The following is a 57671-nucleotide window of genomic DNA, read 5'->3' on the forward strand; positions in this document are numbered from 1 at the left end:
GTTTGGTAAAAACCACCTCGGTGACCGCGACGAATTCCTGCCAACCGCACACGGTTTCGATGAATTTCTCGGCAACCTCTACCACCTGAATGCCGAAGAAGAACCAGAAAATCCGGATTACCCGAAAGATCCTGAATTCCGTAAAGAATTTGGCCCACGTGGCGTCATTAAAAGCTCGGCCGACGGCAAAATTGAAGATACCGGCCCACTGACGGTTAAACGTATGGGCACCGTTGACGAAGAAACACTCGCCGCAAACAACGACTTCATGGAACGTCAGACCAAAGCTGGTAAGCCGTTCTTCACGTGGTTTAACACCACACGTATGCATAACAAAACTCACCTCAAAGATGCCAGCATTGGCGCGACAGGTCTTGGGACTTACGCTGACGGCATGGTAGAGCATGACAAAATGGTCGGTGAGGTGCTGCAAAAGATTAAAGATTTGGGCATCGAAGATAACACTATCGTTCTCTACACCACCGATAACGGCCCGATGACGGCAACCTGGCCTGATGCGGGTATCACTCCGTTCCGTGGTGAGAAAAACACCGGCTGGGAAGGCGGTTTCCGCGTCCCTGCCATGATCAAATGGCCAGGCCATATCAAACCGGGCAGTCTGGTAAACGACATCTTTGGCAGTAACGACTGGTTCCCAACGCTGGTTGCCGCAGCGGGTGTTCCGGATATCAAAGAGCAATTGCTGAAGGGCTACAAAACCCCATCAATCACCTACAAAGTCCATCTTGATGGCTATAACCAACTCGACTTCCTGCAAGGCAAAGGCGAAGACCCGCGTAAAGAGTTCTTCTACTGGAGCGATGACGGCGACTTACTGGCAATCCGCTACGGCCGATGGAAAGCGCACTTCATGATTCAGGAACACACGGGTCTGGATCTGTGGCGTTATCCGTTCACCAAACTGCGTGCGCCAATGATCTTCGATCTGGAAGTTGATCCGCTGGAGAAAGCTTCCGACGGTATGGGTTACCAGAGCTGGTTCTACGACCGCATGTTCCTGATGGGCGGCGCGCAGAAATACGTGAAAGAGATGCTGGCAACCTTTAAAGATTACCCACCTCGTCAGAAACCAGGTTCATTCACCGTTTCCGATGCCGCGGCAATGATCGAACAAGGTTCAAACGCGAATAACTAACTCGCGGTGAATCAGGTGGATTAATTAATCCGTAGGGTGGATAAGCGCGAGCGTCATCCACCATTTGCACCCGCAATGGCGGGTGACGCAGGCTTACCCGCCCTACACAAATCCTCCGTTTTCCAAAAAGAGTTTTCGAAGGGGCAGCTATGAAGTACAGCACCACATTGCCGGTTAAAGCATTACCGTCAGCAGAGAAATACGATGGCAAAGGCCCTGAATACAAGCGTCGTTTCCATGTTATGGCGAAGCCGACTGGCTCCACCTGTAATCTCGATTGTTCCTACTGTTTTTACCTGCATAAAGAAGACCTTCTACATCAGGACCGCCACACGGGTATGAGCGACGAAGTGTTGGAAAACTTCATTCGCCAGTACATCGACGGGCAAGATGGCGAACAAGTGGTTTTCTCCTGGCAAGGTGGCGAACCCACATTGATGGGGCTAGAGTTTTTTGAAAAAGTCGTCAAATTCCAGAAGCAGTACCAAAAACCCGGTCAGCGCATCGAAAACGATCTACAAACCAATGGCGTGCTGATAAACGACAAATGGGCTGAATTCCTTAAAGAACACCGTTTTCTGGTGGGACTGTCGATTGACGGCCCACGGGAATTGCATGACCGCTATCGCGTCACACGCAGCGGCAAACCGACTTTCGACTTAGTGATGAAAGGCGTCGAAGCACTCAAAAAATACAAAGTCCCGTTTAACGCCCTCGTCACTGTCAACCGCACCAATGCCCGCTTCCCGCTGGAAGTGTACCGCTTTGTCACCCGTGAGCTGGAAGCAACCTACGTGCAGTTCAACCCCTGCGTAGAGCCAGTTGATTTCAAAGTCACCGCCCCGCAATTCTGGCGTGACGATACCATCCCGATTACTGGCACCCGCCGCGCGCGCCCAGGGGATCTCGACTCCATCGTGACCGACTGGTCGGTTGACCCGGACGACTGGGGCACTTTCCTGAAAACGGTGTTTGAAGAGTGGGTTAATAACGATTTAGGCCGCGTACAGGTCAACCTGTTTGAAACGGCAGTTGCTCAAACCATGGGCATGCCCGCGCAAATCTGTACCGCATCCGAATTCTGCGGCAAAGGTTTGGCTATCGAGAAAAATGGCGATATCTATTCCTGCGACCACTACGTTTATCCCGAATACCAGATTGGCAATATCGAAAACACTAAACTCGCCCACATGGCATTTTCCGAACGCCAGAAAGCCTTTGGTATGGGTAAGAAAGATACGCTGCCGGAATACTGCAAACAGTGCCCGTACCTGAAATTATGCTGGGGCGAATGCCCGAAAAATCGTCTTGTTCGCACCCCGGATGGCGAGCCTGGCCTTAATTATTTGTGTCCTGGCATCAAAACTTTCTTCAATTACGCCGAGCCGATTTTGGTCGGGCTCGCTACGCTTTTGAAACGTGACTTTGCAGGATTGCGCAAATGACAAACAGAGAGAAGCTGCTCGAACTCGAACGGCGTATGAATCAACAAGTTTTGGGGCAGGAATCGCTGGTACGGATGTTAATTGTCGCCCTGCTTTGCGACGGACACGTGCTGCTCGAAGGCTTGCCTGGGCTGGCCAAAACCCGTGCGGTACGGGAGCTTGCTAAACATATAGAGGGCGAGTTCCGTCGCATACAGTTCACCCCGGATCTTCTGCCGTCAGATATCACCGGCAGCGAGATTTACCAGCAAAATGCCACGCGTGAAGAAGACCAGTTTCGTTTCCGGCCAGGCCCGGTATTCGGCAATATCATCCTTGCCGATGAGATAAACCGCGCCTCGGCACGCGTGCAATCGGCCCTGCTCGAAGCCATGGAAGAACGCCACGTTACCGTTGCCGGGAAAACCTGGCCGCTACCGGGCATTTTCATGGTGCTGGCGACGCAAAACCCGGTGGATCAAGAAGGCACCTGGCCGTTGCCAGAAGCGCAGCTTGACCGCTTTTTGATGAAAGTTCTGGTGGATTATCCGTCCAAAGAAAACGAGCAAAAAGTGATGCAACTGGTGCGTTCGGAGCAGCAGCAAAAATATCTGGCAAGCGGCGATGAACAAACGGAAAAACCGGCTGAAACGCTGATGTTATCGCAGCAAGATATTGCCACCTGCTGGCAGGAAATCTCAGCGGTTTACGTCGCGCCAACCATTGAAAACTACATCGTCAATCTGGTGGATATGACCCGCCATCCGCAGGGTATCAGCGACACGCTCGCCAGTTACATCACGTTTGGCGTCAGCCCACGCGGCACCTTAGCACTCGATCGTTGTGGCCGCGCACTGGCCTGGCTCGAAGGCCGCGACGCGGTATTGCCAGAAGATATCAAGCTCGTCGCCCCGGCAGTGTTACGCCATCGCCTGATGCTCAGTTACCAGGCCAACGCCGATAACACCTCGCCAGACGACGTGATCCGGATGTTGCTCGACGCAGTGGTGGCGTAATGAATAGCGCGTTACAGGTGGATCGCCAAACCCTGATGGCGCTGGCAGGCGAAGCGCGTTTGCTGTCGAACCCGCCTGGGCAGATCCCACCGGGAGCGCTGGCGGGTGAGCGTGTTTCACGCCAGCAGGGGCGTGGGCTTAATTTTGACAGTCTCCGGCGCTACCAACCAGGTGATGACGTGCGGTTGATCGACTGGCAAGCCACCGCCCGCCTGCGATCGCCGTGGATCCGCATGTATAACGAAGAGCGCGAGCGCCCGGTGTTCTTGATCGTCGATCAGCGGCTGGATATGTTTTTTGCCACCCGCGGGCAAACCAAATCTGTCGCTGCCGCCAAAATTGCGGGCCTGCTCGCATGGCGAAGCTGGCACGATGGCGACCGCATCGGCAGCGCGGTGTTCAGCGATGCGAATTACAGCCTGCAAAAATGCCGCGCCCCACGCACCAATCTGCCCGCAGTGCTCGATGACCTGCTGCAATACAACCAACAATTACCCGAACGCTACCCTGATGAAACACCCGCAACCGTGACGCTCGGCAGCGTGCTACAACATGCCATGCATCTGATCCCTGCCGGGTCCTGGGTGGCCGTCATCAGTGATTTCCACGATCTCGATGCGTCCGGTGAAGCCTTGCTGGCCGCCCTGCGGCGACGCTGCGAGATTAGCGCGTTTGTCACACTTGATAACCTGCATCTCACCCTCCCGGCACAGGGAAACCTGGCCGCCAGCTATCAGGGTCATGAAGCCGCATTTTCGCTTTCGCCACGGCTAAAAGATGAGATTCAACAGAGCGTGACTGCGCGGCTTTCCGGTCTGCAAAATCGACTGACACGGCTTGGCATCCGCGTGAATCAGATAGTCGTCACAGACGATCTTCTCAAGCAGCTACAAAAGGGAGTCTGAATGCTGGAGAAAGGATTTAGCGTGCCGGAGCTGTTAAACCCGGCGCTTCCACGAAGTATCTCCTGGTTTCCCCTGCCGCCCGGCTGGTTTGCGCTCGGCGGCGTGTTACTTATCGCGCTGATTATCTTCGGGTTATTCCGCCTTGCGAGATGGCGGCGCAATGTGTGGCGTCGTGAAGCACTGGCGGCATTGCAACAGCCGCACAGCGCAGATAGCTGGCTGGAACTGATAAAACGCATTCTGCTGATGCACCAACCGCGCAGCCAAATTAGCCACACGCTTGCGCCAGAACAACTTCTCCAGCAGGTGGAAATCGACGCCGATTTACGCCAGCAATTGAGCGCCAAATATTGCCAGCCGGATAACCAGCTCGAGGCGAATCAAAACGCACGCCTGCAAACTCAACTGAAACACTGGCTGGAGAAACTGCCTTATGTCTGAGTTTCTGAGCCGCCTCGATTTCGCCTGGCCGTGGGCGTGGTTACTGATTTTCCTGCCGTTGCTTGGCCGCTATTTTTTACCGCAGGATCGTGAAGTCAAAGAACACGTTCGCGTACCGTTCTTACCGGAATTAATTGATGAGCTGAAACTCAACAGCCAGCCGGTGCGCACCAGCAAACTCTCAAGCCTGATTTTTTGGCTGACGTGGATCCTGCTGGTTGCCGCCCTCTCGCGCCCGGAATACCTGACTCCGCCGCAGCATATTCAAAAACCAATGCGCGATGTGGTGCTGATTCTGGATGTCTCCGGTTCGATGGGCAAAAACGACGTTCAGGGTGGGATCACGCGCCTGCAGGCCGTTCAGGAATCGGTGCGAAAATTTGTGGCGGCGCGTAAAACCGACCGCATCGGGCTGGTTATTTTTGCAAGCCAGGCGTGGCCATTCGCCCCGGTTAGCGAAGACAAACAGGCGCTGCAAACCCGCATTAACCAACTCGCGCCAGGCATGATTGGTCAACAAACCGCGATTGGCGACGCGCTGGGAATCGGTGTGAAACTGCTCGATACCACCACCAACAAAGACGCCAGCAAACTGGCAATTTTACTCACCGACGGCAACGACACCGCATCGCAATTAGCGCCGCCGCTCGCCGCACAACTGGCGGCAACGCACCACGTTCAGGTTCATACCATCGCCTTTGGCGATCTGAACAGCACTGGCGATGACAAAGTAGATTTGCCGCTGATGCAGGATATCGCGCGCATTACCGGCGGAAAATCCTGGACTGCCGCCGGTTCCGGTGCGGCTCTCGACAGCGTATGGCAGGAAATCGACGCCATCACCCCCGTGCAGGTGAAATCCATCGGCTGGTCGTGGCACATCCCGCTGTTCCAGTGGCCGCTGCTACTGGCGCTGGCGTTGCTGATTTTGCTCGCGGTCACGCGATTCGTGCGGGAGAAAACAGCATGAGTGACTTCCATTTTGTTTACCCCTGGCGGCTGCTCGGCCTACTGATTTGCGCGCTGCTGTGGTTTGTCGCCAGCAGCCAACGTAGCGCCTGGCACCAGATTATGGACAAGCCATTTGCCAAAGCGCTGATTATTGGGCGACAAAAACGCCTGACCCAGATTTTACCGTGGTTGTGCGCACTCGGTGTCATCGCCCTGGCAGGCCCGACCTGGCAGCGTGAACTCCCGGCCGCACTGACGCAGCAAAGCAACATGATGGTGGTGTTACAGCAAGATCCGGCGATGTACGCGCAGGATTTAGCTCCGAGCCGCCACCAGCGTATGCAGAGCAAAATCATGGACCTGATGAACCGTTCAACAGGCACGCATTTTGGCCTGGTGGTTTACAACGCTCATGCATATCTGACCACACCACTCACTTCCGACCCGACGTTTTACTCGCTGTTCTTGCATGCCCAAAGCCCAAATTTATTGCCAGAAGGTGAAGGCTCGGGGCTAAAACAGGCTATCGCCCTGGCGATGAAAAACATGCCAGAAACACCGAATATGCCGCGCAATATTTTACTGATTGCCGACACCGTTTCGGCGCAAGATGCAACCTGGCTTGCCCAACAAAAAGTGCCGATCCAAATCTGGGTTCCGGGGACCGCACGCGGGGGTGAGTTACCCGAAAGCTACGCCCAGCGAGGGATTGATACGCGTCTGAACGTCGAACGCTTTAGCCAAATTCGCGACGGCGGCATTCCGGTCACGCTCGTCACCAGCGATGACAGCGATTTATCGGTACTCGCCAGCCACATCCAGCAATCGGTGAGCGCGCAAAATAACGCTCGCGGCGATTTGCACTGGAAAAACAGCGGCTATCTGCTGGTGATCCCAATGCTTTTGCTACTGCTGCTCGGGCGGCGACAGCTGATTTGCTGGCTGATTGTGCTGGTGCCGCTGCTGTATCTGCCACAAAGCCAGGCCGCATGGCAGGATGCGTGGATTAGCCCGGATATGCAGGGGCAAATCGCGTTCAATAAGGGCGACTACAAAAAGGCGGCGGAACGCTTCCAGGATCCGCTGTGGCAAGGCATTGCGTATTACCGGGCGGGAGATTTTGTCGCCGCCACTTCGGCATTTCGCCAGGCGCCGCAAACCGCGGAATCGCTGTTATGGACGGGCAACAGCTACGCCCAACAAAAACAGTGGCAGCAGGCGATCAACAGCTACGACCGCGCTTTAAGCCTGCGCCCGGACTGGGAGATGGCGCAGAAAAACCGCGCCGCCATCGCCAAAATCATCATGGAATTGCGCCAGAAAGAACGCGATCGCCAGGCGGCTCAGGGCAAAGAACAGGACTATAAACCGGACGAAATTAAACACGATTTAAAGAAAGATCAGGGCGTCAATCAGAAGGATATCCAACCCGTTGCCAGCAGCAGCCCGCAGGTCAATCAGTGGTTTGAAAACCTGGAGGTTTCCCCTTCCGGCCTGCTGGAAAATCTTTACCGCGCCAACACGGAGGAGACGCCATGAGAACCTTGCTGATGGTGCTTTTACTGGCGGTGTTACCTGCCCAAGCGGCGATGGACATTACGCGGGAGCTTGAAGCGCCACAGCATGTCGCGCCCGGTCAGCCCGTGCGGGTGGCTATCACCTTCTGGACGGATAGCTGGTTTAATCCGCCGCCGCAATGGCCTGATTTTAAAATTGAGAACGGCTCGTTACTCACCACGCCGCTGCCAAACCAACTGCTGAGTCGCCAGAAAAATGGCATTAGCTGGAGCGGCGTGCGCCTTGAACGACAAATCACCGCGTGGGATCAGGGCGTGCTGCTGATGCCTGCGGTGGAAATTACGCTGACATCGCCCAACCAGCCGCCGGTTACCGTGCAGTTGCCGGAGCTGAAAAAAGAAGTTGCATGGCCGAAAGGCGTGGAACAGCCGGATCGTTTCCTGCCCGCCAGCAACTTAAAGCTCAGCCAGAAAATCACCCAGTATCACGCCGCCAAAGACGACAAACTTCACGCCGGTGACGTGGTTGAACGCACCGTGACGGTACAAGCCAACGGCATTGTGGCGACGCAAATTCCACAATTGCTGTATGCGATTCCAGGCACTGACACGCAGCGCCTGACGCCCGAAAACACGATGCTGAAAACGGGACGAGGTGAAATCGAAGGGGCGCAGCGAGTAGAAACCCTGCGCTATCTGCCGTCGCAGGCGGGAACCATCACGATTCCTCCCGTTAAATTACGCTGGTGGGATACGGCGAATAAGCAGTGGCAACTGGCTGAACTGCCCGGCTCAACGATACAGGTTCTGGACGCTCGCGCCGCAGGCGGTGAATCCGCACTGCGCGGCACCACCGATGATGACAACTGGCGCACCGTTTTGATTATTGGAACCTTCGCCGTCCTGGCATTACTCATCTGGTTTACGCGACGCCTGCTGTGGCGCAGTGTGCGTTATCTGCACCACGTCTGGCAGCGCTTCTGGAACCCTGTCCCATTGTCCGAACTGACTCCCACCAAAAGGGGTGAACGATGAAACACGCATTACTCTTCAGCGCCATGCTATTCGGTACTATTGGCGCAGCGCATGCCGATGACCCACTCTCTACCTGGAACAATACTTCGTCGAAACAGGCCATTGAGCAATGGGTGCAAAATGCCACTAATAAAGATCGTTCGACTTTTATCCCGCCAGAAAAGCGCTACGTGGTATTTGATAACGACGGCACGCTGTGGCCGGAAGCACCGCTGACATTCCAGCTTCAGTTTGCGGTGGATGAAGTGAAGCGCCTGGCACCTGAGCACCCTGAATGGAAAAACGACCCTGTTGTGAGCGCGGTACTAAATGACGATTTAAAAACCGTTGTGGCTTCCGGTGAGAAGGGGCTGATTCAGCTTTTAGAGCTGACTCACAGCAACATCACTACCGAGGAGTTTAACCAGCGTGTCAGCAACTGGGTCGACAGCCATCGTGATAACCGTTTTGGCTGCAGATATGATCAAATGAGCTACCAGCCAATGCGCCAGTTACTCGATTACCTGCGTGAAAATGGCTTTAAAACGTGGATTGTGTCCGGCGGCGGCATTGATTTTATGCGCGTAGTGGCAGAAAAAATGTATGGCATCCCGCCTGAGCAGGTTATCGGATCATTCTCGCTCAGCGAGTTTTCCCTGACAGACAACGGCACGCAGTTGCGTAAAACCATGAAAGGCGCGTTTAACGACGATGCGGCAGCCAAACCGGTCGCTATTCACCTGTTTATGGGCCAGCGCCCGGTTGCGGCGTTTGGTAACAGCGACGGTGATTTAGCGATGATGCAGTACACCGCGTCAAACCCGGACTATAAGACCTTCGGTTTACTGGTTCACCACACAGATGCGGAGCGTGAATACGCTTATGACAGCCATCCACCGGCGAGTGGAAAACTGGTTGAAGGGCTAAGCCTGGCGAAAGAAAAAGGCTGGGCTATCGTCGATATGAAGCACGATTGGAAAACAGTTTTCGACCCAGCATTATGTAAATAATGTCATTGTATCCAACACAAAGCCCTTAACTCATAGCACTGAGTTAAAGGCTTTTAACAATCAGAACTGATAACTGTAATTGACGCTGGTAAACCACAGATATGGATTATCGTAATTGCCCGCCAAAACCGCCGGAGACTGAATTATTGAAGACTGCATATGCAGATATTCCACTGCTATCCCAATATTGCTTGCCTGGCTCAGTTGATACTGCGCACCGGTGGCAAAACGCCATTCGTCACCCGTTGGCAGGGTTAAAGCCGCATCACTCTGATCTTTGTATACAGTACTATCAAATGCCACGCCGGCATTGAGACGCCACTCTTCAGTTGGACGGTATTGCACACCCAATGCGGTATGCCAGGTATCTTTAAGGCGGCTGGTTTTGTCGAGCGCCTCACCTGCCACGGTAATCTGTGGTGCACCAAACTGGCTCCAGTCCTGCCAGCCAAGATCGCCCATCACAGACCACTGTTTATCGATATCGTGTACCAGGCTCAGCATGATTTGCTGTGGCGACCGGACTTGCGCACCGATGGGTAAGGTGAAATCGACATTTGGCAGGTTGGGGAACCGCGCCTGAGCATCAATAGTAAAGTCGTAATCGGTTTTACTGTTCCAGGTTATCCCCGCGCGGGTTTGGTCAGTCAGATCCATCAACAAACCGAGACGATAGCTCATCGCCCAGTCGTGGTCTTTTTGCGTTTTATCATCCCCATCAATGTTGCGCGTCAGCGACAAGAAACCATAGTTGGCATTGACTGACCCCCCGATGGAAACACGATCGCTCAGTTTCCAGGCCAGAGAGGGGCTCAGGGTCATGGCAACCATGGTGCTCTTTTTGATTAACCGGTCTCCAGCCCAGTCGCCAAAATCTATCCCCAGACCATAGTTTCCATACAGACCAATGCCCGCATACACATCATCACTGACTTTTTGGCTATAGAAGCTACTGGCATTAGGGAAAATATTCATGACATTCCCCGGGCTCTGTCTGGCGTTATCTAACTGATAATTGATATCTCCCCCCATGACCTGTAGACCACCGGTGAACATATGATCCGGTAGACGGGTCATACCCGCCGGATTGGTGACAATGGTAGAAGCATCCTGAGCGCGTGCAGCCTGCCCGGCACCGGCCAGTGCCGTATCTTCTGTACCAATCTCATAAAAATAAAGGCCACTCGCATGAGAAAATGAGGCTAACAGCAGTCCTGAACACGCCACGATGCTCTTTTTCATGTGCCACCTGTTTCTTAAAATAACCGCTAAAAGGCCTGGGATAGCCTGCGGCTCGAAGCGAGCCGCAGTATCATCAGAAGCGAATTTTCATCCCAACAGACGCTGAAATATCAGAGGATACGGACGTGTCGCCACCGTTATCCCAGCTTTTGCCCACCTCGGTATAGGCCTGCACATCCGTGGTTACCGCCCATGTTGTACCGAGAGCCACTTCAGTTGCCTGGAAGCGCTGGTTGGCATTGATTTCCGTCGCACCGGCCTGGTTGGCCGTATTGCGATACGTCACGCTGTCCTGGCCGTCAGACAGTTCCTGCCAGTAGTTTGCGCGAACATAAGGCTTAACTTTGCCGTAGTCCGTGTCGTAATCGGCAGTCAGACGGACCCCAAGGCGGCCAATCACAGAACCGTCAGCGTCCACCGAAACTTTGGTTTTCGACCGATCGGCAAGTGTGACATCATCAAAATGACTGTACTGATAAATAAGTTGCGCCTGCGGTTCGAGCTGCCAGTTGCTATCGCCTAATTGCCACGGTTTTCCGACTTCAACCGACGCCACCACCGAGCTACCGTCCGGGCTGTAGGATTCATGATCGCTCATGTTCTTCAAATCGACAGAGTGATAACCGTACTGCAGGACGTTATCGACGTACAAACCGTCGGTGTCAGTCCAGGTGGCGTAACCCCCCAGGTATGAGGAGAAGGTCGAGTTGTACGCGGCCCCGCCGCTCATCCCGGTATCGCCATTGATCGAGCTGTCGATATCCATAAAGGTGGTATACAAACCTGCACGCCATTTATCGTTTTGCCACAGGTCCAACCCCATTTGCATCCCGTTGAAGTTGGAACTGCTTTGCGAGCCGGTAGGATCGTCGTGTTTTTGATCGACCGATTTGACGATGTAACGTGCCCAAAAACGGCTTTCCTGATCGGCCGCAACATCTGCACGCCAGGGTTGTTCATCGCCCACACGCTGGTGAAGTGTCCCAAGAACCGCTAAATCGGCCTGGCGGATAATCGCGGCCAGCGTATCGAAGCCCGGTACATCAGGACGATAACCGGCGCGTAAGAACCAGTCTTCACCCGCCCCTTGCGCGTTACCGGCAAACAGCTGGTATTGCCATGCGCCCGCGGTAAGCACGCCATCGCCAATGGTAAAGGCATCTTTGGTGGTCTGAGCGGTGGTGGTCGCCCCATTAACGGCTTCAACCACCATAATGCCGTCACCGGTGGTCGGTTCGCCGAGTTGGCTAACATCAATATTCAGGTTCGTCAGGCCAGTAGCACTGCCGCCATTTATCACCAGACGGTCGGCGACACCTGGGCTATGCTGCTGGGCAGCAATGTTCAACGTACCGTTCAGGCCGACGTAATCACCGTTGACCGTCAGGGTTGATCCGACATCGCCGCCACGCAAATTAATAGTGCCTTGGTTCACCAGGTTGGCGACCGACTGGCTGTAGCCACCGGTATCCAGTAACGCACCACGGCTCACAATATGGCTGGATGGCTGGCTAAAGCGATTCTCACCGGATGCCAGCAAGGTGCCTTTTTCCACGAGCGTAATTCCGCTCCAGCTATTGTTGCCATTGAGAATGGTGGTGCCGCTGCCCTGCTGCCAGACCTGGCCGCTGCCGGAAATGTTCCCGCTAAGCGACAAGGTATCGCTGCGGTTAATCGCAAGCGTCGCGTTATCGACAATATTCCCGCCAATGTTGCCCGCCGTACCCCCGTTCCCCAACTGCAATGTGCCTTTGCTGATAGTGGTTTGCCCGTTGAATGTGCTGTCTTGCGTGAGCGTTAATGTGCCATCGCCCAGCTTAGTGAAATCGCCATTGCCGGTAACCGCCGTTAACAGCGAAACCGCATGACCGTTGGTGTCAATTGCCCCACCGACGCCCGAAAGCGTCACCTGGCGGGCAGTATCAAACGCTGCGCCATAGCGCAACGTGCCGCCACTCACGCCAATACCGGTTCCCGCTGCACCGAGATTATTATCCGCAGAAACTTGCAGTACCCCGCCGTTAACCTGCGTGCCGCCCTGGTATTGGTTATTGCCGTTCAGAATCAAGGTGCCGAGATCGGCTTTATTAATTCCACCTTCACCGTCAATAACCGAGTTAATAGTGGCGGTATAACCCGCACTCGGTGCCGTACCATCACCGACGCGAATGATCGTATTGGCGGTATGGGTGGTGAGATTATTCCCGCCGATAACATAACCGTCAGTGGCAAACTGCGCGCCACTGATCGCCACTTCACCGAGGCTGGTGTCGATAGTGACATTACCGGCGCTACCGCCAAATACGGCAAAGGAACCATTGCTGAACGGTGTATTAAAGCGCCCTTCAGGATCGGTGACATCCGTGGTCCAGTTGTCATTGCCGCTGCTGTTTTGCCAGATACCGTTTCCGCCATCGATCTGGTCGTTATTTTTCAACGCCCCGCCCGTACCACCGAAACCGTCCCAGAAGCGCATGACATAACCACTGCGGTTGACGAGGTTCACCTGGCCTGCGATAGAGGTCTGAACGTAGAGATCGTCTGCCGCCGCAGGCGCGGTGCCAATATCGAGAATGTTGTTGGTTAACGCACCGGAATAATTAAAGACGCGATAGATCCCGACATCAAAATTGCCGCCCGGTGTCTGGGTGATATTCAGTTTGCCGTTAAGATTGAGGTCGCCATTAATATTGATAAGATCGTTAAGCGTGCCGCCGACGGTGTATGGCTGGCCAAACTGGAAATCGACTTGCGAATCCTGATTGAGGGTTAGCGCGCCCATCGTCAGCACACCCACACTTGACAGATCCTGCCCAGCCGCCAGGTGCCCGCCGTTGTCTATCACCACGCTGCCACCGAGTTGGCCCGCACCGCCAAGCGTTGCACCGCTATTCACAGTGGTTTGCCCGGTTGCCGCCACTTGATTACCGTTAATCAGTAACACGCCTTGCTGAGCATCGGTGGTTCCGGTCCAGGTGTTGGCGGCGGTGAGGTTTAGCGTTCCGCTTCCGGTTTTCACCAGATTTCCGTCACCGCTGATAATGCCGCTGATCGAGTCGTTGCGCCCTAAGGCGCCTTCAACCAGAGTTGCCGCACCCAGCATCACGTTACCTGCACCTGATAATGAACCTATCGAGGTCCCCGACAGCGCAGAACTGATATCCACCAGGCCGCCCACGAGGTTAGAAATCACCGCGCCTGCGCCCTGAGCGTTGTCAGCAAAGGTCACACGTCCGCTGTTATTGACCGTCGATGAACCCGCATCGGCACTGCCGTTGAGCGCAAGCAGGGAACTGGCATCAACCGACACATTCGTATTATCACCCTGGCTCGTATCGCTGAAAGTGGCATTACCGCCGTTAGTCAGATTGATCGTGCTTTGCCCGGCTCCGGCGTTGTCGTGGAACGCCAGTGATGCGTTGTCGACGGCAAAGGTGTGCGTTTCACCCGAAGCGGCGTTATTGAGGTTTAACAGTGCCAGAGAGCTTAACGAAACCAGGCTATCTGACGTACCAAATGCCCCAGTGGTATTAGCATTGACCGTCAGTTGCCCGGTACCATTTTTGCCGATAATCTTGGTGTCGCCCTGATAGGTATTCGCGGTGCCCAACTCAAGCACGCCATTATTGGTGCCCGTGGAGCTATCTTTAATAGTCAGAGGACCATCACCGCCAATCACGCCTGTTGGGGTAAAGGTATGGCCGAATACATCCAGCGCAGCGCCCGCAGCGCCATCGACAAAGAATAAGCGTGATGTCGTGAGATCGGCCCCCGCCTGGAAGGTGGCACCATTTTTCAACAACACTGAGTTACTGGTCGCACCAAGCGCGTTGTCGTTGGTGATATTCAGCGTGCCGTTCCAGACTTCCACGCCACCGGTAAACACATTATTGCCGGTTAAAATCAGGCGACCGGGATCGGTTTTCAGCAAACGGATATTGCCAGCGGACAGATCGTTCTGCACCAGGTTGACGTTGATAAGCGTCGTGATGTCGGCTCCCGTCGCACCATTCCCCACACGAATCGCAAAATAGCTGTTGGCATGAGTCGCCCCTTGCGCTTCGTAGCTGTTATCCGGCGGGAAATTACCCGGCGGGTTAGTCGCATCAAAGAACAGTTGCGAATCCGGGCGCGCAGGATCGGCATTCAGGATGTAGCCATTACTGGCGAACTGCATCCCGGAAGTGAGCACATCGCCAAACGCATTGCTCACGCGCACCACGTCGCCTAGCCCCTGGAATACGGCAAAAGCATCCTTCGCCCACGGCGCATTACCGACCCCATCGACTTGCGTCCAGTTGTTGCTGACGCCTGAAATCAGGCTGGTCCAGTAACCGAAGCCACCGTCAACCCGGCCATTGCCTGTCGTACCATCCCCGTGGTTGCCTGGGGTCACATCAAGGTCACCATCCCAGAACTGCAACTGATTTGTCGGGTCAATAAAGTTGAGCGCGAGGTTAACTTGCTTGTCGATGTTGGTCTGGATAGCGTAGTTATTGGCGTCGTTGGGTGGCAGCGACACGATATCCATGGTGTTGTCGGTGAGCGAACCGCCATAGTTAAACAGGCGATACACACCCGGCAGGAAGGCTCCACCTGCGGTCAGCGCCACATTGAGTGAACCATCAAGTATTAAGTTACCTTTCACATCCACCAGGTCATTGAGTGAGCCACCCGGTGTATAAACTTCTCCCAACTGGAACTGGCTGTTGGTGTCATTGGCAAGTGTCAGGTCGCCCTGAACGGTCAGCATCCCGGTGCCATTGCCACGGCTGTCATCACCCGGGCGCAATGTGGTCCCACTCTCGAAGAGAACATCACCGCCGAGGGTGCCATAACCGCCAAGCGTAGTGCCGCTCCTGACGGTGGTCAGCCCTGTGCCACTCTGCACACCGTTAATTAGCAAGGTACCCTGTTCAACAGTGGTGGTTCCTGCATAGCTGTTATTGCCACCGAGGCGAGTGACGCCGCTACCAATCTGGCGGAACGCACCACTTCCTGAAATAACACCATTGAGCGCCACTGCATCAGAGTGGTTAACCGTCAGGATGCCGTTATCAGTAATGTTGGTTTGCTCGGATAGTTTGCCGGTGGTATTACCATCGCCGAGAGTCAGCTCCGATCCTGCGCCTATCAAAGTATTCCCGGTGTAGGTGTTATCGCCGAGCAGAATAGTATTACCGCTATTGATGCGCTCCATGCCCCCCGTGCCACTGATAACACCGCTGTAGATTTGGTCAGCCGCACCATCGAATGACAGCAAGCTTGTCGCCCCCGAGGTGGCGACATTGTAATTATGGATGGTGGCCTCGCCCGCAGTCGGGGCGCTGTCGCCGCTACGCAGCGTGGCACCATTGTTGATAATGATGGTTTGTACGCCGGAGAGCGTTAAATTATCCACCACCCGTGCGTCAGTCGGATCGCCATCTAAAGTCAGCGTGCTCCAGCCCGACCCAATATTGGTGCCTTTTGCCAGGTCGTCCGCGCTAAAGGATCCCAATAATGCAGGTGTTGCTCCCTCATTCGTACTATTAAGAGTTAACGTATTATTGGTGCCGCCTTCACTGAGAATATGCGTCACGTTCGCCATCGACACGTTACCCAGCGTGGCGCGGTCATTGCCATCTGCACCTGTGAATGTCACTCCACCCGTGTAATCACCCGCCGTCCAGCTGAACTGGTCGTTACCACTACCCAGCGTTATTTCCCCACGGGTCGTTGCCCCCGGGCCATTTAACGACACCACGTCATTGCCGGTACCGGTCAGAATCGCTTGTGCGGTGGCATCTGCCGCCAGCAATGTACCGCTGTTAATGACGGTAGTATTTCCTGCGCCTGAGGCATTAATCACTGGCGCACCCGCTCCGAGGCTTGTGATCACGCCTGAGTTGGTAATCGTACGACTGCTACCGCTTAGACCATCGGTTGCCACAATCGCTGAACCCGCACCGGTGTCCATGTTGATAGTCGCAGCAGAACTCACATTGTTGGATGTTCTTGCCAGAATACCGACGCTCCCCGCCCCGTTGCCATTAATGGTGTAGCCGCTGCCGATTGTGAGAGAACCCGTAGTCACCGAACCATCGGCCTGCATAAATGCAAAGCCTTCACCATTGCCGGAAACATTCAGGGTGTTGTTCGTGCCCTCCGCGCTAAAGGTGACGGCAGTGCGAATCGCAGGGCCATCGGAGGCGTTAATCGTGACGTTGCTAAGATTGATGTTGGAGGTATCGGCGTTGTTATTAATCCCCGCGCCGCTGTCGGAAATGTCGATAACCGTATCCGAGGCGTTAAAGGAGGTGGCACCGGCATCCATTCTTACACCATCGGCTCCACCAGAGGCCGTAATCTGGTTGCCTGTACCGTTAACCGTTAAATTCGCGCCTGCTCCAATGAGCTGGACTGCCGCTAAACCGCCTGAGGCATTGACTGTGCCGAGGCGGTTAACCACCGCATTCGCTCCACCCACACGAACCCCGACGTTGCCGCTATTCGCGGCACCGCTGACGCTAATAATGCCGTTATTCGTCAGCACGCCATTATTTTGAATATCGACACCAATATTATTGGTGCCAGAAACATTCACCGGCGCACCGACCGTTGCGGTACCGTTGTCATGCAGAATGATCCCGGTACTGTTGGTGCCATTTAATGAAATGCCAGGGCCGCTTAGATTGAGCACCCCCGCATGAGCCACGTTGTAGCCAACAATGCCACTTTGTCCAGGGCTGCTGGTAATCGAGGCATTGGATGTCACGTCAGTCTGCACTTCATCGGAATCAATGGTGCCGTCGATATTGTAATTACGTCCGTCAATCAGGACTGCGGTGGTGTTGTTATGCTGCAGGACAATCCCGCCGTCACTAATATTGCCGACTGCCCCGCCAGTCACTTTTACACCAACCGCTTTTTCGCCATTGACGAATATCTGTGCGGTTCCGGTGGTGAGTGAGGTTTTAGTTCCGGTCGTTTCATCGACGCCATTGGCAATAATCCCGGTTCCATTGTTACCTGATACCGTCAGTTGATATCCCGCTGCAGCGCCGCTATTACCGGCAAAAGTCGCCCCGTGATCCACAGCAAACAAAATAGAATCGGCCTGGCCGTTATCATTGATATTCGCATTGCCGAGATTAATCTGCGCCTTATTACCCCAGGCGTAGTAACCCATCTGTTTGACGTTTTCGAAAGAAAGCGTCGAAGCTGAATCAATATCGATGCGCGCATCGCCACGCGCATGTACACCAATCGCCCCGGCAGATAACAAGCGAATGGTAGAGTTCAGGTTAACCTGGGCGTGTTGGGTGTTTAGCCCTTCCGCATAAACGGCATAGTTACGATAGGTGTAGGGTTGGCCATCGCTGCCACCGGTATCCCCCGCGGTCCCGACCGTAATCGCACTTCCTGTTGTGGTGGTAACTTCCGCCCCCGCATCTTGCGCCAGCACGTTGATGGCAATGTTGTTATCACCGTCCACCTTGATAAGGCCGCTGTGCGTCACGGTGCCGACATTGTCAACTGCGTTCAAACCATAGTTAGCAGCGGCTGAACCGTCAGTCAGTTTACCTAACACATTGATCGTGCCGGAGTTGGTCACCGCCCCTGACGCCCCTTCGATGGAGATCCCGGCGGCATTACGGGTATTTTCAGCAATGGTTATCGTACCGGTGTTGTTCACCGCGCCGGTGCTTTGGGTGCGAATCCCCGCCGACAGATCGCCACCGGTCATCGGAACCGGTGTTGGCGCGGTGGAATTTAAGACAGGATTGACGCCAAGGTAGATATTACCGGCATTATTGAATGTGGCGCTTTGATCAAGCCAGACGCCGTAACCGCCGGCTTTGCCGAACTGATTATTACTGTTGCCAGCCAGTGCGATGGTACCTGCTAACGTATTCGAAACCGTGGTGGTGCCTGACGCGCGAATGCCCACGGCACCGTTGGTGGTGGAGTCAGTAATCGCCGCATTGATATGACCGTTGTTGGTCAGCGTACTGTTACCGCTGCCCTGCATGCCTGTGCTGCCCGCATTAGAAACGTTCTGGTTGCTGCCATCCTTTTCAATAAACAGACCCGCGTTGAGCGTGCCATTGTTGATGGCCGTGGCGTCCGTCGTCAGCATACCAACAGAGTCTGGGCTACTGCCGCTGCTGCGCCAGGCGTTGATTGCCCCGTCGTTTGTGATGATGGCACCATTGTCCCCACGCATCACCGCCGATGCCCCGTCAACCGCCAGGCTCCCGTCGCTGGTAACCAAACCAGACGCATTCGCACCTGTGGCATATATAACGTTTAAATCCCCAGTTGAAACCGTGGCGTTGTTGTTGTGTACGCCTTTGTCATCCCAGACATGGTAGGTCAGGTTGATACTGGTATTTTCCTCTTGTGCCAACATGCCGCTAATAATCGCGTCGTAGGTGTTTTGCGCTTCAACAGACGAGTCAATCACCTCGCCATTGACTGTTGCACCCGCCGTCAGCCAGTACTGGATCTGCGGTTTACCAGCATAAGCCCCTTGGCCTGTCAGGAAATCATTAACATCTGCAATGTCAGTGGAAGAATGAATAACGAAGTCTTTATTCCCCAGTAGCAGAGCCTTATTTCCGACCTGCTCGTAGTGGGGCAGCGTGATGGTGAAATCGTATTTCGCACTTTGTGCTTCAAGATTTTGGGTATCAGATGACAGCACGATCGCCGGGAGGAAATGGATAAAGTTATCGGAACGCCATTCGGTACGGCTGGTCGCACTCCCGCTGCCGTCCGCTTTTGCCAGCACAGAATTTTTAGCCAACAGGTCAATGGTATTTGCAGCTGCCGCAATCGGCGCATTCGCATCGCTTGAACCCACATTGATATTGGCCTGCCCGCCGGTTGCCGCTACCGATGCGATACCGAAATTATTAAAGATACGAATCGAGTTTGGGTCGTAAACCGGCAACAACATGTCGCTGACTGCCGTGTCATCGGCAGCAATAAACGTCGAGGAATCATAAATGCTGATGACTTGATAACTGCCGTCAAGACCTGGCACTTCGACGTTCAGTTCCTGGCTTTCCTGAGGTCTGGCCGGAGAAGGCGAATACGTGTACTGATCAATGTTTGCAGCTGTTATTGGCATAGCAGCCCCGGTTGAATCCGTGGCTTCGATAGTGATGATGCGGTTTGGATCGGTCCCCGCCCCGGTTCCACCGGGGTCAGGAAGCGCATTCAGTACCGTGACCCCCGTACTGCTGCCGTTTGTCCCCGTGGCAATGTTGGGTATCGAGCCAGTAATATTCAGTTCAGTGCCTGGGGCGTAATGATTTGTCAGTGGCTGACTATCAATGGTAAACGCGTAACCCGTCTCTTTAACCGCATCGTAAACCGGTAGAAACAGGTAGTTGGGATAAGCCGCGCTCCACGTCACATCTACAGCGCTGGCTGTCGGGCCATAAACACCGGCAACAATCAGCGCAGTAGTTAATAATTTTCGGCCTCCACGCCCGGTCTTCGATCCTTTTTTCCCTGTTCGGGATGTTTCTGCAACGGCAATAAAACTGTTCGCCACATGGCTCCATACCAAACGATAAATATTATTCATAAGTCATCTCTGCAAGGCCGCATAAGGAAATAGCGCGTTGACACAAATAAACAACAAGAAACACTTGTCGAAACACTTTGAGTAACATTAGTACATGGTTGAGTTTTGAGAGGGCGGAGGAGTAGAAAAGTCTTATTTAACGGATGCTTTTATAAAATGTTCAGGTTCAGTGAAGAAACTCATGATGAGCTCTGTTTATTATTGCAACGGTATGGTGGTTACGTCTGCTCATCGCTCATAGCGGACCTTACTTCCGCGTCCGCTTCGTGCCAGAGCGGACGTTACATAACCGGTTCAGTGAAATGCGAATAAATTTTGCGTTAACTGTTATGGCCAGTGAATGATTCAGATGGCTTTCTCACTGGTCAGTCGTCATACCGTCTAATTCAGCTCGACTGTATGCCCGGTTTTATCCGTTAGACCGGATAACACCGCAAGTATCAGTGCAATGACAGACAATATAGCTCCTGCCCAATTTGGCGATTGCAGACCGAATCCCGCGGCAATCACTGCGCCACCCAACCAGGCTCCTACGGCATTACCGAGGTTGAAAAGACCGATATTTACCGCAGCGGCCAGCGTGGGGGCACCTGCTGCCCGTGCTTTATCCATCACCAGTTTCTGGATAGGAGAAACTGTCGCAAATCCAAACGCAGCCATCAGGAAAATGCAGAGAGCTGACATAACCTGGCTGTGCGCCGTAAAGTTAAATACCAGTAACACGACGGCCTGAGCAGCCAGTGTGATTTAGAGCATCGGCATAAGAGCGCGATCGGCATACCGGCCACCAAGCTGGTTTCCCGTAAACAATCCCAGTCCGAACAGCAGCATCAGCCACGCGAGGCTGCTTTCACTGTATCCTGCCAGGTCCGTCATCATTGGCGCAATGTAGGTAATTGATGTAAAAAATGCCCCCGGCCCGAAAACAGTAATGCCCATTGCCAGCAGCACGTTGACGTTTCTAAAGGCGTTAAACTCATGCGCAAATCTCTGGTTTTGTGCCCTTGGCTGGTGCGGGATGAGCATTCCGATGCTGATAACCGTAATGACCCCTATCACCGCTATGGCCATAAAGGCATCACGCCAGGAGAGGTGTTGACCTATCCAGGTACCTGCGGGTACGCCTATAAGGTTTGCGACGGTCAGCCCCATAAACATGAACGCAATGGCTCTTACGCGCTTAGAAGGTGCAACCATATCTGCTGCAATAATCGAACCCAGGCCAAAGAAAGCGCCGTGCGTCATCGAGGTAATAATTCTTCCCAGTATGGCAATGCCAAGTGTCGGGGCAAACGCCGTCACCAGGTTCCCGGCCACGAAGAGCAACATCAGGAAAACTAGCATGGCTTTACGCGGGACTTTTGAACCCAGAATAATCAGGGCCGGTGCGCCGACGAATACGCCCAGCGCATACGAGGTCGCCAGATAGCCGGCAACGGGAATGGTGACGTTAAAATCAACGGCAATGACGGGGAGCAGCCCGGCAATGATGAATTCAGTGGTTCCGATACCGAATGCACCAATCGCCAGCGCCCATAGAGCTAATGGCATAACAAATATCCTGTAAGTAACATGATGTTTTACGTTTTAACTGCTCTGGCATACGGGACGGTTTCAACCCGTAAGGCAATTAAAGCAGCGGGACAGTCAGGATATAAGTTTGCTAAAAGGCGACAAACAGCCTGGGTATCGCCTCAGTGACGACAAAATGTCTACCTAAGCGTACCGAAATAGCCTTCTCCGGCCTTATTCAGCAGTTCGTCAACGATTAGGCGAACTCTGGGTATGAGGTGCCTTGTTCGGGGCCAGATGACGTTCAACTCAACTGGGATGGGAGCATGATCTGCCATCACGGAGATTAGGTTACCCTTGACCAGATTCTATGGCCTGATATGAAGCGAAAATAACAATTAAATAGAACAAAATAAGCTGCTAAACGGCCAGGAAGCCTCCCAAGCAAATGTTAGCATTATGAACTCAGGAACTAGTGATGCGATTCCTCGTGAAAAACACCATGAACATGGAGAAACAATCCAGGCTAATAGCTAATCAACTTGAGTAACTTGTGTGCCGAAAAAGTTGTGGCATTTTTTGATTTGAGCTTACCAACAAAAGGAAGAGGGAATGTCGAATGCAAAACTCTGGAAAAACCATTACCACCCCTGCAAGCCTTATGTCACAAGGTTTTCCTATTTTTCTACATTGAAATTATGTGTGGGTACTGTGTTACCATGAGATAACTAATCTCGAAGTCATCGAATCTAAAAAAACTGACTGTAACAGGTCAGTTTTTTTATGTGTTTTTTCCAGGAACACTATTCAGTTAAAAGTTGATTCATTGCGGTTTCAAGCCATCGGAACGCTTGTTTTTGCCACCCCTTGAATGATTTACGTAGGTTATAGTAATGAAATGTAACTATACATAAATCATATTGTATACCCACATTATTATTGGTAGTTTGGTTAACAGGAAAAACACAGCATAAACAAAGGGATAATAATGAAAAAGGTACTCGGTATTGTCGGTTCACTGCTTCTTGTTTCAGGCTCTGCAATGGCTACCACAGCGCCTGACTGCGTCAAAGTGGACAAAGCGCAGATCGAAGGGTTGTTTGATAAATGGAACGATTCCTTGCAAACCGGCGATGCTAAAAAAGTAGCAAATAATTATCTGAGCGATGCCGTATTGCTGCCGACTGTTTCCAATAAAGTCCGCCTGACTGACGCCGAGCGAGTTGATTATTTCGAGCACTTCTTAGAGAAGAAGCCGTTTGGCAAAATTGACAGCCGTACTGTGCGACTGGGTTGTAATAAAGCGGTAGATGCCGGGACTTACACCTTCACCTTCGCTGATAAATCCAAAGTCTCAGCGCGTTATACCTTCACTTACGCGTGGGATGGTAAAGAGTGGAAAATCTCTACCCACCACTCTTCTGCGATGCCAGAAGCATAAAAACGGGTAGACAGTCCCGCCAGTATTTCAGTTGAAGCCTCCGCCATGCGGGGGCTTTTTCTTTGCGTGATCATTCAAAAAATAATGAAAGATGAAAGAATTTGCAGCAAAGAAAAGAAATAAAGCTCTAATAATCAAAAATGCTAACTCATTAATTTTCATATATATATGAGATGAAATTAAAGGAAGTGCAAATAAAAATATAATTTAATTTATTTGCTTACATTTAGACGTAACTGGCAGAACTATACTATAAATCTTATGACCGTTTGAATTGAGATATTCATTTCGCACATTTTTTACCCCCTAGGATTTACCTCATGAATAATAAATCATCGACACTATTGGGTGTTCTGGCTGGTGTAATTCTGCTGTCGACTTTTTCTATCAGCAATGCCAATGCCACTCAACAAGGCCAGCAACGACGCGAAGCGCGCGACACTCGCCAGGATACTCGTGAGGACTCTCGCCACGAGAAGCGTGAATGCGTTACAAGTGATGATAAAAGCAATCACGATTGCCGCCAGGACAAACGTCAGAATAAACAGAATGGCCGTGAAGAAGCTCGCGATATTAAATATTAAACAGATCGTTATCTATTCAGAATAGAATATTTGTTAGGCGCATAACATTGTGTATCTTTATGTCCAGGAGGACTCTTTTTTTGAAAAAATATATCCCAGACTTGTTACTTTTAACCTTCGCGTTTTCAGGCAATGTATTTGCTATTGATAAAACATCTGGCGGTGCATTAGCCGGTGCTGCAATTGGTGCAGCAACAGGCAAAGACGTGAAAAGTACGGTAGGTGGTGCAGTTATCGGTGGTGGTACCGGAGCCATGTTTAAACACGGAAAAACAGGTAAGGCCGCTCGAACTGGTGGTGCAATTGGTGCCGCAGTGGGGGGTGTTGGTGCAGCGGCAACCGGCAACAGCGTGCTAAAAGGTGCCGCAGTTGGTGCCGGCGGTGGCGCTCTGATTGGTGAAGCGACGCATTAATCCACTGTTTGTCTAAGAGAATATTCAAAAATCCCGGCATCGTTAGATGCCGGGATTTTTAGTTTCTGGCCTTTGTAGAAAGTTTACTTTCTACCGGCCATGTCAGGAATAATCAGATCCCCACGCAGCACGTTCGAACCCAGTGCACTTTTGGTTTTCTCGGTCAGCCACGCAACAATTCTTGCCGCCATCGCATCCATGGAATACTCAATGGCCGGAATAGTCGGAATGCCTGGCAAATGCAGTGACCCCGCGAGGCTAAACACCATAATGTCTTTCGGCACGGATTTATTAAACGCCTGCAACTGCGGAATAATGCGCTGCGCTTCTTGCTCGTCGGCCACCAGTAACGCGTTGAAATTCAGCGTGGTGCTGTTATTGAGCAGCACTTGCAGCGCAACCGACGAAGAGGTTGAGTCCATAAAAATCAGGTTACGATTAAACGGCAGGAAATTGTTTTCCAGCGCACGTTTGTAACCCAGCAGGATTTGGTCAACGGAACCGCATGAGTCAGGGTTAATCACGGCAATCTGCCTTCTCCCCTGTTTAATCAGGTAATTACAGGCAGTTTCCGCAGCAAATGCGTGATCAAACTGAATGCTGTTGCTGGAGTCGACATCCACACAATCCACCAGAATGACATTCTCATGGCTGATATTGAGCGGGAAACGGGCACCGATAACCAGCACGTCATCGCACAGGCCGCAGGTCAGCTCATCAAGCGCGTGCAACACCTCGGTTTTGCTATTGGCAAAACGCAGCAACAGGTGTTTTTGATGCTGGCTAAGGTGTTTCTCCAGCGCGTACAGGTAACCCGTGGTCTGGTTAATATTGTCCTGCGCACAAATCACGCCAATACAGCCCGTTGACTGGCTAAGTAAGGATTGCGCGATAACATTCGGCCGGTAATGCAACTCTTCCACCGCTTTAAGCACAGCCAGACGGCTTGCTTCTTTCACCCCACGAGATCCACTCAATACCCGAGATACTGTGGCTTTAGACACCCCAGCTAAACGCGATACATCATTGATTGTAGACATCATTTTCCTTTATCAGGCTCTGGCTTATGCCTGTCATCCTAAATACAGCCCTGGCTCACATTCTAACCAGTTTTAAGTATAGTCGTTTCGGTTTTCTATGGAAACCGATTTTCCGCATGATGTCCAAACCGCATCTCAACCAGATAATTTTGTGATGACGATCCAATAAGCAAAGCCTATAAACGCTGGATGTTGATGAGTATCACAGATCGGTTGGCTGCGGATGGAAAACGGTTTCCATAAAGTATCAAATCATTTCCGCAATACTTTATTTACATTTTGAGGATGAGTGTTAATGGTCAAGATCATGTTGTGTTGTTCTGCCGGAATGTCCACCAGCCTGCTGGTCAGAAAGATGCTGAGTGTAGCGGAAGAGCGAGGAATGCCTGTTGAAATAGAGGCTTACGGTGTCGCTGAATTTGACGTGCAGTTTCCGCGCTACCAGGTGGTGCTGCTCGGGCCGCAAGTGAAATATATGTTAAGTACGCTTTCAGAAAAGACTGCCTCTCACGGCATTCCCGTTCAAGCCATCGATATGATGGATTACGGCATGCAACGTGGCGATAAGGTGTTGGATTATGCTCTGTCGCTTATCGAAGCGGCTCACTAAAAGGGTGTTCATATGAGTTCGCTATATCAATCTATGGTGACGGTGATTGAGCAATCTATCACCCCGCTGGCGGGTCGTCTGGGGCAACAAAAGTACGTTATCGCCATTCGTGATGGGTTCACCGCGGCCCTGCCGTTTATGATCATCGGCTCCTTTATGCTGGTGTTTATATTCCCGCCTTTCTCGGCCGATACCACCCTTGGCTTTGCCCGCGCATGGCTGGATTTTTCACAGACTTACCGTGAACAACTGATGTTGCCGTTTAACCTGAGTATGGGCGTGATGACGTTCTTCATCTCTGTCGGTATTGGCGCAAGTCTGGGGCGGCAGTTTAATCTCGACCCGGTGATGTCCGGTTTGCTGGCCTTTATGGCGTTTTTGCTGGTTGCTGCACCGTACGCTGATGGCAAAATCTCGACTCAGTACCTTTCAGGCCAGGGTATTTTCACCGCGCTGATTACGTCGATTTACTCCACGCGTATTTACGCCTGGCTTAAAGAGCACAAAGTCACGATTCGTCTGCCAAAAGAAGTGCCAACAGGCGTTGCGCGTTCATTTGAAATTCTGATCCCGGTGGTGGTGATTATTGGCACGCTGCACCCGCTGAATTTATTCATCGAAGCGCAAACGGGCATGATTATGCCGCAAGCGATTATGCACCTACTGGAACCGCTGGTTTCCGCATCGGATTCCCTGCCCGCTATTTTGTTGTCTGTGTTGCTGTGCCAGATTTTCTGGTTCTCAGGTATTCATGGCTCGCTGATTGTTACCGGCATCATGAGTCCATTCTGGATGACAAACCTTGCGGCAAACCAGACTGCGCTTGCTGCTGGTGCTGCATTACCACACATTTACCTGCAAGGTTTCTGGGACCACTATTTATTGATTGGCGGCGTCGGCTCCACTCTGCCATTGGCGTTCTTATTACTGCGTAGTAAAGCCACGCACTTACGCACCATTGGTAAAATGGGCATCGTGCCAAGCTTCTTTAATATCAACGAACCGATTCTGTTCGGTGCGCCCATTATCATGAACCCGTTGTTATTCATTCCTTTTGTTTGCGTACCGATGGTCAACGCCGTTCTGGCTTATACCGCCACAAAACTGGGTTGGCTGGCGCAAGTCGTTTCCCTGACGCCGTGGACGACACCCGCTCCGATTGGCGCTTCATGGGCAACAAACTGGGCCTTTAGTCCGGTGGTGATGTGCTTGATTTGCATGGTCGTTTCCACCTTGATTTATCTGCCATTCCTGCGTGCTTATGAGCGTTCATTGCAGAAAACATCCGTGGAAAACGAAGCGCGTTCACCTTTAACAGAAACGGCTATCAGCAATTAATAATCGCCGTCTAATAAATCTGGGAAAAATGATGATCGAACTAGAAGAAGCCGTCATGGAAATTATTATGAATGCCGGGCAATCACGCAGCCTGTGTTTTGAGGCACTGCATTCTGCGCGACAGGGAAATATTGAAGAAGCCAAACTGCTATTACATGAAGCTGATGGTTACGCCCGTGAAGCCCATAAGATGCAAACTAAATTGATTGAACAAGATGCCGGTGAAGCTAAGCAACCCATGACATTAATTATGGTGCACGCGCAAGACCATTTAATGACATCCATGCTGGCACGCGAACTTTCGAACGAAATTATTCATCTTTATCAACGCTAAGTATTACGTGAAAACAAAAACTATTTAACCTCTGGCACGGAGAAATAATTACGTAAATAATTTTAATTAAGTCCAATCCGATGAAAGTATAAAAATATAAATATGCTTTGGCCATAGAGTCGCTTCTATTAACCCACAGCAGGATATTTATTGTCTGAAAAATAAATTACTAAATTGAGATTATAATGAAATTAATTAAACAGCTTCCATTAACAATGGCGGTCATCGCCGCGCTTTGCCCAATTTCTGTACTCGCACAAGAACCAATGACTCAAGAACAGATCGATCAAATAGTGGCGAAAGCAGTCGACAAAGCACTGGCCGACCGTGATGCGAAAATAGAAGCGGCACGACTCAATAGAACCGATACCCTGGTTACGCCGCAAGTTCCCACCACGCCAGATAAGGCTGTTCCGTTGGGGCTTAAATTTACCGGTTATGCGCGTTACGGTGCGCATTTCCAGGCAGGCGATCAAAAATACATTGGCGTTGAAGGTTCCTATAACGGCTCCTCCGCAATTGGTCGTTTAGGTAACGAAGGCAATGGCGGCGAATTCCAGCTCACCAAAATCATAAAAGCCGATAACGGAGCCATCTGGGACATCGGCGTGATGATTGACCACTGGGGTGATGAAGTTAACCTGAAAAAAGCCTACGCGGGAGTCACAAATCTTTTTGAAGCACAACCAAATGCCTATTTCTGGGCGGGTCGTGACTTCCATCAGCGCCCACAACAAGGCATCAACGACTACTTCTGGATGAACCACGACGGACAAGGTGCAGGGGTGAAAAGCCTCGATCTCGGCTTTGCTCAACTGGACATGGCGGCCGTTGCTTCGGTGGAGCAGTGTAATCCTGAAATGATTGAAGATGGCGGCAACCCGTCACGTATCTCTTGTACTGGTGGCTCCGGCACTGGCGATAAAGGTAACTACGCGGCAACGTCAAAACTGCATGGCATCAAATTCGGCCCAATCGATTTCGAGCTGTATGCCAACTATGGTTTTGACTCCAAAGCCATTGATAGCGACGAACGTTCCAAAGCCTGGCAAGCCGCGGTGGTGTTAAGCCACACCGGTGAAAATAGCCTGAACAAAATTATTGCCCGTTATTCTGACCACTCGGATAACAGCGTTTATAACAAAACCAATGGCCTGCACACCGTGTATACCAGCTTCGAAGGGAACTATAAGTTCACTCAGCAAGCGCAGGTGGAATATCTGTTGGCCTTCCACGATTACGATAATGACGAGCAAACGCTCGATAACCGCCGCAACTACGGTGCCATCGTTCGCCCGATGTACTTCTGGAACGACATCCATTCAACGTGGCTTGAAGCGGGTTATCAGCGCGTAGATTACGAGAATGATGGTGATAACAAAGGCTGGAAACTGACGCTGTCGCAGAACATTTCTATCGCGATGGGGCCTGAGTTCCGCCCAATGCTGCGCTTCTACGTTACCGGCGGCCAGGTGGAGAACAACCACACCACGCGTGTCGCAGGGCAGGATAATACGCAGCTTGATTCGTTCAACGTAGGCGCTATGTGGGAAGCCTGGTGGTAAATTCAAGCTGCGTCTGCGGTGGGGACGTTCCTCACCGCATCGCGTCATAAATTGCTTTTTGAATTTCCAATGTGCGTTTTTCTTCTGCTTGGGCGTTTTTATTTTGTTGCTGCGCACTCAGCCGTAGTTTCGCGCGATCCAACTCTTCTTTCTGGCGTTTAATGGCTTCAGGTGCACTGCAAAAAGTGACCAAAAACTGTTTCCGTAGTGAAGTCAGGCTTTGCCCGTCGTGCATCGCCTGACTCATGGTTCTGATCATGCGCCGGCATGGCCGGTCTTCATCCATCTGCGATCGGTACTGCAGCAAAGTATTGAGCGCGTCGCGGTAATCACCCGCTAATGCAGATTCGGTGAAATAGACTTTCCAGTTCATCCCCCCTTGCATAAATAGCCGCACGACAGCGGTATCGCCGCGTTCGATTGCCGAGCGTAAGTTGCCTTCATCCCATGTGATTCCGATATCTGCCAGCTTTTCACGCGCGCTTTCGGTTTCCGGGAGAGAATCAATCATTGTGATTTTGACTGGCGTATTTTTCGCAACGGCAGGTTTATTGGTGAAATCACTCAGAAAGTACATACCAAAGATGGCGGCGCCAATCACTGCCACTCCCGCTATGCACCACATCAGCATCAATAACGTTTCGCCAGAGTCCTGCTTTCTTTTGGTATTACGCAACTCAGGCCGTTCGATAGCATCGCGCACCTCTTCGGTATCGCGTCCGGTTGCCTGATATTTTTTCTGCGCCTGCATGAGCCAGGCCTGTAATTGTGAATCATCGGCAGCCAGAAACATCGCCGGGTTGACCTTCGTTCGTCCCTCATCGAATGCGCGCTGAATGGCATCGCTACTTTCTTGATAGTAACTATCGAGCAAGGTGAGTTGTACGGAAGTGAGGTGCTGCTGTTGAACCAGATCATTGCGAATTTCACGCACATCATTGAGAAAAGTTTGCAGTGTTTTGCGCTGATCAATCAGTAAGCTTAGTTTCAAAGAGTGCTGGAATAGCCCGGCGTAATGGTTCGCATACTCTTTTTTATCGACCACCATCAAGGCCAACTCGCTAAAGCGCATCCCACTTAGCACATCGCCACGTTCGCCATTTTTCAACCAACGACGGACACAATCAGCACCAAACTGCGTTTTCAGCTTATGCACCAACTGTGATTGGCTGGCATAGCTTTGATCAACCAGACCTTTAAGCATCAGCTCCAGCGCACGCATCTGGCGTGTCGATTTATATTGCTGAGTATTATCATGATTTTCGATTTCGGTGGAGTAGCCAAGCAAAGGCTGCTTTGCACGCACCAGCTCGAGATAACTCACAAAGCGTAATGCCGCGATTAGCTGGTTATGGCTAACTTCCTGGCCGCTTTCATACTGCGGAACCAGTTGCTGTAGATGACGTAGCAACAGCGTGAAATGTGAAATCTCAGCATCATTAAGATTTAATCTTTTTGCCACTGCCATCCAACTTCCCAGCGCCAGACGGGCTTGCTCAAGCTGTTGAAAAAACCATTGCGGATCTTTGCCTTCACTGGCTTTGATGGTGAGAAGTGGCAGGATTTGCAATGACGCCTGGCGAATCACACTCAGGCAAGTCTCGAACTTTTCCCGCATCAGCAACTGTGCAGCGCTGGTCATGATTTTCCTTTCAATTAAAAACGCATGTACGCCTGGCATGGGTACATAACGCCATGAGGCGCAATTTTATCTCAGATAGGTAACAGTCTATGGCTTTAAAAGAGTAGGAAAATTAACCATTTTCAAAAACATGCCCGATGATCTCGCCCATATTACGCAGCGCGGTTTCAGTCTCGGCATTGAACGGCAATGCATAATTCAGCCGCATACAGTTGCGATATTTCCCGGAAGCCGACAGCAACGACCCCACCGCAATACGGATATTGTGCTGACGCAGCGTTTCGCTGATTGGCACGATATCAATACGTTCCGGCAGCTCAATCCACATCAGGAAACCGCCCTGTGGCCGAGAAACACAGATCCCACATGGGAAATAGTGGCGCACCCAGCAGGTGAATACATCCAGGTTGCGTTGATAGTGCTGGCGCATGCGCCGCAGGTGGCGATGGTAATGGCCGTTACGCACAAATTCCGCGACCGCCATTTGGGTAAAAGTGGTACTGCTACCGGTCACGATGTACTTCATATGCATGGCGCGGTCGAAATAGCGCCCCGGCACAATCCAGCCCACGCGCAGTCCCGGTGCCAGCGTTTTTGAAAATGAGCTGCACAACAGCACCCGCCCATCAACATCCAGCGATTTAATCGTCATCGGGCGTGGGTATTCATACGCCAGTTCGCCGTAAACATCGTCTTCAATAATCGCGATATCAAAACGTTGCGCGAGATTCAGCACCGCTTTTTTTCGCGCATCTGGCATGATAAAACCGAGCGGGTTATTACAGGTTGGAACCAGAATCACCGCTTTAATCGCCCACTGTTCCAACGCTAACTCAAGCGCTTCCACACTGATGCCCGTTTCGGAATCCGTTGGTATTTCAACCACTTTAATGCCGAATGCGCGCAGCATTTGCATGGTGCCATGGAAGCATGGCGATTCAACCGCCACAATGTCTCCTGCCTCGCACACAGCACGAATCGCAATCGACAGCGCTTCATGGCAACCGGTGGTCACCACAATATCGTCTGGTGTGACGACACAGCCGCTGTCGAGCATCAAGCGTGCAATTTGTGCGCGCAGCACCTGCTTACCGTTAATGCAGTCATAACCCAAGATTTCGGGCTCCTGATGCTGCACAATGCGGCTCATTTCACGCCACAGCGGTTTAATCGTCGCCTGGGTCACATCGGGAAAACCACTGCCAAAAGCGATACTTCCGGCATCTTCTCTTCCGGTTAATTGCTCAAGCACCGCATCCCATTGGGTAATTTCTACCGGGCGCTGCGCCGGGCGTGTCAGCGCAGGCACCGGAGGCTGAGATTTTTGCGGTGTCACGAAGTAACCAGAGCGCGGCTGCGGGGAGATGAGCTGGCGGTCTTCAAGAATATGATAGGCCTGCTGTACGGTGCTGATACTGACGCCGTGTTCGCTACTCAGGTTGCGCACCGAAGGCAGGCGTTCACCACTGCGATACAAGCCTTGTTCAATGCGTTCTGCCAGCAAAGTGGCAAGATGTTGGTAACGCGTCATGCTGTATCCTCTTATTTCACCATACAGACAGAAAAAGCAGTACAGAGTTATGGAAAAACCACCATTCAGATCTTGTTTTAGCGTGTCTGTATGTTAAATAAAAGTTATATTTGCGTCTGCCAGCAATCTGTATGGCGGCGCATGATTGTTCCCATCAACACGATGAGGAGCAACACCATGGGCTTTGAAGAGAACCGTCCGCACAAACCGTTTTATGGCTTTGTGATGATTTACCGTTATTTGCGCCAGAGATGGTTAAACCGCCAGACAGCACGCACGTTGCAAAGATTGAACAAGGAACAATTACGAGATATTGGGCTGACATGTGATGATTTATCCCGCTGGAAGTAACCCTTAATAACGGCGCATAACTATGGCGCCGTTATTTTTGATATGTAATGTTTATGTGTACCCACACATAAGAGCGATCAATATGCTTTCACTCTCCACGCCACGACTAAATTTAACCCAAATTACCGAGCAAGAATGGCCGTTCTTTTTGCGCCTACAGCAAGATCCAGACGTGATGCGCTATGTTTCCGATGAACGACGAGAAGCTGAGGTTCGCCAGATTTTTAATTCACGCCTTGTTCGCAGGGAAACGCATAGTCGACACTGGCTTTGCCTGTTCATGCGCGACAGACATAACGGCACGCCTATTGGCTTTACTGGGTTTGTGCGTGGTGATGAGGACATGGCAGAAGTGGGCTTTATTCTCGATCCGGAGTTTCATGCGCAAGGTTACGGTTATGAATCGCTTCATGCCGTGTGCAAATTTGCCTTTGAGAAATGTGCGATCCGAAAACTAACAGCAACAGTAACGGTCGGGAATATCGGTTCGAAAAAGGTTCTGGAGAAAGCCGGTTTTCAGTCCGAAGGGATACTGCGAAAAAACTATTTTCTTGCGGGAACCTGGCAGGATGACTGGATATTTGGTTTGTTACGCAGCGAGTTCAGATAAAACACGGGCCGCACAACGGCGGCCCATACAGCGTGAATTCTTAGTTATACATCTCGGCAACACCAAACACTTTGTTATCGCCACCAGCAGAAATGATGCGGATTGATTTCGCGCCAGCCTGCTCAGCTTTTGCTTGCAGTTGTGCCTGTAGGCTATCGATATTCGCAGCACCGCTCACCGAAACTGTACCGATTTTCTGGCTTTCAACAGATTGAGTGGTTGCAGCAAAACTTGAGAATGAAGCAGCCAGAGTCATAACTACGGCAAAATATTTGATGCTTTTCATGATGTATATCCTTGAGCTTGTTTAAGTTAGAAAGCTTGTTCGCTTTCGATGTGATAAGAATAATGCCGTATCACAAATGGTGATAGTGGAATGATTCGCTCATATCATTCAGTATTTTTGACCAATATTTAACAGGCGAGAGTGAGATGAACTTCACCCTCGCAAATGCCCTTTCTTATAAGAACATCCCACCGGAAACTTCAATACGCTGCGCATTCATCCAGCGGCTTTCATCACTGAGCAGCACAGCAATTGCATCACCAATATCATCCGGCTGCCCGACACGCCCTAATGCGGTTTGTGCAGCAATAGCATTCGCTACCTGTTCGTTGTCACGCACTACGCCACCACCGAAATCAGTCGCAATTGCACCCGGCGCGATAATGTTCACCGAGATCCCACGCGCACCCAACTCTTTGGCCTGGTACTTCGTCAGCACTTCCATCGCCCCTTTCATTGCGGCATAAGCAGCTTTCCCTGGCAGCGCAAAACGCGTCAGGCCAGTCGAGACATTCAGGATACGGCCACCGTTTTTAATCAACGGCAGCAAGTGCTGAGTCAGGAAGAATGGTCCTTTCAGATGGATGTTCATTAAATCATCAAACTGCTCTTCTGTTGTTTTTTCGAACAGTGCATCAAGACCTGTTCCAGCATTGTTCAGTAAATAATCAAACGAATCGCGCTGCCATACATCATGTAGCTGCTGTTTCACTTCTTTCGCAAAGGCCGAGAACCCTGCACTTTCGGCGACATTCAATTGAATTGCCACAGCTTTTACGCCAATTAGCTCAATTTCGCGAACAACATTTAGCGCCTCTTCCTGCTTGCTGTTGTAGGTCAGAATAATATTCACGCCACGCGCTGCCAGTTTCAATGCTGCGTTTTTACCTAATCCACGGCTGCCGCCGGTCACTAATGCGATTGTTTGACTCATGATTTGCCTCGTTGATGACTGTTCGGTGATTGAGATAGAGCTTATTAGATGCTACAAAATCAATAAAGATTGCTAATTGAGCATCACTGTTTCACCCACAACAACAATAAGGAAAAATAGTGGATAAAATACAAGCAATGCAGTTATTCATTAGAGTGGCTGAACTGGAGAGTTTTACTCGTGCAGCCGATTCTCTGGGCCTACCTAAAGGTAGCGTATCGCGTCAGATTCAGGCGCTAGAAGGGGTGCTAGGAACAAGGCTATTACATCGAACCACGCGTCGGGTACAACTCACCCAGGATGGAATGGTCTATTACGAACGCTGCCGCGATTTACTCGTTAACCTGGACGAATTAGATGGGCTTTTTTTACACGATCCCAAAAGTGTCAGCGGGCGTTTGCGCGTGGATATGCCGGTCGGCGTGGCTAGAAATTTAGTTATCCCCAAACTGCCCGCTTTCTTGCAGCAATATCCGGGTATTGAGCTGGAATTAAGCAGCAGCGATCGCATGGTCGATGTGGTGCGCGAAGGGTTCGATTGCGTTATTCGTGTTGGGCAGCTAAAAGATTCAGGCCTGGTGGCACGACCGCTAGGGAAACTGACTTTAATTAACTGTGCCAGCCACGATTATCTGGCGCGCTTCGGTTATCCGGAGAATCTTGACGATCTCGCCTCTCACGCTGTGGTGCATTACGCACTCAATCTCGGCAACCGACCGCAAGGATTTGAATTCCTGGAAGATAAAAACACGCGCTGGGTAAAAACGGGTGGCGTGATAACGGTGAATAGCACCGAAACGTATCAGGCGGCATGCCTTGCCGGGCTTGGTATCATCCAGGTGCCTCGTATCGGCGTAAAAGAGTTGCTGAAGAGTAAAAAACTGGTGGAAATCCTGCCGCAATATCGCGCCGAACCGATGCCGGTTTCCCTGCTTTACCCGCATCGCCGCAACCTTTCACGCCGCGTTCATTTGTTTATGGAGTGGCTGACGGGGCTGGTTAAAGGGTATGTGGACTAGCACCAGGCTATAATTTCGTGAAGAGCTTGTTTTATCTAAAGGAAAAAATAACCTGATGACTACATCGGATAACAGCGAGAAACGCCCGACTGAATCGCTCGATTATGAGCCTGTCGCCAAATTTCAGACGCACCCCAAACCCGAGCCTGCTGCTCCCGAGAAGCTCGATGAATCGGATCCATTGGTCAATATCAAGACAAAAAATGAGACGGTTAATCATACGATTGCCAGTGTCAATAAAGCCGCGAAACGCCCGATGGTCGCGCATCTGTTACGTGCCACCGAACGGTTTAATGACCGCATGGGCAATCAGTTTGGCGCAGCTATCACCTATTTTTCGTTCCTGTCTCTGATCCCGATTTTGATGGTGGCGTTCGCCGCTGCCGGTTATATCCTCGCCTCGCACCCTACACTGCTCGAAGAAATTTTCGAAAAAATCCTCACCAACGTTAGCGAGCCAACACTTGCCGCCACGCTGAAAAGCACCATTAATACTGCGGTGCAACAGCGTACAACCGTTGGCCTGGTCGGCCTGCTGATTGCGCTCTATTCAGGTATCAACTGGATGGGGAATTTGCGTGAAGCGGTGCGTGCTCAGTCGCGGGATAAGTGGGAAAGGAATCCACAAGATCAGGAGAAGTTCTGGGTAAAGTATCTGCGTGATTTAGTGTCGCTAATTGGTTTGTTGGTGGCGTTGATTGTGACGCTTTCTATCACGTCGGTTGCCGGTTCAGCCCAGGCATTCCTGATAACTCTTTTGCATCTCGACGGTATTGAATGGTTAAAACCGGTTTGGCATTTAGTCGGGTTAGCGATCTCTATTTTTGCTAACTACCTGCTGTTCTTCTGGATTTTCTGGCGTCTTCCACGCCACCGTCCACGCAAGAAAGCACTGATTCGTGGCACATTGATTGCGGCAATTGGTTTTGAGGTTATCAAAATCATCATGACCTACAGCCTGCCAGCGCTGATAAAATCACCCTCCGGCGCAGCATTTGGCTCTGTTTTAGGTCTGATGGCCTTCTTCTATTTCTTCGCCCGTCTGACGCTGTTTTGTGCCGCGTGGATTGCCACCGCACAATACAAGGATGACCCGAGAATGCCGGGTAAAACTCAAAGTTGATTGATAACAGGCTGGTACGAGATACCGTTTCAGCACATAAATCCAGCCTGTAACTTTTATTTAACCTAAAAGCAGTTTTATTCGCTAATTTTTTAAATATGAGAAGCACGACGTGGATATTTATTTTCTGGACTAAAAATTATCCTCTTATTGCGCGTTAATCGCACAGCGAGGGAGGCAACCGCGCGTTGAAATGCGCCTTTTGCTATGCGTAATATGGCTTTCGTTCGCTATAAATAAGAAAAATCTATGCAAGCCACCATCGCTGATTCAATCAATACCGAAACTGACGCCACACCCGTCAACTCACGTGGAAAAGTTGTCGTTGCCTCACTTGTCGGCACCGCCATCGAATTCTTTGATTTCTATATTTACGCTACTGCAGCGGTTATTGTTTTCCCGCATATCTTCTTCCCGCAAGGTGACCCAACCGCTGCAACGCTACAGTCTCTGGCAACGTTCGCTATCGCCTTTGTCGCCCGTCCAATTGGTTCTGCTCTATTTGGCCACTTTGGCGACCGCGTAGGCCGCAAAGTGACACTGGTGGCATCACTTCTGACAATGGGTGTTTCAACCGTTCTGATTGGCCTGTTACCAAGCTATGAAACCATCGGAGTATTAGCGCCGGTGCTGTTAGCACTCGCACGCTTCGGTCAGGGTCTGGGCCTGGGTGGCGAATGGGGCGGTGCGGCATTGCTGGCGACTGAGAACGCGCCACCACGCAAACGTGCGCTGTACGGCTCTTTTCCACAATTAGGCGCACCAATTGGCTTCTTCTTTGCCAACGGCACCTTCCTGCTGCTCTCATGGCTCTTAACCGATGAGCAGTTCATGTCATGGGGTTGGCGCGTGCCGTTTATTCTTTCTGCGGTGCTGGTGATAATCGGCCTGTATGTGCGTGTTTCACTGCACGAAACACCGGTATTCGCCAAAATTGCCAAAGCAGGCAAACAGGTAAAAATACCGCTCGGCACACTGCTGACAAAGCACTTGAAGGCGACCGTTATCGGCACCTTTATTATGCTGGCGACTTACACGCTGTTTTACATTATGACGGTCTATTCAATGACCTTCAGCACTGCGGCAGTGCCTGTTGGTCTTGGCTTCTCACGCAACGATGTGCTGTGGATGCTGATGATGGCGGTGATTGGTTTTGGTGTGATGGTGCCGATTGCGGGCTATCTGGCTGATAAATTCGGCCGCCGTAAGTGCATGATTGTGATCACCAGCCTGATGATTATCTTTGCATTAGCCGTGTTCCAGCCGCTGTTAGGTTCCGGTAACCCAACGCTTGTGATGGCATTCCTGCTGATTGGCCTGAGCCTGATGGGTTTAACCTTTGGCCCAATGGGTGCACTGCTGCCAGAGTTGTTCCCGACCGAAGTGCGTTATACCGGTGCGTCGTTCTCGTATAACGTGGCATCAATTCTGGGTGCGTCTGTAGCGCCGTATATCGCCACCTGGTTGCAGGCGAATTACGGACTGTTCTACGTCGGCTTGTATCTGGCGGCGATGTCAGCGATTACGCTGGTTGCTCTGTTGGTGTCGAAAGAGACACGCCATTTGTCGCTTTAGAAAAATTGAATAGCAGCGCGGGAAACACCGCGCTGTTTGCTCAAAAACCATCAAAAAGAAAATCTATCGCGCCTTTAATCTCTGCTCGCCATGGAAGGGCACTCCCGACTTCTTCGCGCAAAATCGCAGCATCAACACTTGCCATTTCATGGGTCATTAAGATGAAGCTTTCCCCCTCAATCTCAATGATTGGGCAAATCCTTTCGGCTAGTTTTGCCTGAACATAAGAAGCGTGTACCAATGGGATAACGACTCGCGTTGTTAATAAATCAACAAGATCGCTTTGCACATCAATTAGATAGGGATAATTTTTGTTTTTGCTACCGTTACGGTAGATATGAAATTGCATGATTAGAACTTCCGATGTTCATCCGCAAAGTTTCCGCACTGCTCCGTGATGCGATTGAGTTCCAGAAGTCCTTCACGGTTACGCTGCTTCCACTGCTCACGTTCGATTTCTTCAAGATCCTGAGCAATAACAACACTCAGGCGCTGTGACAAATTAAGACCATTAGCACGAGCACGAAGATAAAGTTCATCGTCGATCGTTACGCTCACGGTTCTTTTGGGATTTTTCATTGCGACACTCATGGTGTTTCCTCGTGCATTTAACACGTGTAAAGAGCACGTGCTAAATGCACTATAAAATATGACTATTATTTAATCAAATCACTTCTTCATCTGCCCCAAAATACGGCTGCACTGGTTATCACCGCCCTCGGATGGCGAGATCAACGCCAATAGCGCAGCGGCTGGTGTCACCAACGTCGCCAGGGCTGCTGCTACCGCGCCACGTGCAATTAGCGGCCCGGCTTTCACGCCTGCATCCGGGTTCTTAAAGGTGCCGCGCACATACAGCGGCGAACGCAGCGTGATGATACGAATCCCTTTGCTTTCAGGATCGATGGTTAAATCGAGTCGTTCGCTGGCAAAGTTGGTAGTCCCTGTAACGTTAATCAGCGCGTTTTCCGTATCAAAGGCGAATATTCGCGGCGTCGCGACCCCTCCACGTAAATCAAGGTTTGCCGCTGCACAGTTAATCCGCACTTCGTCATCACCAAAAATCTGCCCGACGATATAATTCCCGACATTGAGACCGACGATTTCCATCAGGTTGCGGCTGATAAGACCGTCGTTCATCAGCAGTTTCAGGTTGCCGTCGCTGCTGCCCAGTAACTCAGCAATAGAGTTGCCACGGCCCCGTAATTCCGCATCGCCGTTTAGCTCACCGAGCGTTTTCTGCATCGACTCCACCTTTGGCATCAACTGCTTGAGCTGCAAACGCCGCGCCTGGATATCCGCCGTGCCGCGCATCGGCTTTTTATCGCCTTCAAGATGAATGTTGGCGCTGATGGTGCCGTTCGCCATGCCAAATTTCAGCGGCGCAAGGCGCAGGTCAGCGTTCTTCAAAATCACGTGCGTGGATAAGTTACTCAGTGGCAGCGTGCCGCTGTGTTCGATACGGCCGCCTTTAAAGCGCACATCGGCATCCATCACATCCCACTTGTCGGTTTCAAAACGGTCATACGGCAAAACTTTGTCACTCGGCTGGACGGTTTTCTCGCCCTTAGCCTGCTCAGACTGTTTGCTTTGCTGCGCTCCTTTACCAGAGTCCACGCCAATCAGCGGGCCTAAGTCGGCCAGACGGAGCTGTTTAGACTCGAGGTCACCTTCCAGTTTCGGGCGTGGCTTGCCTTGCGAGTAGGTAAGCGAGCCGTGAATGTCGCTGTCGCCAATCCGCCCGTTAAAGTTCTGGTAGCGGAATACCGAACCTTTTTCAGTGTCGATTTTTGCCAGCAGGTGCCCATCCGTTTCAAACGGTGGCGTATCTGGCAGCAACACGCCGGTCAGATCGTAGAGATTACCCAACGAATCACCGGAGAATTTAAGCTGCAAATCGACGCCGCCCATTTTCATCGGGTCGTTAATGGTGCCGATGAATGCCACACGGGAATTACCGGAATGTACATCTGCCTGCACCGGGAAAGCGGTTTCGCCTTCGCTACGCAGCGCTAACATGCCGCCGATTTTGCCGTTGCCTTCGAGCGGCGCACCGTTATAACGGCCTTTCACTTTCAGGCCAAAGACATAATCTCCGGCTTTTGCGGCATCTTTGCCCGTGGGTTTCTTCCCTTCTACTTCACTAAACGGCAATGGCTTGCCGAGAGGGTCGACGAGGATTTCTATCTCGGCTTTGGTGAGTTTGTCGTTAATGGCGATGCGGCCCTTATCAAAAAGAATATTGTCCATTCTGAATGACCAGGCAGAAGGCGGCTGATTGGGATCTTTTGTCCCATCGCTGGCAAGTTTAAACGTCCAGTTGTTGTTTTTTTCTGACAGGCGAATCAGCCGCGCATCAGGTTGCACCAGCTTAATCCATGGGATATAGACCGTTTTCGTCAGCAGCGCGAGCGGCGCCAGGGTGGCGTCAACACGCGGTAGATGTACCATCGTTATTTCAGGAATGTCAGGTGGGTTACCAAGAATAATATCTTCGGCATGAACATGCGGCCAGGGCACCCAACTGCGCCAGCCCGTCTCTTCTTTGTTGCGCTCCCAAACCACACCTAAATCGCCACGAATCGCGAATGGCCGGTTCAGTTCTGTCGAGACTTTTTGGTTGATGGTCGGTTTGAGCCGATTCCAGTCAAACGTCGCAATCACAATGATTGCCACCACAACCAACAACAATAAAACCCCGACGACTCCACTTACGACTTTTCCAGTTTTTGTCATGCCTTTCACCCTTTCCTGATGTGGCTCACTTTCACTAAAGATAGTTTAGTGGGGCCAAAACGGCATCAGGAGAGGCGAATCAGCACATTCTCCAACTGTTCAAAAGGAATGGGCCGTGAGAGAAAATAACCTTGCGCGGCATAGGCGGGAGAGCTTTGGACATCACGCCATTCATCTTCCGTTTCAACACCTTCAACGATGACACCCTTGCAGTAGCGGTTCATCAATTGCAGCAGCATGGTGAATAAATTGCGGCCTTCATCGGTGGTGCGCAGCATGATAAACAAGTCACGTGCGACTTTGATGTAGTCATAGTGCATCTCACTTAATGCGGAGAAGTTCGCAACACCTGTGCCGAAATCATCAAGCCACAACGGGCCAAATTCCTGCATCCCAGCAAGCGTCACAGCCTGTGGTTGAGTGATGTGCTCAACCAGCTCAAAACGCACCCACGGCATTTTGTTGATAAGTGCAAGAATCGGCTGGTGCTGTTTCATCGCCATCAATGTCGGGCCATCGACATTGACCGAGGCTAAAATTTTATAGCCGAGGAAGACGGATTCCCATTCAGCCAACAGGCTAAGTTGCTCTTCGATAACCATCAGCCGCGTACGGTAAGAGACAGATGTGAAGTACCGATCCGGTGGAATACGAATTTCCGGTTCATCCGGATGTGTCACCACCGTGAGCAACTCTATTGCCATTAAGTTGCCGTCGATTTTATAAATCGGCTGAAAGGTGTACTGCCGCTGGCACTGCAACCAGAACCGCCGCTCCTGCAAACTTTCGACACTCGCTTCAAGCGTATTAAGCCGGTGAGTGATCTGCTTAAACTTCATCATGTACGTCCTGTTTACCTTGATAACTCAGATGGCTCATCGAGAAGTTATCGGCGTGGCGCATGAGAACTTTATGTTCGCTTTCAGTACAACCTCAATCAATGCGAGTTATCTAACATCGGCAATAAACTGCCTTAGCTCAAAGTTTTCCGAAACATCGTTTTAAATTGTTTGACTCGTTTTTAGCCGACCAGCAAACTAGTGGCAATTTCATTAATTCAGGTTTACTGCTATGCCAACGCGCAAAATCGCCGTTATCGGTGAATGTATGATTGAACTGTCGCAAAAAGGTGCGGAAGTTAGCCGCGGCTTTGGTGGCGATACCCTAAACACTTCCGTTTATATCGCACGTCAGGTTGACGCAGCCGATCTTGAAGTCCACTACGTTACCGCTCTGGGTGAAGATAACTTCAGCCAACAGATGCTGGACGCATGGCAGCAAGAAAACGTTCACACCGAGCTTACTCAGCGCCTGGAGCACCGTCTGCCGGGCCTGTATTACATCGAGACTGACTCTACCGGTGAGCGCACGTTCTATTACTGGCGCAACGAAGCCGCAGCCCGTTTCTGGCTGGAGAGCGATCAAGCTCAGGCTATTTGCGCAGAACTGGCACAGTTCGACTACCTGTATCTGAGCGGTATCAGTCTGGCTATCCTCAACGCGGCTAGCCGTGAAAAACTGATGGCGCTGCTGACTCAGTGCCGTGCGAACGGTTGCAAGGTTATCTTCGATAACAACTACCGTCCGCGCCTGTGGGCAAGCCGTGAAGAGACGCAACAGGTCTATCAGCAAATGCTGACCTGCACCGACATCGCGTTCCTGACGCTGGATGACGAAGATTTGTTGTGGGGCGAGAAGCCAGTTGAAGAAGTGATTCACCGTACCCAAGCAGCTGGTGTGCGTGAAGTGGTAATCAAGCGTGGCGCCGATTCTTGCCTGGTAGCGATTCAGGGTGAGTCAACATTAGAAGTGCCAGCGGTGAAATTACCGAAAGAAAAAGTTATCGATACTACGGCGGCGGGTGACTCTTTCAGCGCGGGCTATCTGGCGGTGCGTTTGACTGGTGGCAGTGCAGAAGAAGCGGCAAAACGCGGGCATTTGACCGCGAGCACCGTGATTCAGTATCGCGGCGCGATCATTCCTAAAGAAGCGATGCCAGCTTAAAACAACCTTCACCCTGAGGAGCTGTCTCTTACTCACATCTCTGTGAGTCGTGAGACAGTTCCGTTCACCAGGCGATAGTGTGTTTCATATAGCCGCTGTACAGGTGAACGTCTTAGGGTGACCACCGTCGTCACCCTAAGAACCCGGACTCCCGGCAAATGTTATTGCGCTGGCGGAATATCCGACACATCCAGCTTAGGTTCATCCGCTATCGGAGGCGCCTTCGAAGGAACCATCACTTTATCCCACGTCGCTTGCAAATCCTTCATATTGAACTCAGGTTCACCTTTCGGCTGCAGCAGCACTAAGGCCATCTCTTGCGACAACTGCTGGCGCAAATCCTGGTTCAGCATGTTCAGCGTCAGACTGTTCAGGAAATCCTGACGCAGCTTCTGATACTGTTCCGGTGCGATATCAACCACCTGGTTTTGTAGTGAACGCATGCGCTGGCTAATCAACACGTCGGTGTCAGTTCGCGCATAAGTGGCAAACAATTTGGCAAGCTCCGCTTTTTTCTGCGCAATTAACGCATCAAACTCTTCCTGCGAAAGCCCTTTATCACGCACCTTAAGCAACTCTTTGCCCACGGTCGCCAAATTAGCATTCAGTTTATCGTTAGGTGAATCAAGGTTGATGCCACATTGCGCACGCTGGTACAGCACACGGCAATCAAAGCTCAGGTTGAGGTCTGTCTGGTTCTGCTTGCTGAGGTTTTGCTGCACATGCCAGAACAGCGCCTCGCGAGCCAGATCAGCACGCCAGTAACGCAACAGCATGGAAGATTCACGGATCGGCTGCCAGGCGTTGTCCCACATCAGTGAGAGCCTGTCCTGACGCACGCTATCGGTCATCAGACTTACTGGAGTGCCTTTAAGCGGAGAAAGGGTAGCAACCGGTGCTGGCGTTTCGCGCTTGCCGGTCAGGGTGCCAAAGGTTTTGTTGATTTGATCGGCAACGCTGCGGCTATCGACATTACCCACCACAATCAGCGTCATCGCATCCGGGGTATACCATTTCTGGTAGAACGCCTTCAGCTGTTCGTTATCCACCGGCTGCTTGAGATCTTCTGCCGGGTCATGGCCCAACAGTGAGGAACCTTGCAAGCGATAGCGCCACCAGTTGTCTTTGGTGTTTATCGGCCAGGTAGCAACCATATCTTGAGTTTGCAGCGCGACATTCACCGTTTCAGGGGTAATTGCCATTTTGCCACTGCTGTCTGAAAGATAGGTTAGGGCTTCTTTGAGTAAATCATTGCGGTTATTTGGCAGGCTGAGATTAAACAGCGTGAAGTCATAAGAGACGATAACCGGGGGCAGCGGACGCGTTGGGTCCACACTTTGCTGCCATAGAGAACGAGCCTGTAGCGGCTGCAAGCTGCCGCTTTGTGTCAGCGCCAGACGAGGTAAAAAGTGGCTATAGCCGCTCTGTTGGGTGGTTTCAGTCAATGAACCAGTATTAACCAACAGACGAATTTCAATACGATCGCTAGGACGCTGAGGTGTGGCCAGGACTTGCCATTGAAAACCGTTGGCAAGCGTCCCTTGCTGCCAGGCTGGGTCGGGCTGTAGTGCTTCTGCCTGCACATTACTGCCGGCGGCGACCAACAGCAATCCGCCAGCTAAGAGTCGAATTTTGGTGCCCTGCATGTGAACCCCTGAAAACAATCCTGATTAAAAAGTGTAATGGCGACATAGCATTACGCAATAAAGCCACCATAAGTGGCATTTCATCACTCCGTTTGACCGCATCTTCACGGAAACGTCACTTTAAAATTGAAAAAAACGCCAAAGAAAATGGCTCAGGGGTCAATTATGCGCAGCAGCCCACAGCGAGGGCAAGTCGCTGCGGGCAATTGAGGGGGTTAAGACGAGACTTCGCTCACTTTTTTTGCAGATTGTGGATTATCAAGAGTTTCTTTCAACTGTTTCTCATCCAGTTGCTTCACCCACTTCGCCACTACGACCGTCGCAACACCGTTACCGACCAGGTTTGTCAGCGCACGGGCTTCCGACATAAAGCGGTCAATACCCAGAATCAGCGCTAGTCCTGCTACCGGCAGATGCCCGACAGCGGAGATGGTCGCAGCCAACACAATGAAGCCGCTTCCGGTCACACCCGCCGCTCCTTTGGAGGAGAGCAGCAACACCACCAGCAGCGTGATTTGATGGAAGATATCCATATGGCTGTTGGTTGCCTGCGCGATAAACACCGCCGCCATCGTCAGATAAATGGAGGTACCATCTAGGTTAAACGAGTAACCGGTTGGAATCACAAGCCCCACAACCGATTTGCGGCAGCCGAGTTTTTCCATTTTATCGAGCATTCTTGGCAGCGCAGATTCAGACGAAGATGTACCCAGCACAATCAGCAGCTCTTCTTTGATGTAACGGATAAATTTGAAGATGCTGAAACCGGTCACTTTGGCGATAGAACCTAACACCAACACCACGAATAAAATACAGGTGATGTAGAAGCAGATAATCAGCTGGCCGAGCTGCACCAACGAACCCACACCATATTTACCGATGGTAAACGCCATGGCACCGAAAGCACCGATTGGCGCAAGGCGCATGATCATATTGATGATGCCGAAAATGACCTGCGAGAAACTTTCAATCACGTTGAAAATCAATTGCCCTTTGTGGCCCAGGCGATGCAGTGCAAAACCAAACAGCACCGCAAACAGCAACACTTGCAAGATATTGCCACTGGCAAACGCACCAATCACGCTACCTGGAATCACATCCAATAAGAACGCGGTCACGCCCTGTTGTTGCGCCTGCTCGGCATAAATCGCCACGGCTTTCGCATCAAGCGTTGCCGGGTCAACGTTCATACCTGCCCCTGGCTGCAGGACGTTGACGACAATCAGGCCGATGATCAGCGCAATAGTGCTGACGACTTCGAAATAGAGTAGTGCCACAGCACCCGTGCGGCCCACAGCTTTCATGCTTTCCATGCCAGCGATGCCGGTCACAACCGTACAGAAGATAACCGGGGCGATAATCATTTTAATCAATTTAACAAACGCATCGCCGAGCGGTTTCATCTGTGCGCCTATTTCCGGGTAGAAATGTCCCAGCAAGATGCCGACGGCTATCGCCGTAAGAACCTGGAAGTAGAGGCTTTTGAAGAGAGAGAGTTTCATAGGGTGTCCTTGAGAGGTAGAGATTCCACAAAACCTTTCGGTTTGCGGCACCAAAAATAACACCCTCAAAAACACCCAGAAGTGATATAGCGCTAATTTGTAAACATAATTGTTAAATAATTGAACTGACTCGCGCCAGCCACGTAACATTTACAACAAATAATTTACTATTGAGCGGTAGATAGATACTGCGCATCAAACTCTTTAAGTGTCATGGCTCTGGAGAACAGGTACCCCTGTGCAAGAGTCACGCCTTCGTTTAATAGCCAGTCACACTGAGCCTGGTTCTCAATCCCTTCAGCTACCAGTTTCAGCCCCAGGGTTTTCGCCATACCGATAATCACGCCAGCCATCGCACTGTCTTCCGGCAAGCCATCGATAAAGCTCTTGTCGAGTTTCAGGGTATCTACCGGCAGCGCTTTCAAATGGTGCAAATGGCGCAGGCTGGCATAGCCCATCCCAAAGTCATCCAGTGCGATGCGCACTCCGGCTTTACGCAGAGGCCGCAAAATACCGATCGCTTTTTTGGGATCGTCGATATGATGACTTTCCGTCACTTCCAGAGTCAACATGCCCGGCTGAATACGGTAACGCGTCAACAACTCTAACAGTGAAGAGCCCATTTCTTCGTGCAGCAACTGATGTGCAGAGACATTCACACATAACGACATCGTGATGCCCTGGCTCTGCCAACCCGCCAGGACGCGGCAAGCTTCTTCAAGTACCCAGTTGCCGATGGTGAACATCAGACCACAATCTTCAATACGCTCAATCAAATCGTCAGGTAACGCCCAGCTGCCATCAGGCTGTTGCATACGCAGCAAAACCTCTGCGCTCACAACTTCGCGGGTATGCATGTTGACCTGCGGTTGCAGCCAAATCGCGAACTGCTGGTTCTCTAAAGCGTTCACTAAATCGTGTTCCTGAGTCAGATGGCGTTGAGCCAGTTCCATCTGTTCAGGGTCAAAGAATTGAATCTGATTTTTGCCATGGCGGCGGGCGGAAAATGCCGCCGATACTGCACGACGATACAATTGTTCTGCTGCCAAACCGCCGTGATACATCGCAATACCGATGCTGGCCGTAGGTTTAAGGGAGATCGATTGAATCGGTAATTTTTCGTTGAGCACCGTCAGTATTTGCTTTGCCAGTGCCATCGCCTGCCAGGCGTCCTGAACACCATGCGCAATAATGCCGAAGTCGTTGCCACTAAGCTGTGCCAGAACCATATTTGGCGAGAGAACACTTTTAATTTTTTCGACCAGCGTCAGCAACAGCATTTCGCGCTGCTCTTCATTTAACACGCCCGCTGCATCCTGCAAGGTTTCGCTGGCAATCACGATCAGTGTGCTGTTCTTCCCACTCGCCGTGAGTTGTTCAAGCAACGCCAGGAACAGGGCTTTATTTGGCAGTTCTGTGAGCGTGTTCCGGGTGCTCACAGCGCTCATTTCTTCATGCAAGCGCAGCGACATTTGTTGATTGCGGTTATAGCTGCGCACCAGCATCCCAATCTCATCGTCATGATGAAGATGCGGCAGTTTGAGCTGATGACTCGCCGCATCTTGCGGACTCAAGCTGTCGAGCTCACGAGCGATTTTGCGGATCGGGTGCACAATTAAACGGTTAATCGACCAGCTGATGGCAACCGAGAGAATCAGCGCCAGTAGCAAATATGTGGTCAGCAACGTGGAAATCGTACTGATGATGAATTTGTACATCCGCCAGGAATCCGCCTGCAGCACCAGATAGGCCAACGGCTGCGGGTTTGCCGGGCGCTCAAGTGAATACAGCGGTAACGAAATTTGCACCGGGAGCTCAAACAGGCGAGCAATCCACATTGGAATCGGGCGTTCCGGTGCAAAGCTCTGGCGTAACGCCTGGAACTGATTAGGTAAAACAACATCTGCCCGGCTGATAATCCCGGAGGGTTGTATTTGATTAAGAATGAATTCAGCCTGAGGAATATCTGCTTTAAGGATTGCTGCAGACAGCGGAATACGCACCGAATGGGCGATTTTCTCCATCTGGCTTGCAGTGTCGTAGCGGCTTTGCTGCACAAAGTGAAAAAGCTGTACCACGATAAAAATGAAAATAAACAATATGGAAACGGCTGACACCATTGCCATTTGTTTAATCGTTAATGAACGACTGACTCGCAAACTTACTCTCCGCAATTACCGTGCCGTATAGGGCATATTCTTAAGCAGGCTGAGTATACTGCATTGTAGCGACGTTTAGGTGTTGAGGCAGGCTTATCAGGGAAATCTTCAGGATGTTCCCTCTCCTGATGGAGAGGGTTAGGGTGAGGGGGCTGCGCACTATCAAAAATCACCTCACCGACAAAGCCACCAGCATCTTCAAACTCGCAGAATAATAATCGTCCTGAGCCATAATTTGCGGCTGCTCAACACTTGCCGACTGGAGCACTAAATCGCGTACCGCCAACAATCCACCATTCATCATATATGGCGCGGGATCGCCGGTTGTCACATTCACCCAGGCAGGAGTTTTGTCGCGTGCAAAGCGTCCCCACCAGTTTTTGTAAACCTGAAGCTCCGGGCTGCTATGGTTAAACCATGATACGTACAGCGGAACGCGGATCGCATCGTAACTAAAACGGGCAGGCCACTCTTTTGCCGGAACAGTACGACCATCGGAATAGAGTGAAACCCAGTCCGAAGGGAGTTGTGGATCACCAAAGTGCATTTTCCCCAACAACTTCTGCCCGTCGCTAATCAAATCCTTCCACACCATTAAATGGCTGCGGTTAGCAAAATCCTGCCAGGCCGGAAGAATAAAATAGGAAGGGTTAAGGTTCACATAACTATTGAGATTAAAGCCTTTGGCTCCGGGCAGCATTACCTGGTAACCCGCAAAACGGACCACGTTATGTGCAACCAGTGCCTTGGTAATCGCATCTGATTCGTTGAGATAACCCTGGTTTTTCCACTTTGTTCCCGCCTTAAGCAACGCCCATGCGATAAAAGTATCGCCATCGGTGGCGTTATTTTTATCGGTGATCGGCTGCGCCTCGATCGGGTTGTATCTCCAGTAAAACAGACCGTTTTCGGGATTTTTCAGGGTTTTTCGCGTCCAGTCCCACATTTTATCGAAACTGGCTTGATCATCGTTGACCACCGCCATCATCATGGCAAAGCCCTGACCTTCGGTGTGGCTAACGTTTTTATTGCCGGTGTCGACGATGCGACCATCAGGCATTAAAAACCGTGATTTATAGCTATCCCATGCATTCTCAGCCAGCGCTTGCTGACTAAAAATCAAGGCAAACACTGCCACTATCAGCGTCTTGCATCGCTGCCACATCGAAGCACCTCATCGACTGTTTTGATATCGAAAGTGTACCACTGTTGCAGACGGTGAAGATTCACGCCACAGCGACACATGCGGTTTTCCGCCCTGATCGCGTAACCAGCGGGCGTATACTCCTTCCAGAACCGCGCTAAACGCGCTATTCCAGGAAGCCTGTTGCGCTTCATCCGCAGGAACAGGTAAAGCCATGTGGCGGATCAACATCGCCGTTTCGCTGGCTTCGATATCAATATAGCCCCAGTTGAAACGTGCGAGCTGAACATTTATCTGCGTTTCGAGCTCACCCACAGTTCGCGCTAATGCTAACGGGTGACGCCCGGCCAGCGTATCACCCATTTGTATCAGAAACGGGCGACTATCAGCTTCCCCCGCATTCGCCACCATGCTGTCTATCATGATGTGGAGCAGAGAAAACCAACCCGGTTGCGTCTGCTGATTTTGAAAATACTGCAAAAGCTGCGCGTCATTCATGATTAATTATTCCCCAGCAGGTAACGGAAGTAGAGTTGCGCGGTACTTTCGTTGTAATCACCAAAGGTGTCATAACCGACCTGACCACCAATCGTCATATCTTTATTAACTTTGTAGTCGGCTGCGGCACGCAAGTTATAGCCCATACCGCTTTCGCTACTACCGCTGTACCACGCCTCTTTGGCAAAACCTCTGGAGACGTAATCTTCCAGTTGTGATTGCATGGCTGCGTCAGTTGGGAAATACGGGCTTTCGTCCTGGCTGTACGACTGATAACCCAGCGACGCGCCAACAGACATATTCCAGTTATCAAACTTCTGCGTGTAATCCACCGGGAAGGAGACGCTGATATAGTCCTGCGGGCTAAAGTAGCCGCCTTGCCCATAACTGAAGTAGCTGAGGTTTTTCGAGAAGTCCATGTAAGTCATACTGATACCGGTTTTCAGCTCGCGGTCATCAGCACGATATGGACGAATATAAACACCCGCATTTCCGGTGAAGTTGTCGTTACTCGGTACGTTTTCACCGATGTAGTTATACAGCCCGACACCTGCGTAGAAACCGGCATCACCATCGTCGTAGCTCAACTGCGCGCTACCGCCGTTCTTGGTGACCTGGCCCCATTTTTTGCCGCTGTATTTATCTTCCACGCCGACATAAGAGAGCAGGCTGTCGACTACCGCACGGCGTTCGCCGGTCAAAATCAATTTCAGGTAGTCAGTCAGTTGTGGTGACCACTGCACGCCACCAACAACAGTATTCAAATCCTGACCTAACGGTGTTGAGCCGACATCAAGTTTGTACTGCTCACCCGTTAACGCCATGGCGACCTCTACACCCGCAGTGCTTTGCGAGCCTTGTGAAGGCACCTTGATCTTGTCGATATTTGGCAGTTCAGGCGGTGTAGTGGTTGAGGAGTCATACAAATCCTTGGCAACTTCCCCTTGAATTAATGCTCCCGTACCAAAACGACGGCTGGATTCCTCTGACGAGCTACCGGCATTCAGACTAATTGGCGTAACGTTAAGATCTAAACGCGAATCGCCAAATGGCACCGTTGACCACTGTAGCGGTGCCTTTATCTCGGTGAGTTTGCTCAGGCCACTTTCACCATCGCGACCACGTACAGATACCGCACCTCGTGCCCATGTGGCCGTTTTGTCGGTTAACTGCTCCATCATGTTATCCACCTGGCGCAACGTGCCTGCCTGAGCCGTTTCTACTGGCAGATCGGTACGCGTCGTGCCCGGATATGCAGTTTGCGGATTACGTGCCAGTTGAGCGACTTGCCACGGCATCGCTTCGCCGTACAGTGAATTGGACGCCGTTTGCGGGGCGACAGTAGTTTTCGGGGTAAACGGGTTATCCGCCAACGCCAGGCCACCCAATGTCGGAGCAGTGCCATCACCCACACCTTGAAGGCCAAGCAGTTTTCCACGCGCAGTGCGCAAATAGCTCATCGCCTGTTGGTGGTTGCCATCAGCTTCCGCCACACGCGCCAGCAACAGCAAGCGATCCGGTGTTTCATCGTTACGCAAACCCGCGGCTAGCTGCTTCGCTTTATCCACATCCTTGCTCGCGAGTGCGACATCGATAGCACCCGCGCGCGCATCTTGCTCAGGCGTGTCACGGGTCATCAGATAGTCGTAAACCACGCCAGCTTCTTTGTTCATTTTGCCGGACTGATACAAACGAGCCATCGCAAACATCAGGTCGGTATTTTGCGGGTCGCTCTGCATGGCGCGTATCAGTTTGTCGTACGCTGCCGCATAATTGCCTTGAGTCCGAAGCTGGTCAGCTTCGTTGATCACGTAGCCATTGCGAACGCTGGCAAGCTGAGTTGGCGTGCTGCGCGACTGCAATTCTGGATTAGCAAGAAACGCCTGCGCTTCACGCCCAAGCCCTGCCTGATTAAGTACGGCAATCTGGTCGCCATAGTCGCCCGCGTTGCCCTGCACACCACGACTCATATTGCCGCGCACAATCGCCACGGCAGTACTGACATCACCAGCTTGCGCCAACATTTTTGCCAGTTTGCCAGCGTCTGCCGGGCTTTGCGGTGGGCGTGTCGCCAGTGCTTTTAAGGTATTAGCCGCAGCAACGGTATCACCCTGCGCCAGATAACGTTCCGCAACTGACATTTGCAGGTTGTAGTTCACACGCGCCGCAAGTGTGCGCATATCGCTGGTCTGGCTGGAAGCCGGTATGCGCGACAGCAAAGTCTGCGATTGCTGCCAGGCGTTGTTTTCGCTAGCAAACAAAGCGCCTGCATAGAGCTCAGTATTGGAAGCATTCGGCCGGAAAGATGGCGCCATCACGTTGCTGGCTTCCGCACTGTTGCCTTGTTTTTGTAGCTGGCGAGCTAAATCAAGACGCAACCATGGATCTGACGGATAGCGTGCAACACCTTGCTGCAAAATGGCGATGGCACGTTGTGGATCGCCATTTGCTGCCGCCTGTTGTGCCTGGCGGCGCACTGGGTCAGTTGGGTTGCCACCGGAAACTCGCGGCTGCAACTTCGCTTGTAAGCTTGCAGGCAAGGTTTGCAACATAGCCTGCGCTTCGGCGGTTTTATTCTGCTCACGCAGCACGTAGTAGAGGTTTTCACGGGCTGAGCCATTATTTGGCTGCTCGCTCAAAATACCGCGCAATGTCTGCTCTGCGGCGGCGTAATCTTTATTGTGGCGCTGAACATCGGCGCGGAATAATTTCGCCGCGGCACCACGCTCACCACTTTGCTGCGCCAGAGGCGCACTGAGTGCCAGCGCCTGGCTGACATTGCCCTGTTTAAATGCTGCCTGAGCGCTCGCCAGTTGCCCGTAAAATGCGGCGTCATCAGCTTGCTGTTTGCGTTCATCTGACTGGTCGCCGCCGAGGCTTGCCGCACGGTTTAAGTATTCCGATGCAGCAGTGTAATCACCTTTGCGCTGGGCGATGTAACCCATACCTGCCAGCGCATCGGCATCTTGCGGGTTGGTTTGCAGCACTTGTTCAAACTGGCTTTTTGCCGCATCAGTATTGCCGCTATTGAGTGCGGTAAAACCTTCACCTTTCGCTGTACCACCAATACTTTTACGGTAATGGTCTTGTACCGACATGTCTTTTGGATGGCGTTGCAGGAAGGTTTGATAATAGGTTTCGTCACTCGCCGTTGGGCCAAGCCACAACAATGCCTGACGCAGCGATTTATCAGCGTCTGAGCTGCCGCTCGCCATATTCTGCAGCAGATCTATCCCTTCACGTCGCGTACCTTCCTGATAGGTCAGCACTTTACCCAGCGCAATCTTCCCGCCGTTATCCTGCGGGTTTTGCGCGACAAACTGGCGCAAACCCGCCACAGCTTGCGGATACAGTGATTTATCACCCGCCATCGTCAGATAATATTCTGGTGCGAGGCTTGGCGGTGGCTGATCGCCGTTAAACAAGCTGCGCCAGGTGGCAAGTGCGGCGGGAATGTTGCCGCTTCGCGCCTGCTGACGCGCCAAATCCAGCTGCCCGCGCGGGATTTGCTGAATTTGTTTCGCATTATCGAGTGCCTGCAAATTGTTATCTTGTGGCGATACAGCCGCAAGGCGTTCGCGCCATTGGGCAGCACCTTTGATATCCCCAGCCTGCTGTGCCCACAACGCCATCAGGTACATCGCCTGTGTGTTATTGGCATCAACCATCAGCACTTTTTGCAGCGCTTCTTTTGCCAGCTCGTCATGCGACTTTTCATGCCAGTAATTAGCCTGGTCAAACAGCGCTTTTAATGCCGGATTGTTTTCCGCAGCCTGGGCGCCGAACGTCAGGCCGCCAAAGAAGCACAGAGTTAACAAGCGACGGGCGGTTTTGTTTTTATGATTCATGAGCACCACCTTTACTTACCATCATCCTGAGGATTAAGACGTTTATGCGCGCGTTTTTTCAGTAAGGCATACAAGCTCAAGCCAATCACTGTGGCGAACAACAAACCTAAAATGGCCAGCAGTGCAGAATGCTGGTTGGCATACCAGACCACCATCATGTACCAGGGCATTTGGCCGCTTGGGAACTGTTGGCCAACCCGGAAGCTGCGCACGCCGTTTTCATCGGTAATGATTGAGGCATCACCACGAATTCCGGCGTTAATGCGTGCCGAGGCTAAGTCGGTCTGAAGGCGTGAAAGCTGTTCGTCATTGCTGCCAATTGCCATCACCACCACGCGGTCAGGGTTCCACTGCGAGCGGAAGCTGACAAACCCACGCCATGCCTCGTTAGAGGAGAAATAACGGTCGGCGGCAATACCGGTTGAGCCCCAATCGCCTTCAAGCCAGCTTTGTGCTTTTTGCCAAATTGAACGTTCACGCACACCGAATGAGTGTTCGTTGCTGGTAAACGGCGACTGAGCCAGCAGCGTTTTGTTAAAGGTATTTTTGTTGATGGTAGAAACCGCAAGCACGTGGCTTTCTTCGAGGCGTTGCAGGTTGGCACCCGCCGTCGGCACCCCGAACATCACGGCGTTATTGTTAAGCGACGTTCCGGTCGCATTGCCTGACCGTGCCGCCATATTCAGGAGTGTGCTGATTTCAGTCTCACCTGGGTTTTCTGGCAGCAGCAACACGGTATGTGCGAAGTCAGCAAAGCGTGAGAACGGGAACGATGCCCCCACGAAGTAAGAGAGATTTGGCAGCAGCGAGAAGTGGCGCGTTTTGCTCAAATCAATTGATGAGTTTTCATCGATACGACTCTTGATGTTGTTATTGAGCAGTACGCTACACGGTGCCGTTTCTTTGGTCTGGATATTGAAGTACAACGACAACTGGTTGTCGCCGTAAATCAGGTAAGGCTCCAGCGCCAGGTTGTAATTTTCCTGACGCGCATCACCACCCACTTTGCGCCACAGCGTTTCCAGCGCACCTTGTTTGTTCACCGGCAGGTTGTGCAAGAATGTGCCGTTGAAGGTCAGAGAAAGATAAGAACGCTCTTCATCAATCCAGGATTCCGTTGGGAAGCGGTAGCCAAGTTTCACGGGAATGGTTTCACCATCCCATAAGAACAGGTCCGGGGCCGCTCGGAAGGCAACGCTTAACGGCTCATGCCAGATGCCCGTCGCCGTCAGGCTTTGATCTTTGCGCATCAGTTCGGTCAAACGCACCGGACGATCGGTCGGTATCCAACGCGGTGCGTCATACGCTTTGCTCACCGGGATTGTCTGGTTTTCTACCGCTGTGCTTGCAGTTTGCCCAGGGAATTTACCCTGAGTTAAACGCCATGCCGCAGCACGCAGTTGCTGGTCTGAATTACCCACTACCAGCAGCAGTTTATAAACAGGGTTGCCTGGATTATCGATAATTTGCAGCATCGGCTTTTGCGTGACTGGCAGCGTCAGGCCGCCAATCTGCTCGCCAGATTTACCAAACAGAATACCGTTCTTCTCCGGCAGTGTGTCGCGCAATGCGTTAAAGGAGATGCCGCGGTAATCCGCCTCAATCCCCAACCAGGAAGCGACTAATGCCGCAGCACTCACTTGCTCTGGTAACGTTTTTGCCGGGAAGGCAAATGTCACGGCAGCCGGAGTCATTTGCATCGCGTCAAAGAACGGGCGTGGGAAATGGCTGAGGTCTGCGCCAATATTGAGCTGCTGCCCTTCCAGGTCCAGGCGCGTATTCGGCATGATGGTGACCTGGTATTTTTCTGACAGGTCACGCAGGCACAGTAAGGCATCGCCATCATTAATTTTGAAGCTGATATTGTTGCTCGATACCACCATCGCCGCCGGAATTTCCAACTGGTAGCTCGACACATCGCTATCGGCAGAACCCAGCGGAACAGTCCCTAGCGGCTGACCATTCATCATCAACTGCAATGTAGTATTTCGTGCCGCCATTGCCGGAGACACTTTTAGGTTCAGCGCCAATTGTGCGTTGGTAATGACCTGATCCGACGGCAGCGTGAAATCAATCCCCGCCTGCAACTGGCCGCCGCTGAGCGTAATACCGCGCGGCTGGCCCATTTGCGCCATAGTAATACTGCTGACACTCCCCGGAACAAAGACCGATGGTGTCGCCGCAGGAGCAGGAACCGGCGTTGGAGCTTGCACAGGATCGGGTACAGGCACCGTTTCTGGTGCTGGCATAGAATCTTGCGACTCCACGGCATCTTGCCCCGGAGCCGGTAAATCTACCGGAAGCAACGACTCCACTGTCGTAGGCTCTTCGGCCATAATCGGTGAAGTCAGTACACTAAATGCGAGCAACAACTGACAAACTTTATAGGTCATCCGTTTCATGCAACGTTGTCCTCGCCAGCAGCTGCCATACGTCTTGCTTCTTCCTGACGTAAACGGCGATTTTCGCGGCGTGATTTCCACGTCAGCCAGAACAGGTCAAATACACAACGAATAATGATTAACAGGGAACGGAATGGGTTGTCCTGCGGCTTTGGCGGGTTAATCCACGCATCAGCACGCGCCAGAACCACACGCACCAGTTCACGGCGACGGTCCAGAGGAATCTCTTCAAACTGCAGGCGAATCGCCTGTTCATCGCTGGCAACCACTTGTACCGGAATACTGATTGAACCGGATTTCAGTTGCAGCTCGATCTCTTCGATTTCATCGGTGAGGTGTCGGTCATCCGGTACCGCAATTCGGCAGCCACCCATCGACAAATCGAGTGTATTACTGCGCGATGAGATACCGCTGGCGTAGTGAATAACGACTGGCACTTCGACATCAATACGGATGGTTTTACGCGTCTGGCGCGTTTCACGGGCAACCGCTATAGCCGCCAGCAAGAACACCAGGCTGTACAAGCCCCAACCAACGTTGAGTGCAATAACGTTCGGGTCGACGCCAAAGTAATCATGCGCACAGGCGCGCACTATCCCGGCGATGACCGCCACCGTCAGCAACACCGCGATAATCACGTGGGGTCGCACCACGCTGAAATCGAAGTAACCCACGTTCAGCAACGCACCTTTGTCCGTCACGTTGAACTTGCCGCGTTTCGGGAAAATCATCGTGATAACCGTTGGCAAAACCAGGTGGAACGCCAGCACCAGGTCGTAAATTTCACCCCAGAAGCTGTAGCGGTAACGCCCGTTCATTCGGGAGTTCAGATAGATAGTGAGCAGCAGGTGCGGCAATGCATAAGCGAAAATCAGGCTTGCTGACGAGTGAATGATGTTCAGGTTAAACAGCAAATACGCCAGCGGTGCGGTGAGAAACGCCACACGCGGCAAAGCGAACTGGAAGTAGAGCATCGCACTGAGATAACAGCAACGCTGTTGCCATGTCAGGCCGCGGCCAAAAAGCGGGTTATCCATACGGAATATTTGCGTCATGCCGCGCGCCCAACGGGTTCGCTGAATCACGTGCAGCACCAGGCGCTCAGTCGCAAGCCCTGCCGCCAGTGGAATATCCAGGAATGCAGATTTCCAGCCAAGGCGCTGCATTTTCAGCGCGGTGTGGGCATCTTCAGTTACGGTTTCAACGGCAAATCCACCAATCTCTTCAAGCGCGCTGCGACGAATAACGGCGCAAGAGCCACAGAAGAATGTCGCGTTCCAGTTATCGTTACCTTGCTGAATTGGGCCGTAGAACAATGAACCTTCGTTAGGGATATTGCGTCCACCCGATAAATTGCGTTCAAACGGATCGGGTGAATAGAAGTAGTGTGGCGTCTGCAACAGTGCCAGTTTTGGATCTTTCAGGAATGCGCCAACCGTCGCTTGCAGGAAAATACGCGTGGCAACGTGGTCGCAGTCAAAGACGCAAATCAGCTCACCTTTGGTTAGCTTCATGGCGTGGTTGAGGTTACCGGCTTTAGCATGCGAGTTATCGTTTCGCGTGATGTA

Annotated in this window: 41 protein-coding genes and 1 pseudogene (2 of these 42 cut by a window edge); 22 read left to right on the forward strand and 20 right to left on the reverse strand. The window is 51.7% G+C overall.

What is annotated here, in order from left to right; all coding sequences use genetic code 11:
- From EDF88_RS16525 to EDF88_RS16565, 9 genes are all read left to right on the forward strand, one after another.
- Nucleotides 1-1156: the 3' portion of an arylsulfatase gene (locus EDF88_RS16525; RefSeq protein WP_064556227.1), read on the forward strand. The gene continues 434 nt to the left of window position 1, outside the view; the window shows 1156 of its 1590 coding nt (coding positions 435-1590); its start codon lies off the left edge, out of view; the stop codon is at nucleotides 1154-1156.
- Nucleotides 1157-1305: 149 nt separating this feature from the next.
- Nucleotides 1306-2601, forward strand: coding sequence for an anaerobic sulfatase maturase (locus tag EDF88_RS16530; RefSeq protein WP_134185900.1), 1296 nt, complete (start codon nucleotides 1306-1308; stop codon nucleotides 2599-2601).
- Nucleotides 2598-3596: a MoxR family ATPase gene (locus EDF88_RS16535; RefSeq protein ID WP_064556225.1), complete on the forward strand. Its 999-nt coding sequence runs from the start codon at nucleotides 2598-2600 to the stop codon at nucleotides 3594-3596. Before EDF88_RS16530 ends, EDF88_RS16535 begins: the two co-directional genes overlap by 4 nt.
- The gene (locus EDF88_RS16540) at nucleotides 3596-4501 is read left to right on the forward strand and encodes a DUF58 domain-containing protein (protein ID WP_034492681.1); all 906 of its coding nucleotides are present in this window, start codon (nucleotides 3596-3598) and stop codon (nucleotides 4499-4501) included. Before EDF88_RS16535 ends, EDF88_RS16540 begins: the two co-directional genes overlap by 1 nt.
- Entirely contained in the window at nucleotides 4502-4942 is a 441-nt protein-coding gene (locus EDF88_RS16545; protein WP_064556224.1) for a DUF4381 domain-containing protein, read from the forward strand.
- Nucleotides 4935-5912, forward strand: a complete 978-nt coding sequence (locus tag EDF88_RS16550; RefSeq protein ID WP_064556223.1) for a VWA domain-containing protein — start codon at nucleotides 4935-4937, stop codon at nucleotides 5910-5912. Before EDF88_RS16545 ends, EDF88_RS16550 begins: the two co-directional genes overlap by 8 nt.
- Nucleotides 5909-7432 carry a tetratricopeptide repeat protein gene (locus tag EDF88_RS16555; protein WP_134186043.1) on the forward strand — a complete coding sequence of 508 codons (1524 nt, stop codon included), beginning with the start codon at nucleotides 5909-5911 and terminating at the stop codon, nucleotides 7430-7432. Before EDF88_RS16550 ends, EDF88_RS16555 begins: the two co-directional genes overlap by 4 nt.
- Entirely contained in the window at nucleotides 7429-8445 is a 1017-nt protein-coding gene (locus tag EDF88_RS16560) for a BatD family protein (RefSeq protein WP_134185902.1), read from the forward strand. Before EDF88_RS16555 ends, EDF88_RS16560 begins: the two co-directional genes overlap by 4 nt.
- Nucleotides 8442-9434, forward strand: coding sequence for an HAD family hydrolase (locus EDF88_RS16565; RefSeq protein ID WP_064556220.1), 993 nt, complete (start codon nucleotides 8442-8444; stop codon nucleotides 9432-9434). Before EDF88_RS16560 ends, EDF88_RS16565 begins: the two co-directional genes overlap by 4 nt.
- Nucleotides 9435-9494: 60 nt before the next feature.
- Here the strand turns inward: EDF88_RS16565 and EDF88_RS16570 are convergent, their stop codons facing one another.
- From EDF88_RS16570 to EDF88_RS16580, 3 genes and pseudogenes are all read right to left on the reverse strand, one after another.
- On the reverse strand, nucleotides 9495-10676 hold the full coding sequence (locus EDF88_RS16570; protein WP_064556219.1) for an outer membrane protein transport protein: 1182 nt from the start codon (nucleotides 10674-10676) through the stop codon (nucleotides 9495-9497).
- A gap of 73 nt (nucleotides 10677-10749) precedes the next feature.
- On the reverse strand, nucleotides 10750-20256 hold the full coding sequence (locus EDF88_RS16575) for an autotransporter-associated beta strand repeat-containing protein (protein ID WP_134185904.1): 9507 nt from the start codon (nucleotides 20254-20256) through the stop codon (nucleotides 10750-10752).
- Nucleotides 20257-20637: 381 nt separating this feature from the next.
- A pseudogene (locus tag EDF88_RS16580) lies at nucleotides 20638-21807 on the reverse strand (MFS transporter).
- Nucleotides 21808-22756: 949 nt separating this feature from the next.
- Here EDF88_RS16580 and EDF88_RS16590 point away from each other — a divergent pair.
- The 3 genes from EDF88_RS16590 to EDF88_RS16600 all read left to right on the forward strand — a co-directional run bounded on the left by EDF88_RS16590 (nucleotide 22757) and on the right by EDF88_RS16600 (nucleotide 24206).
- Nucleotides 22757-23209, forward strand: coding sequence for an SgcJ/EcaC family oxidoreductase (locus tag EDF88_RS16590; protein WP_034460571.1), 453 nt, complete (start codon nucleotides 22757-22759; stop codon nucleotides 23207-23209).
- Between the two features lie 320 nt (nucleotides 23210-23529).
- On the forward strand, nucleotides 23530-23793 hold the full coding sequence (locus EDF88_RS16595; RefSeq protein WP_064514700.1) for a hypothetical protein: 264 nt from the start codon (nucleotides 23530-23532) through the stop codon (nucleotides 23791-23793).
- A gap of 80 nt (nucleotides 23794-23873) precedes the next feature.
- Entirely contained in the window at nucleotides 23874-24206 is a 333-nt protein-coding gene (locus EDF88_RS16600; RefSeq protein ID WP_134185906.1) for a glycine zipper family protein, read from the forward strand.
- A gap of 83 nt (nucleotides 24207-24289) precedes the next feature.
- On the opposite strand, the gene EDF88_RS16605 is transcribed toward EDF88_RS16600, so the two are convergent.
- The gene (locus EDF88_RS16605) at nucleotides 24290-25246 is read right to left on the reverse strand and encodes a LacI family DNA-binding transcriptional regulator (protein ID WP_134185908.1); all 957 of its coding nucleotides are present in this window, start codon (nucleotides 25244-25246) and stop codon (nucleotides 24290-24292) included.
- 295 nt (nucleotides 25247-25541) lie between these two features.
- Here EDF88_RS16605 and EDF88_RS16610 point away from each other — a divergent pair, with 295 nt between their 5' ends.
- From EDF88_RS16610 to EDF88_RS16625, 4 genes are all read left to right on the forward strand, one after another.
- Nucleotides 25542-25856: a PTS sugar transporter subunit IIB gene (locus tag EDF88_RS16610; RefSeq protein WP_064514706.1), complete on the forward strand. Its 315-nt coding sequence runs from the start codon at nucleotides 25542-25544 to the stop codon at nucleotides 25854-25856.
- A gap of 12 nt (nucleotides 25857-25868) precedes the next feature.
- On the forward strand, nucleotides 25869-27194 hold the full coding sequence (locus EDF88_RS16615) for a PTS sugar transporter subunit IIC (RefSeq protein ID WP_064514709.1): 1326 nt from the start codon (nucleotides 25869-25871) through the stop codon (nucleotides 27192-27194).
- A gap of 31 nt (nucleotides 27195-27225) precedes the next feature.
- A complete protein-coding gene (locus tag EDF88_RS16620; protein ID WP_151993846.1) occupies nucleotides 27226-27528 on the forward strand; it encodes a PTS lactose/cellobiose transporter subunit IIA in 303 nt (100 codons plus the stop codon).
- A 185-nt stretch (nucleotides 27529-27713) separates the two neighbouring features.
- A complete protein-coding gene (locus EDF88_RS16625) occupies nucleotides 27714-29093 on the forward strand; it encodes a carbohydrate porin (protein ID WP_134185910.1) in 1380 nt (459 codons plus the stop codon).
- A 31-nt stretch (nucleotides 29094-29124) separates the two neighbouring features.
- On the opposite strand, the gene EDF88_RS16630 is transcribed toward EDF88_RS16625, so the two are convergent.
- Both EDF88_RS16630 and EDF88_RS16635 read right to left on the reverse strand, forming a co-directional pair.
- Nucleotides 29125-30735 (reverse strand): STY4199 family HEPN domain-containing protein, encoded by a 1611-nt coding sequence (locus EDF88_RS16630; protein ID WP_134185912.1) that lies wholly within the window; start codon nucleotides 30733-30735, stop codon nucleotides 29125-29127.
- 112 nt (nucleotides 30736-30847) lie between these two features.
- Nucleotides 30848-32266 carry a PLP-dependent aminotransferase family protein gene (locus tag EDF88_RS16635; protein ID WP_134185914.1) on the reverse strand — a complete coding sequence of 473 codons (1419 nt, stop codon included), beginning with the start codon at nucleotides 32264-32266 and terminating at the stop codon, nucleotides 30848-30850.
- Between the two features lie 177 nt (nucleotides 32267-32443).
- Between EDF88_RS16635 and EDF88_RS16640 the strand changes: the two genes are divergently transcribed.
- Nucleotides 32444-32617 carry a DUF1127 domain-containing protein gene (locus EDF88_RS16640; RefSeq protein ID WP_074392015.1) on the forward strand — a complete coding sequence of 58 codons (174 nt, stop codon included), beginning with the start codon at nucleotides 32444-32446 and terminating at the stop codon, nucleotides 32615-32617.
- An 82-nt stretch (nucleotides 32618-32699) separates the two neighbouring features.
- A complete protein-coding gene (locus EDF88_RS16645) occupies nucleotides 32700-33227 on the forward strand; it encodes a GNAT family protein (RefSeq protein ID WP_134185916.1) in 528 nt (175 codons plus the stop codon).
- A gap of 40 nt (nucleotides 33228-33267) precedes the next feature.
- Here the strand turns inward: EDF88_RS16645 and EDF88_RS16650 are convergent, their stop codons facing one another.
- Both EDF88_RS16650 and EDF88_RS16655 read right to left on the reverse strand, forming a co-directional pair.
- The gene (locus EDF88_RS16650; protein ID WP_064514721.1) at nucleotides 33268-33513 is read right to left on the reverse strand and encodes a DUF1471 domain-containing protein; all 246 of its coding nucleotides are present in this window, start codon (nucleotides 33511-33513) and stop codon (nucleotides 33268-33270) included.
- 175 nt (nucleotides 33514-33688) lie between these two features.
- A complete protein-coding gene (locus EDF88_RS16655; protein WP_134185918.1) occupies nucleotides 33689-34447 on the reverse strand; it encodes an SDR family oxidoreductase in 759 nt (252 codons plus the stop codon).
- Between the two features lie 119 nt (nucleotides 34448-34566).
- Between EDF88_RS16655 and EDF88_RS16660 the strand changes: the two genes are divergently transcribed.
- From EDF88_RS16660 to EDF88_RS16670, 3 genes are all read left to right on the forward strand, one after another.
- A complete protein-coding gene (locus EDF88_RS16660) occupies nucleotides 34567-35466 on the forward strand; it encodes a LysR family transcriptional regulator (RefSeq protein WP_134185920.1) in 900 nt (299 codons plus the stop codon).
- A 55-nt stretch (nucleotides 35467-35521) separates the two neighbouring features.
- Complete coding sequence (gene yhjD / locus EDF88_RS16665; protein WP_134185922.1) at nucleotides 35522-36589, forward strand: inner membrane protein YhjD; 1068 nt, start codon at nucleotides 35522-35524, stop codon at nucleotides 36587-36589.
- Between the two features lie 249 nt (nucleotides 36590-36838).
- Nucleotides 36839-38164, forward strand: a complete 1326-nt coding sequence (locus EDF88_RS16670) for an MFS transporter (RefSeq protein WP_064514729.1) — start codon at nucleotides 36839-36841, stop codon at nucleotides 38162-38164.
- A 40-nt stretch (nucleotides 38165-38204) separates the two neighbouring features.
- On the opposite strand, the gene EDF88_RS16675 is transcribed toward EDF88_RS16670, so the two are convergent.
- The 4 genes from EDF88_RS16675 to pdeH all read right to left on the reverse strand — a co-directional run bounded on the left by EDF88_RS16675 (nucleotide 38205) and on the right by pdeH (nucleotide 41739).
- Nucleotides 38205-38513: a CcdB family protein gene (locus tag EDF88_RS16675; protein WP_134185924.1), complete on the reverse strand. Its 309-nt coding sequence runs from the start codon at nucleotides 38511-38513 to the stop codon at nucleotides 38205-38207.
- Between the two features lie 2 nt (nucleotides 38514-38515).
- Nucleotides 38516-38755 carry a type II toxin-antitoxin system CcdA family antitoxin gene (locus EDF88_RS16680; RefSeq protein ID WP_243839630.1) on the reverse strand — a complete coding sequence of 80 codons (240 nt, stop codon included), beginning with the start codon at nucleotides 38753-38755 and terminating at the stop codon, nucleotides 38516-38518.
- 78 nt (nucleotides 38756-38833) lie between these two features.
- The gene (locus EDF88_RS16685; RefSeq protein WP_134185926.1) at nucleotides 38834-40900 is read right to left on the reverse strand and encodes an AsmA family protein; all 2067 of its coding nucleotides are present in this window, start codon (nucleotides 40898-40900) and stop codon (nucleotides 38834-38836) included.
- Between the two features lie 65 nt (nucleotides 40901-40965).
- Nucleotides 40966-41739, reverse strand: coding sequence for a cyclic-guanylate-specific phosphodiesterase (pdeH, locus tag EDF88_RS16690; RefSeq protein WP_064514738.1), 774 nt, complete (start codon nucleotides 41737-41739; stop codon nucleotides 40966-40968).
- Between the two features lie 232 nt (nucleotides 41740-41971).
- Between pdeH and EDF88_RS16695 the strand changes: the two genes are divergently transcribed.
- On the forward strand, nucleotides 41972-42904 hold the full coding sequence (locus tag EDF88_RS16695; protein ID WP_064514740.1) for a sugar kinase: 933 nt from the start codon (nucleotides 41972-41974) through the stop codon (nucleotides 42902-42904).
- A 161-nt stretch (nucleotides 42905-43065) separates the two neighbouring features.
- On the opposite strand, the gene EDF88_RS16700 is transcribed toward EDF88_RS16695, so the two are convergent.
- The 8 genes from EDF88_RS16700 to bcsA all read right to left on the reverse strand — a co-directional run.
- On the reverse strand, nucleotides 43066-44550 hold the full coding sequence (locus EDF88_RS16700; RefSeq protein ID WP_134185928.1) for a pitrilysin family protein: 1485 nt from the start codon (nucleotides 44548-44550) through the stop codon (nucleotides 43066-43068).
- A 215-nt stretch (nucleotides 44551-44765) separates the two neighbouring features.
- On the reverse strand, nucleotides 44766-46052 hold the full coding sequence (locus EDF88_RS16705; RefSeq protein WP_064514745.1) for a dicarboxylate/amino acid:cation symporter: 1287 nt from the start codon (nucleotides 46050-46052) through the stop codon (nucleotides 44766-44768).
- A 167-nt stretch (nucleotides 46053-46219) separates the two neighbouring features.
- Nucleotides 46220-48211: a biofilm formation regulator HmsP gene (gene hmsP / locus EDF88_RS16710; RefSeq protein WP_134185930.1), complete on the reverse strand. Its 1992-nt coding sequence runs from the start codon at nucleotides 48209-48211 to the stop codon at nucleotides 46220-46222.
- A gap of 169 nt (nucleotides 48212-48380) precedes the next feature.
- Entirely contained in the window at nucleotides 48381-49376 is a 996-nt protein-coding gene (locus tag EDF88_RS16715; RefSeq protein WP_134185932.1) for a glycosyl hydrolase family 8, read from the reverse strand.
- Between the two features lie 9 nt (nucleotides 49377-49385).
- Nucleotides 49386-49853 (reverse strand): cellulose biosynthesis protein BcsD, encoded by a 468-nt coding sequence (bcsD, locus tag EDF88_RS16720; protein WP_134185934.1) that lies wholly within the window; start codon nucleotides 49851-49853, stop codon nucleotides 49386-49388.
- Nucleotides 49854-49855: 2 nt separating this feature from the next.
- Nucleotides 49856-53701 (reverse strand): cellulose biosynthesis protein BcsC, encoded by a 3846-nt coding sequence (locus EDF88_RS16725; RefSeq protein ID WP_134185936.1) that lies wholly within the window; start codon nucleotides 53699-53701, stop codon nucleotides 49856-49858.
- An 11-nt stretch (nucleotides 53702-53712) separates the two neighbouring features.
- On the reverse strand, nucleotides 53713-56103 hold the full coding sequence (gene bcsB / locus EDF88_RS16730; RefSeq protein ID WP_134185938.1) for a cellulose biosynthesis cyclic di-GMP-binding regulatory protein BcsB: 2391 nt from the start codon (nucleotides 56101-56103) through the stop codon (nucleotides 53713-53715).
- Nucleotides 56100-57671, reverse strand: partial view of a UDP-forming cellulose synthase catalytic subunit gene (gene bcsA, locus EDF88_RS16735; protein ID WP_064514756.1) — the 3' portion only. The gene runs 549 nt beyond the window's last position; only the last 1572 of its 2121 coding nucleotides appear in the window; its start codon lies beyond the right edge, outside the window — the gene reads right to left on this strand; the stop codon is at nucleotides 56100-56102. Before bcsA ends, bcsB begins: the two co-directional genes overlap by 4 nt.

Source organism: Buttiauxella sp. BIGb0552, from assembly GCF_004366275.1.
Taxonomy (GTDB): Bacteria; Pseudomonadota; Gammaproteobacteria; order Enterobacterales; family Enterobacteriaceae; genus Buttiauxella; species Buttiauxella gaviniae.

What these genes read in the sequence shown, in the direction of transcription:
- EDF88_RS16685 (WP_134185926.1), bottom strand. Translation starts at nt 40,900, where the DNA reads ATGACAAAAACTGGAAAAGTCGTAAGTGGAGTCGTCGGGGTTTTATTG.
- EDF88_RS16700 (WP_134185928.1), bottom strand. Translation starts at nt 44,550, where the DNA reads ATGCAGGGCACCAAAATTCGACTCTTAGCTGGCGGATTGCTGTTGGTC.
- EDF88_RS16670 (WP_064514729.1), top strand. Translation starts at nt 36,839, where the DNA reads ATGCAAGCCACCATCGCTGATTCAATCAATACCGAAACTGACGCCACA.
- EDF88_RS16545 (WP_064556224.1), top strand. Translation starts at nt 4,502, where the DNA reads ATGCTGGAGAAAGGATTTAGCGTGCCGGAGCTGTTAAACCCGGCGCTT.
- EDF88_RS16715 (WP_134185932.1), bottom strand. Translation starts at nt 49,376, where the DNA reads ATGTGGCAGCGATGCAAGACGCTGATAGTGGCAGTGTTTGCCTTGATT.
- EDF88_RS16640 (WP_074392015.1), top strand. Translation starts at nt 32,444, where the DNA reads ATGGGCTTTGAAGAGAACCGTCCGCACAAACCGTTTTATGGCTTTGTG.
- EDF88_RS16625 (WP_134185910.1), top strand. Translation starts at nt 27,714, where the DNA reads ATGAAATTAATTAAACAGCTTCCATTAACAATGGCGGTCATCGCCGCG.
- EDF88_RS16620 (WP_151993846.1), top strand. Translation starts at nt 27,226, where the DNA reads ATGATCGAACTAGAAGAAGCCGTCATGGAAATTATTATGAATGCCGGG.
- EDF88_RS16605 (WP_134185908.1), bottom strand. Translation starts at nt 25,246, where the DNA reads ATGTCTACAATCAATGATGTATCGCGTTTAGCTGGGGTGTCTAAAGCC.
- pdeH (WP_064514738.1), bottom strand. Translation starts at nt 41,739, where the DNA reads ATGAAGTTTAAGCAGATCACTCACCGGCTTAATACGCTTGAAGCGAGT.
- EDF88_RS16615 (WP_064514709.1), top strand. Translation starts at nt 25,869, where the DNA reads ATGAGTTCGCTATATCAATCTATGGTGACGGTGATTGAGCAATCTATC.
- EDF88_RS16610 (WP_064514706.1), top strand. Translation starts at nt 25,542, where the DNA reads ATGGTCAAGATCATGTTGTGTTGTTCTGCCGGAATGTCCACCAGCCTG.
- EDF88_RS16540 (WP_034492681.1), top strand. Translation starts at nt 3,596, where the DNA reads ATGAATAGCGCGTTACAGGTGGATCGCCAAACCCTGATGGCGCTGGCA.
- EDF88_RS16680 (WP_243839630.1), bottom strand. Translation starts at nt 38,755, where the DNA reads ATGAGTGTCGCAATGAAAAATCCCAAAAGAACCGTGAGCGTAACGATC.
- EDF88_RS16590 (WP_034460571.1), top strand. Translation starts at nt 22,757, where the DNA reads ATGAAAAAGGTACTCGGTATTGTCGGTTCACTGCTTCTTGTTTCAGGC.
- EDF88_RS16535 (WP_064556225.1), top strand. Translation starts at nt 2,598, where the DNA reads ATGACAAACAGAGAGAAGCTGCTCGAACTCGAACGGCGTATGAATCAA.
- EDF88_RS16695 (WP_064514740.1), top strand. Translation starts at nt 41,972, where the DNA reads ATGCCAACGCGCAAAATCGCCGTTATCGGTGAATGTATGATTGAACTG.
- yhjD (WP_134185922.1), top strand. Translation starts at nt 35,522, where the DNA reads ATGACTACATCGGATAACAGCGAGAAACGCCCGACTGAATCGCTCGAT.
- EDF88_RS16565 (WP_064556220.1), top strand. Translation starts at nt 8,442, where the DNA reads ATGAAACACGCATTACTCTTCAGCGCCATGCTATTCGGTACTATTGGC.
- EDF88_RS16650 (WP_064514721.1), bottom strand. Translation starts at nt 33,513, where the DNA reads ATGAAAAGCATCAAATATTTTGCCGTAGTTATGACTCTGGCTGCTTCA.
- EDF88_RS16550 (WP_064556223.1), top strand. Translation starts at nt 4,935, where the DNA reads ATGTCTGAGTTTCTGAGCCGCCTCGATTTCGCCTGGCCGTGGGCGTGG.
- EDF88_RS16630 (WP_134185912.1), bottom strand. Translation starts at nt 30,735, where the DNA reads ATGACCAGCGCTGCACAGTTGCTGATGCGGGAAAAGTTCGAGACTTGC.
- EDF88_RS16560 (WP_134185902.1), top strand. Translation starts at nt 7,429, where the DNA reads ATGAGAACCTTGCTGATGGTGCTTTTACTGGCGGTGTTACCTGCCCAA.
- EDF88_RS16555 (WP_134186043.1), top strand. Translation starts at nt 5,909, where the DNA reads ATGAGTGACTTCCATTTTGTTTACCCCTGGCGGCTGCTCGGCCTACTG.
- EDF88_RS16655 (WP_134185918.1), bottom strand. Translation starts at nt 34,447, where the DNA reads ATGAGTCAAACAATCGCATTAGTGACCGGCGGCAGCCGTGGATTAGGT.
- bcsD (WP_134185934.1), bottom strand. Translation starts at nt 49,853, where the DNA reads ATGAATGACGCGCAGCTTTTGCAGTATTTTCAAAATCAGCAGACGCAA.
- EDF88_RS16530 (WP_134185900.1), top strand. Translation starts at nt 1,306, where the DNA reads ATGAAGTACAGCACCACATTGCCGGTTAAAGCATTACCGTCAGCAGAG.
- EDF88_RS16570 (WP_064556219.1), bottom strand. Translation starts at nt 10,676, where the DNA reads ATGAAAAAGAGCATCGTGGCGTGTTCAGGACTGCTGTTAGCCTCATTT.
- EDF88_RS16575 (WP_134185904.1), bottom strand. Translation starts at nt 20,256, where the DNA reads ATGAATAATATTTATCGTTTGGTATGGAGCCATGTGGCGAACAGTTTT.
- EDF88_RS16635 (WP_134185914.1), bottom strand. Translation starts at nt 32,266, where the DNA reads ATGACGCGTTACCAACATCTTGCCACTTTGCTGGCAGAACGCATTGAA.
- EDF88_RS16705 (WP_064514745.1), bottom strand. Translation starts at nt 46,052, where the DNA reads ATGAAACTCTCTCTCTTCAAAAGCCTCTACTTCCAGGTTCTTACGGCG.
- EDF88_RS16725 (WP_134185936.1), bottom strand. Translation starts at nt 53,701, where the DNA reads ATGAATCATAAAAACAAAACCGCCCGTCGCTTGTTAACTCTGTGCTTC.
- EDF88_RS16675 (WP_134185924.1), bottom strand. Translation starts at nt 38,513, where the DNA reads ATGCAATTTCATATCTACCGTAACGGTAGCAAAAACAAAAATTATCCC.
- EDF88_RS16595 (WP_064514700.1), top strand. Translation starts at nt 23,530, where the DNA reads ATGAATAATAAATCATCGACACTATTGGGTGTTCTGGCTGGTGTAATT.
- EDF88_RS16645 (WP_134185916.1), top strand. Translation starts at nt 32,700, where the DNA reads ATGCTTTCACTCTCCACGCCACGACTAAATTTAACCCAAATTACCGAG.
- bcsB (WP_134185938.1), bottom strand. Translation starts at nt 56,103, where the DNA reads ATGAAACGGATGACCTATAAAGTTTGTCAGTTGTTGCTCGCATTTAGT.